The sequence below is a fragment of the Sphingobium sp. JS3065 genome (genome assembly GCF_026427355.1).
Lineage (GTDB): Bacteria > Pseudomonadota > Alphaproteobacteria > Sphingomonadales > Sphingomonadaceae > Sphingobium.
On sequence record NZ_CP102665.1, the window covers coordinates 57,672 to 114,371 of the forward strand.

The following is a 56,700-nucleotide window of genomic DNA, read 5'->3' on the forward strand; positions in this document are numbered from 1 at the left end:
GGCGGGCGACCGCAACCTACTACCTGCCCAACGGTGAGAGCGTCGAGCTACCGGCCCACCGGGTCGACGCATCGATCGCACCGGCGTCCGACACAGCGCGCATGCAGGCGGCGATCCGGGAAGCACAGCAGCAGGTCCCTGGCTACACCTAGGGGGGGCTTCTGCGAGAAGGCGATTATGGCGGGCTGCGCCAGCTATATCGTGTCGTCGTTCTCCGGCCGCCGCGCTTTGTACCTCGGGCGCACCGCCGAAACCCACGTTGAGTACTTTCCAAATCAATAGGCGACGAGCCGCCACCTACTCAGATGATGGGGATGTGGCGGTCAGAAACTGGCGGGAGCAATCGAATCGGCTTCATCGAAGGAACTGACCGAACCCAGGCGATTCTGCTGCTCGCGTGCATCGATGACTACATTGCTTCAAATGGACTTGTCCGCGTCGGTCAGATAAAGGCCAGGGATGCGGCAAGGTCATCCTGCTTGAACGGCTTCGTCAGGTGCGGGAAGTCGGTGGAGATGCCCTTGCCTTCCGCATAGCCGGAAATGACCAATATCTGCATATCGGGTTTCATTTTCTTCACCCGTTCCGCCAGATCGGTGCCCGTCAGCCCCGGCATCAGGTGATCCGTCACCAGCACGTCGACATGAACGCCCTCAGCCAGCAGCAGAAGCGCCTTTTCGGCGGAATTGGCCTCCATGACGTCGTAACCCATCTCGCGCAGCATGTCGGCGGTGCTGGCCCGCACCAGTTCCTCATCATCGACGACCAGAACCTGACGATGTTCGGGCTGGGAATGGTGCAGGCGAATATGGGGCGTCGCAACCGTCCGGGGCCGTTCGCTGACGGGCAGCCACAAGCTGACGCGGGTGCCCTTGCCAACCATGCTGTCAATCGACAATGCGCCACCCAGTTGCGCCACCAGACCGTGCACCATGGACAGGCCAAGGCCTGTTCCCCGCCCGATCCCCTTTGTCGTGAAGAAGGGTTCGATGGCCTTTGTTATGGTTTCGTCGTTCATGCCGATACCTGTATCCGACACTCTCAGCCGGATATAATCCGCAGCGGCGAGCCCCAGATCATTGCCCTCCGTCACGGTCCTCCGGTCCAGATCGATCGAAAGCGTGCCCCCGTCGGGCATGGCGTCGCGCGCATTCACCGCCAGGTTGAGCAACGCCATTTCGATCTGGTTGCCGTCCGCTTCGGCCAGGGGCAACCCGTCCTCTATGGTGAGCTGCACCTGGATGCGCGGACCCACCGTACTGCCGATCAGATCCGTCATTTCCCGCACAAGATGGGCCAGATCGACCGCCGCGGCCTTCAGCGGTTGCCGACGCGCAAAGGCGAGCAGCCGTTGCACAAGGGTCTTGGCACGATCCGCCGACTGCAGCGCCCCGTCTATCAACCGGCGTTCGCGTTCGGTTCCGACGCCCCGGCGGCTGAGCAGGTCCAGAGAACCGAGGATCGGCGTCAGCAGATTGTTGAAATCATGGGCCACCCCTCCGGTCAACTGGCCCATGGATTCCAGTTTCTGGGACTGGCGCAACGCCTGCTGCGCATGTTCCAGTTCACGCGATCGTTCGGCGACACGTTCCTCCAGCGTTTCGTTGAGGCGCCGAAGCCGGTCTTCACTGGCGCGCAGGGCGGCTTCCATACGCCTGCGTTCGCTGATGTCGTTGAAGAGAACCGCCACCCGGCGGAATCCGGCATCCCCCACCCTGAAGGCGTGGACATCATACCAATATCCGCCCAGCGCTTCGGCCCCGTTTTCGAACCGAACGCTTTCGCCCGTCTTCGCCACCTTGCCATAGATGGTGAACCAATGTTCTTCATGGCCGGGGACCAGCGACTTCATCGTCCGGCCGACCGCATCGGCCAGACCGGTCTGGCGCACGAAAGCGGGATTGGTTTCCACGAAGCGATAGTCGACCGGCCTATCCTGTTCGTCGAAGATCATTTCGATAACGCAAAAGCCCGCCTCGATGGAATCGAACAGGGATCGATATCTTGCCGCGCCTTCCTGCAATTCTTCCAGGCGCGCCCGCGCCTCATATTGGCGGCGGCGCCCCCGCAGGGCCGACTGCGCCAGGCTGATGAGGGTCGTGGGATGAAATGGCCGCTCCAGGAAGGTGACGTTGCCCAGCATGTCGAGAAAGCGGCTGGCGGCCGGATTGCGTTCAAGACCGCCGCCGCGCTTGGTCAACAGGACAAAGGGAAAATCAGACCATTCCGGCTGATTCCTCAGCCAGGCGGAGAGGGGATTGAGGTTTGCCGTCAACAGGGACTCTTCGGTGACCAGGGCGAACCCCGCGCCTTGCTCCATTCCCTGCACCAGCCTGTCGACCATAGTGCAGATTTCCGTGCGCAAACCCGCTTCCTTCAGGATCGAAGCGGCAATATCCGCGTCCCGGCCAAGTGGGGCCAGGATCAGGGTTCGTTCGGAAAGATGGGGGATCACTTCCGCTCGTCTTCCAGCAGCCGGGGGGCTTCGCCCGTGAAGGTGGGGACGCCGCGTAACACGCCCTGGAAGCCCACGAGCGGTTCGCCCAGCCGGATACCCGAACTGCCGATCCGGAATTCGCGGATCGTGTCTTCATGTTCGCCGGTGCGTTTCTTGATGATGGATATCGCCCGGCGAACGCGGCCCTGCGCTTCGAAATAGCGCAGCAGGACCACTGTGTCGGCGAGATAGGTGACGTCGACGGGCGCCTTCATGTCGCCGACCAGCCCATGCTGGGCGACGGTAAGGAAGGTCGTCACGCCTTGCCGGTTCAGATATTGCAGCAACTCATGCATGTGAAGGATCAACGCATTCTCCTCCTGCATCGCAGTTTGATATCCGTTCAGGCTGTCGACGACGATCGTGCGCACGCCATGGGTTTCGACACAATGCCGCACGCGATGGGAGAACTCCCCAGGGGACAGTTCGGCTGCATCGACCTGTTCGATCAATAAACTGCCCTGATCGATCATCTTCTGCATGTCGATGCCCAGGCCCAGCGCCCGATTGATGAACAGGCTGATTTCTTCGTCGAAGATGAACATCGCCGCCCGTTCGCCGCGAGCGACCGCAGCGGCTATGAAGGTGAGAATCAGCAGCGACTTGCCCATGCCGGCCGGTCCCAGCACCAGGACGCTGGAACCCCGTTCCAGGCCGCCGCCCAGCAGGGCGTCGAGTTCGTCGGAGCCGCTTTTCACGACATCCCGCTCAAAACTGGTCTTGTGTTCGGCGGACACCAGCCGGGGGAAGATGCGCACGCCGCCGGTTTCGATGATGAAATCATGATAGCCGCCCCGGAAACGGCGGCCGCGATATTTGACGATCCGCGCGCGTCGCCGTTCCGGCCCATATTCGGGCGCCAGTTCCTCCAGCTTGATCACGCCATGCGCCACGCTGTGCACGGTCTTGTCGGCCATGTCGGCGGTCAGGTCGTCCAGCATGAGGACGGTGGCGTTCTGCGTCGAAAAGAAATGCTTGAGCGCCAGAATTTGCCGCCGGTAACGAAGGGAACTCTGCGCCAGCAAACGAATTTCGGAAAGGCTGTCCAATACGACGCGGTCCGGCTTCAACTGGTGGAAGGCGTCGAAAATGCGGCGCGTCGTTTCGCCCAGTTCAAGGTCGGACGAGTAAAGCAGGCTCTGCTGCTGCTTTTCGTCCAACAGGCTTTCCGGCGGGACCAGTTCGAACAGATCTATGCCGTTGAGATCCCAGCCGTGCGAATGCGCGCTTTCGCGCAATTCGTCTTCCGTTTCGGACAGGGTGATATAGAGGCACCGTTCCTTCCGCGCGACGCCTTCGATCAGGAACTGCATGGCCACGGTGGTCTTGCCCGTGCCGGGATTTCCTTCCAGCAGGAATACCCTGCCTCTGGTAAGGCCCCCGGACAGAACCTCATCCAGACCGGCGACGCCGGTGCGTGCGGAACTCGATGTTGCCATTGTTGCCATATAATCCTGTCGTTGAATCTTCTGGTCGGTAACAAAGCGTTACAAACCGATCCGGGTTCCATATATTGATGTGGATCAGGGCTGCCTGCTCCATCGCCGGGATGTGGCCCGGAAATGTCATTGATTAAAATCAGCCGCCTGCAACGCGGACCCGTGGCTTGCGTTACCTTCATGCAACCCGGCCCTACCCATAAACAGGATCACCATGTTTCCCTGGCATCACAGGTCTCAAAACCATCTCGAACAGGCGTTGCAGGCCCATATCACGGCGCCTGAATTCCCGTGCGTCGGGGCGAAGGCGGCGGTGGCGCGCGGCAAGCTCTCCGTCCTTGCATGCGACAGCATCGACAGCGCCTGGGACGATCTTCGCATTCACGAGTCTCTCCTGCGCTTCACTGGCGAATATCGGGAAGATCCCGGCCTTTACCGCAGCTTCGCGGCCATATTCGAGGGGCCGACCGACCTGACCGAAAAGGCGTTTGAGAAGGCCCTGTGGGAAAGAGTGCAGTCATTGAGCGACAAGGATGCCTGGCGCGGCCTCGACTATGACGACCGCGTAAGCGCCGATCCCGCCAACCCGCATTTTTCCCTCAGCTTCGGGGGAGAGGCCTATTTCATCGTCGGCCTCCACCCCCATGCAAGCCGTCCCGCCCGCCGCTTTTCGCATCCCACGCTCGTCTTCAATCTTCACGATCAGTTCGAGCAGCTTCGCGCCGGCAGCAAATATGAAGGCATGCGCGAGAAAATCATGATCCGCGACGAGGCGCTGGCGGGATCCCGCAATCCCATGCTGGAACGCTTCGGCGAAAATAGCGAGGCGCGGCAATATTCCGGCAGGGCGGTGGATGACGGGTGGCAGGCGCCCTTCGAATATCATGGCGACAAATCGTGAAGCGCAACGTCATTCCGGAGCGGTGCGGCACGGCATTCCGTCTTCCGCAGAATGCTGTCCTGACGGTGATCGATCCCAGAGGCGGGCAGGTGGCGGACCTGCTGGCCTATAGCGCGGACGACATTTGCGAAGTCCTCTCATCGGGCCGCACGCTGGACTATGCGGAGACGGTCAGCCTTTCCACCGGCCATCGCCTTTATTCCAACCGGTCGCGGGTCATGCTGACCATTGTCGAGGACATGGTCGGAAGGCATGATTTTCTGCTGACGCCCTGCTCCGTCGATACTTTCCGGCACTTTTACCCCGATCTTGAGCCGCATCGCGGCTGCTTCGGGAATTTTGTGGAAGCCCTTGCGCCCTTCGGCATCGAACCGGACGATATTCCGGTGGCGTTCAATTGCTTCATGAATGTCCCGATCGATCCATCCGGGAAGCTCCACGTGCTTCCACCGGTCAGCAAGGCGGGAGATCATATTCGATTCCGCGCCGAGATGGACCTGATCATCGGCCTGACCGCCTGCTCCGCACCGGCATCCAATGGCGGCACTTTCAAGCCGATCCACTATGAGATTTGCGGACCCTGAACCGCTTCGGCCATTGCGCGCCGCCGTTCGCGCCGCGCCTCCCGGCGTTCGGCGGACACCGCCTCCTGTTCCCATGCCTTGGCCGCCTTTCCGGCTACGGTGCGGACATTTTCCAGCGGTGCGTTGGTCGCGCGATGGCGATGATAGGCTGCTTGAACCCGGCATAAGATCGATGAGAGTTCCATGGACATCCTTTCCCAATGGGCGATCGATATTTCATGAATTGCTGTAATAGTCATATAGGATGATGGATAAATATTGCCATGCTATTTCCAGCCTTTATTTTGCCGATGGTGCCTGCTTTATAGCGGATTGTCGAAATCGTTGGCATTTCGACTGCCGAAAATCGTACTGACGCATGTTAAAATTTGGCCACGGTTCGGCTCCGGGTTCATCCTGGCTGGTTAAATCTCCACATTCGTCCAATCCTTGATCGGAGACATATCGTGGCCACAGCGAAGAATATTTCGAAAACCGCAACCAAGCCCGTGAAATCGTCCGATGCCGTCAGGCTGCTTGCGGCCTGCAAGGAAGAACTCATGGCGCAGGCCGTTCAGTAAAGGGGCTTGCCGGGGGCTGCGCCAGCTCCGGCATCCCATAACAGGTCTGGATATCGATGTCCGGTCATCATGATGATGTCGATTGCTTGATCGTCGGCGGCGGGCCAGCAGGCCTGACCGCCGCCATCTATATCGCGCGCTTCCATCTGTCGGCGGTCGTCGCCGATGCTGGCGACAGCCGCGCCGCCCTTATCCCATTGACCCGCAATCATGCCGGCTTTCCCGAAGGCATCAGCGGACCCGACCTGCTCGCCCGCATGCGGGTGCAGGCCGAACGCTATGGCGCGGCCGTGCGAGAGGGGCTGGTGACGGCGCTGGCGCGCCATGATGACGGCTTTCGCGCCGACACGACATTCGGACCAATCCGTGCGAAGACCGTCCTGCTGGCGACAGGGGTGGCCAATCGACGGCCCGGCGGGATGAACGGGGAAACGCATGATCGCGCCCTGGCCGCAGGGCTGCTGCGCTATTGCCCGATCTGCGACGGTTATGAGATGACCGACCGGCGCATCGCGGTGATCGGCACGGGCGAGCGCGGCTATGCCGAAGCACTGTTCCTGCGAAGCTATACGGCCGATGTGAGGCTCGTGGCTCCGGCGGGCGGCCATATATTGAGCGCGGCGCATCGGGCAGGTTTGAACGATGCCGGTATCGCGCTTTTGGGGCCGTGCGGCACCATCGCCATCGCCGGTCCGTCGATCGTCCTCACGATCGGCAGCGGGACGGCGGCGTTCGATACCCTCTATCCCGCGCTGGGTTCCGATGTCCGCTCGGAACTTGCCGGGCAAATCGGCGCGCATCGGTCGGAAGAGGGTTGCCTGACCGTCGACGCCCATCAGCGCACCGACATCCCTGGCCTCTATGCGGCGGGCGATGTCGTGCTGGGTCTGGACCAGATCAGCCATGCCATGGGCGAAGGCGGCGTCGCCGCGACCACGATCCGCAACGATCTGGCCCGGCGAACACCCCTTCGACGTTAGGTCACGCTTCGGGCTGTGCGTCCAGATCGACGGCCAGTTCGCGCGGCCAGTAGCGCAGGGAACGGCAGGCTGCGATGAACGGCTCCGCATCCGTCGCCGCGCCCAGCGGGAGGCAGGCTTCGTCCAGATCGTCGGCAATCCCCGCCTTGACGAAGATCGCCTCCGCCTCGGCGCTGATGCCGATATATTTGCAATGGGCGAAGGCGTCGGTCGCGAAATCCCTGGCCGCCGCATCCAGCGACAGCAGGGCCGCTCCTTCGTCCGAAACCAGGATCGCGACCGCATCGAACAATATGGACGGTCCCCCGTCGATCTTGTGTCTGGCGGCGACCGTCGTCCCGTCCGAAAGCGTGACGCCGCCGATCTTCGGCGCAATCACCTCATAGACGGCGCCCTCGGCATCGACGGCTTTCAACAGCGCCTGGAAGATATCCGCGTCCGCGCCGTCGCTCAGCAATATGCCCAGCTTGCGCCCCTTGAAGCTGTTCGGGCCATTTTTGACGATGCTCAGCTTGTCGGAAGCCGGCAGGTCGGTGATCGGTTCCCGCGCCGCCACGGCGGGATCGGGAAGCGCGAGGCCCAGGCCATCGGCCACTGTGGCGGCCAGCGTCCCGTCGATGTTGATCAGGTGCGATACGACGCGGGAACGGATGTCGGGCCGTTCCACCTTGGACAGTTCGAATACCAGCGCATCGCCGATATGCTTTTGTTCGATGGCCGTCTGGCTGACCAGGAATTGCCGCGCCTGACTGTAATGATCCGCGAAGCTTTCCGAACGCAAGCGCTGCTTGGGTCCGTCGGCATTTTCCGCGAAGCTGGTGAAGCCGCGCACCGGGTCTTCGCGCGGGCCGCCCTGCGCCGCGCCCCAGCTATTGGGTTCATAATTCACGCGGCCCACGGGATTGCGCATCGCCATATGCCCGTCCTGCTGGAAATGGGCCATGGGACATTTGGGCGCATTGATCGGAATATGGGTGAAATTGGGACCGCCCAGCCGCTTGATCTGCGTGTCGAGATAGGAGAAATTGCGGCCTTGCAGCAGCGGATCGTTCGAAAAGTCGATGCCCGGCGGCACATTCTGGGTGCAGAAAGCCACCTGCTCCGTCTCCGCGAAGAAATTGTCCACCACGCGGTCGAGCACCAGGCGCCCGACGATGCGGATCGGCACCAGTTCCTCCGGGATGATCTTCGTCGCGTCGAGCACATCGAAGTCGAAGCTGTCGGCGAATGCGTCGTCGAACAACTGGACGCCCAGTTCCCATTCGGGAAGATCGCCACCGTTGATCGCGTCCCACAGGTCGCGGCGGTGGAAGTCGGGGTCCGCGCCGTTGATCTTCACCGCCTCGTTCCACATCACCGACTGGAGGCCCTGCTTGGGTTTCCAGTGGAACTTGACGAAGGTCGACTGACCCTCCGCATCGACAAGGCGGAAGGTGTGGACGCCAAAGCCCTCCATCGTCCGGAAGGATCGCGGGATCGCCCGGTCGGACATGGTCCACATGACCATATGGAAGCTTTCCGGCGTCAGGCTGATGAAATCCCAGAAATTGTCGTGCGCGGTCTGCGCCTGCGGAAAGTTGCGATCCGGTTCCGGCTTAGCGGAGTGGATGAGGTCGGGGAATTTGATGGCATCCTGGATGAAGAAGACCGGGATATTGTTGCCCACCAGATCCCAGTTGCCCTCCTGCGTATAAAGCTTGACCGCGAAGCCGCGCACGTCGCGGGCAAGGTCGAACGAGCCCTTGGAACCCGCGACGGTCGAGAAGCGGACGAAGGCGGGCGTGCGTTCGCCGACGCGCTGGAAGATGTCGGCGCGGCTGACGTCGGCCAGACTGTCGGTCAGCTCGAAGAAACCATGCGCGCCATAGCCGCGCGCATGCACGACGCGCTCCGGGATGCGCTCATGATCGAAATGGAAGATCTTCTCGCGGAAATGGCTGTCCTCCAGCAAGGTGGGGCCGCGTGCGCCCTGCTTCAGGCTGTTCTGGTCGTCGGCGACCGGAATGCCCTGCTGGGTGGTCAGGGCCGCGACATCGCCGCCGGCGACCTGATGAGTCTCGCCGCCCGGCATTTGCGGTTCGTCGAAAGCGAAGGAAATGGCGGCGTCGGCGGGAAGGGGGGATGCCTTTCCGGGCGTCTCACCGGCAATATCGGCCAGGGCAGGGGGTGGGGGCGTTCTGGGGGGCTTTGCGGTCATATTGATCCTCCTCCGATGGGTTGGATGATGTTGCGGCTGGGCATGCGCCAGCGCGGAAATCCGTTTGCGGATAGTTGCTCGTAGAACCGGGGGGAGGGGTTCGCGGTTTCCCGTGCGTGAGGGAAATTAACCTGCGTCATCACGATTGCGCGTGAAAAGTGGGCAACGCCCAACCGGCTGGATCGTTACAGGCGTGCACAGAGTTGTTGCTGATGCATCTGTACCCAGGGAGATGGTCAGCGATGTTCACCGAACGTTTCCTGAGAGACAAGCGTGGCGCGGTGCTGGAGCCGGCGGAGCGTGAGCGGCTCGAACGAGCGGTCCGCCAGGTCCGGACGCTGTCGCCCAGAACGACCATATGTCGGGCGGGCGAGCCGCTGCATCAAAGCACGCTGCTGCTGGAAGGCATCATGTCGCGCTACATCGACGATCGCAACGGCCTGCGGCAACTGGTGGCGGTGCATGTGCCGGGGGATTTCATCGATCTGCATGCCTTTCCGTTGAAGCTTCTCGATCATGATGTCGCCACGATGACGGCCGCAACGGTGGCGATCGTCCCGCATGCGGAACTGGACGATATTGTGCGCACCATGCCGGAACTGACGCGCAAGCTGTGGTTTTCGACGCTGATCGACGCGGCGATCCATCGCGCCTGGCTGTTCCGGCTAGGACGTCTCGATGCTGTCGGGCGGATCGCGCATTTTCTGTGCGAAACCAATGCGCGGCTGGTTTCCGCCGGGCTGAGCGATGGACGCCGGTTCGCTCTGGGCCTTACCCAGACAGATTTGTCTGAAATCTGTGGTTTGACCAATGTTCATGTGAACAGGGTGTTGCGGCAATTGCGGGAAGAAAGGCTCTGCGTGTTTCGATCCTCGCTCGTCGAAATTCTCGATCCGTACAGGCTGGCGGCGCGCGGTCAGTTCCAGGGCGATTATCTCTATCTCCAATCTCAAGAGGATGTTTTTTCATCCTCCCATTCAGGGCATATTTCATGACAGAGCCTTTCCCCATTTTTCAGCCGCATGCCGAACCCGGCGTCGCCACCGCCGAAGACGGCGTCGTCCTTCTGGACGGACCCAATGGCATGGCCCTGACATTGACCCCTTATGCCGCGGCGCAGACCGGCCGAAACCTGATCGCCGCCGCGGAAATTGCCCAACGGCAAAATGGGTCGTCCGGGTCACGCGACGATGTTTGATGTCATCGACCGCTGGGTCCGCCTGATGGAGAGCGGCTTTTCCATGGCGCAGACCGGCATGCGCGCCATGGAAACACTGGGGTCCGGCAATGAGGTCATCGCCGCCCGCATGACGATCATCGGTGCTGCCATGCAATCGCCGCACAGGGCCGACTATGCGGAACTTGCGCGCATGATGCCGGAAAAGGTCGATGCCGTCTCCCGCGCGGGAGCCGCGACCGTCGCGGCCTGGTGGGCGGCGCAGGCCGCATGGGCGGGGCAGATGCAGCATCTGGGCATGATGGCGATGCGCGGAAGGCCGCCGACCAGGGAAGAGTTCGCCCATCTGGGCAACCGCGTGGCGACCGCCACGGTGGAGGCGATCGAGGCGCAGGCCAGGCTGGGCGCCAGGGCCTTGGCGCCGGTACATCGCAGGGCCACGTCCAATGCGCGAAGGCTCCGGCGCAGGACGAAGAAAAGCTGACCCCGGCAGGCTGAAGGAAGGCCGCCGATCCCGGCTATTGTCCTCAGGCGGTGACCGGCACATATTGGCCCTGCGATAAGTCCGGGGGCCGATGGATCACGCCGCATTGGTCCGGACTCCCAGATATTCGGTGCAAGGGCGGGAGAGATGATCGATGCCTGACTCCGCTCTCTACGAGCAGGTTCTGACCGGTCTCGGCGCGATCATTCTGATGACGGCGTGGGTTCCGATGGTCATGCGGAGGATGCCGCTATCCTTGCCGATCTTCTGTGTCGCGGCTGGCGCAGCCTTGTTCGCGCTGCCGGCCTTGCGGCCCTTTGCCGTTCATCCGCTGCAACATCCGATAGCCGTCGAACGGCTGAGCGAACTGGTCGTGGTGGTTTCGCTCATGGGCGCGGGACTGAAGATCGACAGGCGCGCCGGGTTTCGGCGTTGGGCCATCACATGGCGTCTCCTGGGCGTCGCGATGCCCATCACGATCCTGCTGGTTACTATCCTTGCCTCTTCCCTTCTTGGCCTGGGGATCGCGACCGCGCTGTTGATCGGATCCAGCCTGGCCCCAACCGACCCGGTGCTCGCCAGCGACGTTCAGGTCGGCGCGCCGGGGGAGGGCAAGGAAGACGAAGTCCGGTTCGCGCTCACCTCCGAAGCGGGGTTGAATGACGGGGCGGCCTTTCCCTTCGTCAATCTGGCGATTGCCCTGGCGGGGCTGTCCTTCGGAACCCGTGCGTTCGAACATTGGCTGTTGGTCGACGCGATCTGGAAACTGCTGGTCGGAATCGGCATGGGCTATGCCATAGGACGTGCGCTCGGCTATCTGACCTTCCACCTGCCCAACATAGCCAAGCTTTCCAGGACGGGCGATGGCTTTGTCGCCCTGGGTGCGGCGCTGCTGGCCTATGGACTGACGCAACTGGTCGGTGGATACGGCTTTCTTGCCGTCTTTGTCGCGGCGCTCGGCCTTCGCCACGCCAGCCGCGATCACCGATACCACCATCGGCTCCACGAATTTGCGGAGGAAGCCGAGCGCCTGCTGATGATGCTGCTCCTCGTGCTGTTCGGCGGCATGGTCCTGAATAGCGGCCTGCTGGCCTATTGGGATGGAAGGACCCTTCTATTCACGTTTCTCGTCATTCTGATCGTCCGTCCGTTCGCCGGTCTTGTCAGCCTTGGCGGATCGCGGACGCCGTGGCGGGAAAGGCTCGTCATCTCCTTCTTCGGCATCAGGGGGATGGGCACGATCTACTATCTGGCCTACGCCCTTAATCAAGCCGATTTCCCCGAACCGGAAAGGCTGTGGAGCATCGCGTCGCTGGTGGTTCTCATCTCGATCATGCTGCATGGCATTACCGCGACACCCTCTCTCCAACTTCTCGATCGGTGGGCAGCGCGTCATCGGTCAGCGCCATAGAAGAGCCGGGTCTGGAAAGTCGGCTACGCCGCGTCGCCGTCATGTGGTATCATGGCGCATCCCGGCTCGACTCATCCAGACATGCCGCGACTGAGAGACAATCGCGCTCCCGTTTGGCGAGGAGCATGACATGGCATATCCTGAACAGCCCCACGCATCTCTGTCCCTGCGACAGAAGGAGAGGCGCATCGGCGTGGAACGACAAGGGCTTGCCCTGGGCGCCGCACGGGAACGATCCCGTCTTGCGGTTCGCGCGCTGTATGATCGCGAGCAGCAGTCGGATCTCGCATTGGAGGATTGGGAAAATGAAGGAGGCCCAGTCGCTGGCTAAAAAAGGCGGCCCCTGGCCGCCTTTTCTTGGGATTTGAGAGCTATTTCTGCTGGTCGGGCTTCTTTGCCTGCTCGCCACCCTGCTGCTTCTTGCCGGCATCATCCTGTTGATGCTGTTGCTTTTCAGGCTGTTTGCCAGAACCTTCTTTCTTGTCGGGCATTTTTCATATCCTTTTCACACGCACCTTTGAGGTGCAATGAACGGAACCGACAGTTGTGGAACAAGTTTCCTAGACAAACCAAATCGAATTGATAGGATGATGTAAAGAGTGGCTTATTTGTTTTAAATGCCGAAAATGTAAATCGGACAGTGATGAAAATCGCCTGTTGAGTTGTCCGGATCAATTTGCGGTATCATCATGCATGGGAAGAACGGAGATCGGCCCGCGCTCCATTTCTCCACGATAGAAGTGGTCTGTGAAAATAATGACCGCCCTGGATGAATTCATACCGGTTTCGGATCGATATATGATATGATTGGTCATCACTCGATTTATGATCGTAAGCATCCTGTGGCAGAGACGTGACCGCTCCTGGGAGAATGACGGGGGCGGCCTGCTGGAAGCGAAAATCGTCATCCAGCGGGAATGCTGATCAAGGCGCCGTTCCTCGCCGTTTTGCGCATCGGCCCCCTTATCCTGAAGGAATTATCCAATGGCCAAAAGTCAGAAAAAATCGAACCGCGAAGTGCGTAAGCCCAAGGCCGCAAAGCCCAGCAAACACAATGCGTCAAATCCTTCGCAGAAGCCGACGGGATTGAGCATCGTGACGTTGAAAAGCTGATCCGTCTTCATCGCCGGACGGCGGGCCGTCCGGCGACATCTTATCCGTAGCTGCAAGGCGAAGGCGGAAGGATCGATGGCTCAGCCGCCTGCGCTATCGCCGCGTTCATGCGTCATCCTCTTCCGGGTGTTCCGGATGATCGAAATCGGTTTTGTCCGCAGCGGCGCGGGCCATTTCCTCATCCTCCTGCAGAAATTCCAGCGCGATCGCCGCATCCTGCGGGCTGAGCATGCCTCGCTCGCCGCTTTCCTGTGTTTCCGCTTCCATGGCCTGAACTTCCCAGGCGTTCGCGGCCGCGAGCGCGATCTTGCGTACCTTCTCGAGCGATGAGGCAGCCGCAACCTGCCGATGATGGGCCGCCTGCCGCCTGCACATGGCTGAACTGTTGAGCATGGCGTTTACCGCCTTCCGTCGGAGGGCGTGTTTCGCACCCAAAGGGAAACCCAACGCCCGCTTATGGGCGGGATGACGGCCGCTTGCACGACCTTTTGATCGCGTTCCCAGGCCGCATCCAGATGTGCGGGGTCGACCGGACGACGCTCGACGGCACGGCCGCCTTGGATGCGCAGCCTTGTCGCTGTCCAGCCAGGGGCCAGATGATCATCATCCTCCAGCACCTCCTCTTCCGTTTCCACTTCATAGATGCCCGCGGGAAGAGGCGATTCGAAGTCCGGCAATTGAAATGACCCGGAAAATATCACCGACTTATATAGGGTTCGGCTGATCATGACGACGGGCCGTCAACAGCATAAACCGCGGGCAAAGCGTCAGACATGGATGATCTCCCATTTGCAGGCGGGAGCACGATGGTCTCTCTGTCACGACATGCCTGCGGCACGATCAGGGTGATGGCCCCTTCTAGCATAGAGTCGACCCGGCGGTGGCACGATTTGTGAAGGATTGCCCGTCCCGAGCGAGGTTTACCGGCCCGGTTCGTCGATGACCTCGTTTTCGATGAAGCCGATACCGTCGATTTCGATCCTGACGCGATCGCCCGGCGCGAGGAATTTCGGCGGGTCATGGCGGCGCCAACGCCGCCGGGCGTTTGGTGACTGACGCTGGCCAGCATCTGAATCCTTCGCCGGCTATTGTCTTCGACAAAGAAGGCTGAAAGTTCTGGGAGCGTTGGAAGCGAAACTGGCGCGGCATAGGCCGCGCCAAGATTAAAGGGCGTCGATACGCGCCTTCTGCGCCAGGCCCGTGCCAAGGCCGGTGAGCACGGTCACTTATTGCGTGTCGCCCACCTTGTAGGAAATCGGCGGCGCCACGATCGGCGTGCCGGTCGCGAAGGACCATACCACTTTGCCCGTAGCCGCGTCATAGGCAGACTGCCCGCATAAGCGGGCAGAGTTGAGCTAAGCTGCCGCCGCATCGAGAAGGTGATGGGAAGGTGCGGGATCACAATATTCATCGATATGGTCGATAAGGCCGTCCTTGAACCTTATGATCATGCAGACGGGCACTTCGAATTCGCGGCCATCGTGGAGGCGGCCCCAAACGACATGCTGCTGCATGAGCAAGCCGGCGTCGGTTACGTCCCGTTGAACGTCCCTGTACTCGACGGCCGAGCAGATCGAAAAAAGCCCTGCAACCTGGCCAGATTCTCTGCGCGCCCCTGCACGATCCGATCATCATTGTGCCAGACGGTCGCGTCCGGCCCATAGGTGCTGACGAATCCGTCCGCATCGCGATCTGCGAAGGCCTGGGTGAACTGCGCGGCGATCTTCAACGCCACCGATTTTGCATCTTCCGCCATTGGCCTACCTCTCCAAAAAATGCGCCACGATTGTCATGTGCGCGAACGATCCGCTGCCGTGATGCTCGCGACCGTCAGCGCATCATCCCCGTTGCTCCATGTGCAGGGACAATGTCGCGATGGCCTCCGCTCCGTCAGCCTTCAATTTCATCGAAAGCGGGCCTGCTTCCCGGATATCCGCCAGATATTCTTCCAGTTGCGCCCGAACCTCGCCGCGCAAGGCGCCGACCAGCATCTCCAGCACAGCCTGCAACGTGTTATCGACGACGAAGCCTTCATCCACCGCGCCGACCAGCCAATCGTTGAGCGCGGCATATTCCAGATGCGCGATGTGGCGGGTCAGCCGGTCGAGGTCGACGTCGGCGGGCAGAAATTGCTGGCTATCCAGCCAGTCGCGGAAAAATCCCGCGCCGATGGCCAGCGTGACCGCGCGAACCTGCGCCGGTGCGGAAGGCGAGAAATGCAGCGAAACGATCGCGGTCATGTAATTGCGCAGTTGAAGGTTGCGCAATGTCGTCGCCGTCAATTTCCCCAGCGCGCCATCGAGGGTCGACACGTCGAAACGATTGGCCAGCGCTTGGTTGAACTCCTCGAAATAAAAGCGGATGGCGAGGGCCACCAGATTGTCGCGATTGCCGAAGGCATTGAATATCGTGCGCTGCGCGACCCCGGAGCGCTTGCTCAATTCCATCGTGCTGAAACCGCCTAGCCCCTGTTCCGCCAACATATGCTGCGTTTCGCGCAGGATACGGCGCCGACGTTCGAACATGGGCGCGCTGGCGCTGGTCATGCCCGCGACGGCATAGAGTTCCCGGTTGGAAATCTGCGCAGGGTCGGACGCGGGCAGGGTCGTCATGTCAGTGTCCGTCGGCCGTGGAACGCGGTGCGCAGACCTGGGCGGGACGCCGTTCCCGAAAGGCGGCGATCCCTTCCCGATGGCTGGGCGTCCGTCCCGCGTCGCGCTGGGCCACGCGCTCCACCCCTAGCTGCGCCGCATAGTCGTTCACCGCCGCGGCCCGCGCTATGCGTTTCACCATGCCCAATGTGTCCGTCGGCCCGCCCGCCAGCCGTTCGGCAATGTCATGGGCCTCTTTCATCAGACTTTCGCCTGCGGCTAGCCGACCGCAAGGCCGGTGTCCTGTCCGGTGGAGAGCAGCAGCAGCTCGCCATCGGCCGGGCGCTCGCGGGGCAGCCGCAACTCCTGCTGCTCGATGAGCCGACCGAAGGCATCCAGCCCAATATCGTGCAGCAGATCGAGGATGCCCTGCGCCGCGTGAGGACGGAACTCAACGTCGCGATCCTGATCGTCGAACAGAATCTGGACTTCGCCTGGAGCTTTGCCGACCGCTATCTGGTCATGCAGCGCGGGCGGATCGTGAAGGAAGGCAAGACCGCACAGGACAGCGCCGATACGGTCGCCCATCTGGTGCACGTCTGACATTCGCGATGGACAGCGATGTCACGGGACGGATTATTTCCTTTCCCCGACAAAGGCTTAGCACTGCACCTCCACCCCCGGAACTCTAAGCGAAGAAACCCCGACCGCCTTGCGGACCGGATAACGCTCCGGCTTGAAATATTTCTGGTAAACTTCGTTGAAAGTCGCCCACCGACCCATGTTTGTAAGGGTGGCTGGGGATCGCGCAATTCGCTAAGTCACTCCTGCAATCTTTATGCATATACATATATATTGGCTGCCAACAGCCTGTGTGATAGAATGTCGCGTTTGCGTTGCGGAACGGAATCGGATCAGTTTGTGGCAGGCATAGTTAATAAGGTAGACAAAATACAGGACCAGCCCGACGAACTGTCTCTCCACGATCGGATTCGTCAGGACATCGAAACGAAGATAATGTCCGGGGCGTGGGCGCCGGGTCATAGGATTCCATACGAACATGAATTGATGAAGCAGTATGACTGCTCCCGCATGACGATAAACAAGGCGCTCAGTACGCTTGTCGAACGAGGGTTGATCGAACGGCGCAAGCGTGCCGGATCGTTCGTTTCTGCGCCCAAATATCATCGCGCCTTTTTCGACCTTCCGGATTTGCGGTCGCAGATGATGAATGAGGGACGAAAATATGATTTCGACCTGACCGCGCGCATGATCCGTGAGGCCAGCGCGAGCGACAGATCCAATCTCAACATCGCGGGCGGGGAAGTGCTGGGGCTTAAATGCACTCATTTCGTGGATGGCAAAGCCTATAGCCTTGAGGACAGGATCATAAACCTGTCACAGGTGCCGGAGGCCCGCAGTGCTGAATTTGATCATGAGCCACCCAGTTCCTGGCTTTTCGGCCATGTCCCCTGGAGCGACGCTCGGCACCGGATTTCCGCCATTAACGCAGATGTCGAAATGGCCGAAGCGCTAGGTATTCGTCAGGATAGCGCTTGCATGGTTGTCGAACGATGGACGTGGCGTGTCGAACAGAAAATCACCTATGTCCGGAATGTTTATCCCGGCAATGAGTTCAGCATCGAGGCGCAGTTTCGGCCCTGACCGTCGCTGCGTCATGCGCCTCGACGAAATCGAGCCAGCGTCGATAGATATGATCGACGAATTGTGAGGGGGAAGGAATCACCCTGATCGGCGAATCTTCGGGCGGGGCGAACATATTCAATCATATCGCTTCGCCGCGATCGTCCGGGATGTTCCGCAAGGCGATCGTGCGGAGCGGGTCGCTCTGATATGGCTCCTTCGCCCCATTTTATGACGGCATTCCGCTCTCCAAGGCACAAGATGTCGGGCGGACGATATCTGCCATGACTGGATGCCCTGATCTGATGGATGCGTCCTGTCTGCGTTTGCTTTCCGCCGCGCAACTCGCCGATCCGCAGGCGCCGCTTCGGCCCGCGCTGTGACCGATGGCTTGTTCATGTGGCCGATGCTCGCGTTGAATCAGGCTTTGTCGAAATACACGAAAGTTTGGGGATTCGAATTTAACGACAGGCAGGCGCCGTTTCCGTTTCCTGCCGGATCATTCCCTTATGGTGCTGCCCACATTCTGGAAATGCAGTGAAGCGGAAGCTAGGCGATCAATTTCTGCAAGGTGACTGAATAAGCCCGGAGGATGGCCTCCCGCTTCACATGCCTGCCCCCGGTGACCACCCTTTCACCGCGGCGCCACACGCAATCTATGGCGGTCCGCCCGGACGCAAATATGAATGCATCCAGCATGGCGTCTGCCTTGCCCAGCAATGACGGATGTTCCATGTCGAGGCTGACAAGGTCGGCTGCGGCGCCCGGCGCAATCCCGGCCTTCACTCCCAGTGCGGCCGATCCGCCTGACAAGGCATGTTGATACAAGCTGGCACCCGTCGATTGCCCCGCTCCTTCGGCCATGATGTTGCGCCCGCGCAAAGTCAGGCGCTGGCCATATTCCAGCAAGCGCAATTCCTCGGTCGCGTCGATCAGCACATTTGAATCCGACCCGATACCATAGCGCCCCCCTGCGGCAACATAGTCAAGGGCGGGAAACAGGCCATCGCCCAGATTGGCTTCGGTGATCGGACAGAGACCGGCGACCGCCCCCGATTGCGCCAGGGAGAGGGTCTCCTTGGCCGTCAAGTGCGTGGCGTGGACAAGGCACCAATGCTCATCGACATCGGCATGGGACAGCAGCCATTCGACCGGGCGCTTTCCGCTCCAGGCCAGGCAGTCGTCCACTTCCTTCATCTGTTCGGCGATGTGGATGTGGATCGGGCCATGGGGTTGCATATCTCCTAGACTGGCAAGTTGCTCCGCGGACACGGCGCGCAGGCTATGGGGCGCCACGCCCACAATCGCATCGGGCAAGGCTTCGGCGATGCGGCGCGCTTCGTTGAGCAACCGGGCAAACTGGTCCATATCGTTCAAAAAGCGGCGTTGGCCTTGGATGGGAGGCTGCGCGCCAAAGCCCGAATGGGAATAAAGGACGGGCAGCAACGTCATACCAATGCCGCTGTCGGCTGCCGCGGCGATGATGGCGCCGCTCATCTCCGCGATCGCGGCGTAGCGCTGCCCATCCTGATCATGATGAAGATAATGAAATTCGCCGACGCGGGTGAAGCCGCCCTCCAGCATTTCCATGTACGCCAGCGCGGCGACCGCGCGCACATCATCCGGATTCATCCGATCGAGAAACCGATACATGATCTCGCGCCATGTCCAGAAACTGTTGCCGGCGGGACCGCGATGCTCCGCCATGCCCGCCATTGCGCGCTGGAAGGCGTGGCTGTGCAGGTTGGGCATGCCGGGCAGGGCGCAACTTTGGCGCTCTTCACCGGGGCGGGGCGTGCAATCCGCGTCGATGGAAGAGAATGTCCCGGACCGGATGGAGAGTCGCACATCTTTCGCCCATCCACCGGGTAAAAGCGCCCTGTCGAAAAACAGCGTGCGGACCGGGCTGTCATGTTCGACTTGCATTCATCGTCTCCGTAGGTATATTATGTCTATACATTTATCGAGCCGCTGATGCAATAACGGACCAAGGGGCGAGGATAAGCGAGATTCCCATGCGCTGCGATACAATCTGGAAAGATGCGAGGCTGGCGACCTTGGCCGGGCCAGGTCTGGGATCGATCGAAAATGGCGTTGTCGCGGCCTCTGACGGGTGCATCGTATATGCCGGACCAGAGGCCGATGCGCCTGCTATGGATGCTGCCCAGATTATCCTTTGCCAGGGCCGCTGGATCACGCCGGGCCTCATCGATTGTCACACGCATATCGTCCATGAAGGAAACCGGGCGGTTGAATGGGAGATGCGTCTGGCAGGCGCTTCCTATGAGGATATCGCACGCGCCGGCGGCGGCATAGTCTCTACGATGAACGCAACCCGATCGGCCAGTGAAGAGCAACTGATCGAGACCGCTTTACCGCGCGTGGATGCGCTGATCGCAGAAGGTGTCACCAGTATCGAGATCAAGTCGGGCTACGGCCTGGATCTGGAATCGGAAATCAGGATGCTGCGCGCGGCAAGGCGCATCGGTGTGGAACGCTCCGTCAATATCGCGACGACATTCCTCGGGGCGCATAGCTTGCCTCCTGAGTTCGCGGGCAATTCCGATGCTTATATCGATCTCATTTGCACGGAATGGCTACCGGAAATCGCAAGCCACGGCCTGGCCGATGCGGTCGATGCCTTTTGCGATGGGATAGGCTTTTCCCGTGCGCAGACGGAGAAAGTCTTTCAGGCCGCGGCGCGAATGGGACTGCCGGTAAAGCTGCACGCTGAACAGCTTTCCAACCTGCATGGCGCTGCGCTTGCGGCTGAATATGGGGCTTTGTCCGCCGATCATCTCGAATATCTCGACGATAGCGGGATAGCAGCGATGAAAGCGGCGGGCACCGTCGCCACTCTGTTGCCTGGCGCATTTTACTTTACGCGCGAAAGCAGGCTGCCGCCCATTGGCGGATTGCGTGATGCGGCTGTTCCCATAGCGCTGGCGACGGATTGCAACCCCGGCACATCACCGCTGACCTCGTTGCTTCTCACCATGAACATGGGCGCGACCCTGTTCCACCTGACGGTTGAAGAGTGCATCGCCGGGGTCACGCGCAACGCTGCGCGGGCGCTGGGGCGGCTGAAGGATATCGGCACACTGGAGGCGGGAAAACGCTGTGATCTGGCGATATGGGACATCGAAAGCCCCGCCGAACTTGTTTATCGCATGGGGTATAATCCGCTCCATGCCCGTGTCTGGAGCGGTCAATGAACGCAGTCGTCCTCGTCCCCGGCGAAGTGAAACTGTCGCAGTGGTGCGCCATTTATCAAGGTGCGCCGGTAAAGCTGGATGCCGCTTCCGCGCCCCGCATTGTCGCAGCAGCAGATGCTGTTGCGCGCATATTGGCGAAGGGAAAGCCGGTTTACGGCATCAATACCGGGTTCGGCAAACTCGCGAGCGTTCGCATAGACGACGAACAACTGGCGCAGTTGCAGCGGAATATCGTCCTCAGCCACGCGGCCGGCACCGGTGCGCCAAGCCCGGTTCCCGTCATCCGATTGATGATGGCGCTTAAGCTTGCAAGTCTGGCGCAGGGTGCATCGGGCGTGCGCCCCGAAACCATAGACTTGTTGGAAGCGATGCTTGCGCGCGGACTGACGCCGGTCGTTCCATGCCAGGGATCGGTGGGGGCGAGCGGCGATCTCGCGCCGTTGGCGCATATGGCGGCGACGATGATCGGCGTTGGTGACATCTTCGTCGATGGGGCGCGCCTTCCTGCCCGAACGGCTCTGGCCGCCGCCGGCTTGGCGCCCATGGAACTGGGTCCGAAAGAGGGTCTGGCTCTGCTCAACGGCACGCAATTTTCAACCGCAAACGCTCTTGCTGGCCTGTTCGGCGCGGACCTTCTGTTTCGCACCGCGCTCATCACTGGCGCGCTCTCGACAGAAGCAGCCAAAGGGACGGACGCGCCCTTCGATCCCCGCATCCATCAGCTTCGCCGTCATGCAGGCCAAATGGCGGTGGGCGAGGCGCTGCGTTCGCTGATGGCGGGGTCTGCGATCCGCGCGTCTCACCGGGAGGATGATCCGCGCGTGCAAGACCCCTATTGCCTGCGGTGCCAGCCGCAAGTGATGGGCGCTGTACTGGACGTGCTGCGATCGGCCGCCGCTATGCTGGAGACCGAGGCGAATGGCGTTTCCGACAATCCGCTTATCTTCCCCGACACGGATGAGGCGCTTTCGGGGGGCAATTTCCATGCCGAGCCGGTCGCCTTCGCGGCGGACATGATCGCCATGGCGCTATGCGAAATCGGATCTATCGCCGAACGGCGCATCGCCATGCTGGTCGATCCGGCCCTGTCCGGCTTGCCTGCGTTTCTGACGCCCAAGCCGGGTCTCAATTCCGGCTTCATGATACCGCAGGTGACAGCGGCAGCACTGGTCAGCGAGAATAAGCAACGCGCTTATCCGGCGAGCGTGGATTCGATCCCGACCTCCGCAAATCAGGAGGACCATGTCTCGATGGCGGCCCATGGCGCCCGCCGTTTGCTGGAAATGGTGACGAATGCCGAGGCGGTCATCGGCATCGAACTGCTGGCAGCCGCGCAAGGGTGCGATTTTCATGCCCCGCTCAAATCGTCGGAGGTGCTGGAAAATGCGCGGGCTTGTGTGCGGGCCAAGGTTCCGCATCTCGCTGATGACCGGCATTTTCACCCGGACCTGGAGACGGCTTGCGCACTCGTGCGATCCGGAGACATCGCATTGGCCGCGACCACGAGGCTTCCGGGAGTAGTACAGTGAGCTGGCTCCAGGTCGCCCGTGGGGATGCTCCCCTGATCGTGGCCTTCCCTCATACTGGAACCGATCTGGCCGATGTGGGCGATCAATTTCGCTCGCCATGGCTGGCACGGCGTGATGCCGACTGGTGGATCGACCAACTCTACGACTTCGCGCACGGATTGGGCGCGACGACCGTCAGGACGACGATGTCCCGCAGCGTGATCGACGTGAATCGCGATCCCTCCGGCACGTCGCTTTATCCCGGACAGGCGACGACGGAGTTGTGCCCGACCGCCACATTCGACGGCGAAGCATTATATGCCAGCGCTCCGCCCGATCAGGATGAGATCGAGCGGCGGCGTAGCAACTGGTTCACGCCCTATCATGGGGCATTGGCGGATGAAGTCTTGCGGCTGCGAAGCATGCATTCGAAAATCGTGATATATGATGCGCATTCGATCCGCAGCCGCATACCCCGCCTGTTCGAAGGCGAACTGCCGCATTTCAACATCGGCACCAACGGGGGCGCGACCTGTGATCCTGCGCTTGCCAATGCGGTAGAAGCGATCTGCGCGGCAAGCGGCCGATCTTATGTCCTCAATGGCCGCTTCAAGGGTGGCTGGACAACGCGCCACTATGGCATTCCTGAAAACGGCGTTCATGCCATCCAGATGGAACTCGCGATGCGGGGCTATTTGGATGAGCCGCTGGAACCCGGCGAAACCAATTGGCCACCCGGTTTCGATCCCGAATGTGCGGCCCCCTGCGCAACCATATTATCCGATATTCTCAAGGCGTGCCTTTCGTTCGCGCGCTTAATCCCTCTAAGGACCTATTGAAATGACCCGTATCGACAATGGTCGCATCATCAAAGCCGCAACCGGTACGACGCTGAGTGCAAAAAGCTGGCTGACCGAAGCCCCATTGCGAATGCTGATGAACAATCTGCACCCTGACGTTGCCGAGCGACCTGCAGAACTGGTCGTATATGGCGGCATCGGCCGTGCCGCGCGTGACTGGGAAAGCTATGACAAGATCGTCGAAACCCTGAAGCGGCTGGAGGATGACGAGACGCTGCTCGTCCAGTCGGGCAAGCCGGTGGGCGTGTTCAAGACCCATAAAGACGCGCCTCGCGTGCTGATCGCCAATTCCAACCTCGTCCCCAAATGGGCGACCTGGGAGCATTTCGACGAACTCGATCGCAAGGGTCTGGCGATGTACGGCCAGATGACCGCCGGTTCGTGGATCTACATCGGCACACAAGGGATCGTGCAGGGCACGTACGAGACCTTCGTGGAAATGGGACGGCAGCATTATAATGGCGACCTGTCCGGCCGCTGGCTGCTGACCGCAGGATTAGGCGGCATGGGTGGCGCGCAACCCCTGGCGGCGGTGATGGCGGGCGCGTCCTGCCTTGCGATCGAATGTCAGCAAAGCCGGATCGATATGCGACTTCGCACCGGCTATCTCGATAGAAGCGCAACCACGGTTGACGAAGCCCTGGCCATTATCACGCAGGCTCAAGCGGAGAAGAAGCCCGTGTCGGTGGGCTTGCTGGGCAACGCGGCCGAACTTTTGCCGGAAATGTTCGCACGCAGCATTCGCCCGGACCTGCTGACCGATCAGACGAGCGCGCACGATCCGGTCAACGGCTATCTTCCCGCCGGTTGGAGCGTCGAGCGCTGGATTGCCTCTCGCGAGCAGGACCCCGTCGGCGTTGCGGCGGCGGCAAAGGCATCCATGGCAATCCATGTCCAGGCGATGCTCGATTTTCAGGCTGCCGGCGTTCCGACAGTCGATTATGGCAACAACATCCGGCAAGTGGCCAGAGATGAAGGCGTGAGCGACGCATTTGCCTTCCCCGGTTTCGTGCCCGCTTATATCCGCCCGCTTTTCTGCCGTGGTATCGGGCCGTTCCGTTGGGCAGCACTGTCTGGCGATCCCGAAGATATCTACAAGACCGACGCCAAGGTGAAGGAGTTGTTGCCGGACGATGCGCATCTCCATCGCTGGCTGGATATGGCGCGAGAGAAAATCCAGTTTCAGGGTCTGCCCGCGCGTATTTGCTGGGTGGGGCTTGGCGACCGGCATCGGCTGGGCCTGGCCTTTAACGAGATGGTGGCAAAGGGCGAACTCAAGGCGCCGGTCGTCATCGGCCGCGATCATCTCGATTCCGGGTCAGTCGCTTCGCCCAACCGTGAGACCGAAGCGATGCGTGACGGATCGGACGCGGTGAGTGACTGGCCGCTGCTCAATGCGCTGCTCAACACGGCTAGCGGTGCGACATGGGTGTCGCTCCACCACGGTGGTGGCGTCGGCATGGGCTATTCCCAACATTCGGGCATGGTGATCGTCGCTGACGGCACGCCGGACGCGGCGGCGCGGCTTGGACGTGTGCTCTGGAACGACCCTGCGACCGGGGTGATGCGCCATGCCGATGCGGGTTATGAGATCGCAATGGATTGCGCGCGCGACAAAGGACTGGACCTGCCAGGCATATGGGGGTGACGTCCGCATAGCGATTGCCGGACAGCATTGCCCAATATTTGCCCCACTCGATGCGTTGCTGTTGACAGAAGATGACGAGCTACCTCCTGGCTTTAGCGGCTGTTTGATAAGACTTGATCACATTACTGCAAGCCATGCGTTTCCTGGTTTCCGGCAGAATGCATGATTCGCCAGTCAGCAGTCACCACTCAATTGGCAGTGAGGTCGTCAATCGCTGCCCGAGGCTTGGAGTATAGGTAACCGATTTGGAGCGGGAAAGCCGCGCACTCGGGATGCGTTGCAAAAGTTCATTAATGGCAACCCGCGCTTGCAGCCTCGCCAGTTGGCTGCCGATACAACTGTGACGACCAATTCCAAACGCAAGATGCTGTGCGGAATTTGTCCGCCGCAGGTCAAATTTACCAGGATTCTCAAATTGCTCTGCATCTAGCCCGGCGGCGTTGAGCATCACGAATACAGATGCCCCGGCTGGTATCTCGATGCCGCGGACCACGACAGCGGATTTTGTGGTGCGCAGGGCGCCAGGGGACGAGGGACGCATGCGCAAGGTCTCTTCGATTGCTTGGGGCACAAGCGACAGGTCATCCTGCAGAAGTTTCAACTGATCGGGATTGTCGCTCAGAAGACGGAAGGCTTGCCCTATGAGGTTTGCGGTCGTATCATGACCGGCCGCGATAAGGTTAGGAAAGTTCGCCACGGCGGATTCATTGGAAATCACGTTTCCGCCATCTGGCTTCTTTAGAGCGAGGACGTTCGAAAACACATTTTGTTCCGGATTAGTCCGAAGGCGTGCAACATATTCTTCGAAATATTTTTTAGCTCCCAGGATGTTGGTCCAGTGTTCCCGAACCTTTTCGGGTGGCAGCTGCTCATCGACCTTCGCATCTGCGGATCGTTTGAAAGTGAGCATACTCATGAAGTCATCGGTCCATCCGCGAAATAAAGCCGAGTCTTCCGCAGGCATACCGAATACTTGTACAATCGTGGCGAGTGTCAACGGGTAGCTGTACTGAGTCATCAGCTCACCCTCGCGATCGTCTATGAAGCTATCGATGAGTTTGTTGGCCGTTTCGCGAACCGTTTCTTCCATGTCCGAAATGAGCCGGTGTGTGAACACGCTGGCAAGCGGTTGCCGGAGGGTGGAGTGCTCGGGCGCGTCCATACCGACGAGAAGCTCATGATCCGTGAACACTTTGACCTTCGGGCCCAGGTCCGCAGGCGGGGGCAGAAACCCGAAGACCTTGTTCGAAAACGTCTCCGCGTCCTTGAGAGCGCGTTTGACGTCCGAATATTTGGTGATGAACCAGACATCCAACGGTCGATAGTAGAAAACCGGCGCGACGGTGTGCATCCGCGTTATCTGGCCAAGCGGATCGTGGATGTACGCCTGATCGAACGGGTTAAACCCTTCCAGCTCGGCGACTTCGATAGCACTGGCCGTCATGAAAAATGCTCCTGATCCTATAATATTTTGGCTTTTCTTAGTGTGGCGCGCTTTCAACGCTTAACACATGCTTGCGAACGGTTCTGATCTGCGCGTTCGGAAGCCGCCCGGATAGCGTCAACTGCGTTTGTATGAGAACGTGTTCGATATCACGCACGAGATAACGCCCAACCCGCCGATGCGCAACGGCAAAAGCGAATCTTCCTGCTCTACCGTACGGTTATGCTCCTATAGCTTGAATCCAACCATCGTGGTCGGGCGCCATGGAAAAGGTCGGGATTCCAATGTTGGTGCGATATGCTGACTTCACCAACTTCTCTAACGCCGAATGGCTGAGGCGCTCCTTGACAACCGCCCCTTATTTACTGCATCGCTAGAATATGTTTATATGTATAAACATGTGAAGACGGGTGGAAATCCTGTTTTGGCTGTCACAATTGCGGCAAACGCCGCTTTTCGGGCCAGAATTCATTGGCGGAACCGCGTGGCATGTGCAGGGAGTTGGAATCCACGATTTGTAGAGCGTAGTGCCCCCAGCGTTTCAGCGCATAGTGACTTACGAAAGCGGCGCGCCGATGCGGCAGGAAAAGGCGTGCACAGACCCGTTAGGCGCTTGGGTTCACGAGTGGGCTAGAACGAAGCACGCAGCCACGGCAACTGCGGCTTATAAAGGGAAAGGACATGTATGTCGGAATTGCGTTTCGATGGTAGGGTCGCGATCGTCACGGGAGCCGGACGAGGGATGGGCAGGGCGTTTGCCCTGTTACTCGCTTCGCGGGGCGCAAGTGTCGTCGTTAACGACCTCAAATCGGATTCAGGCGAACTACGGTCCGCGGCCGATGATGTGGTGGAGGAGATCAAGGCGTCTGGCGGCGAGGCTGTCGCGTCTTACGGCAGCGTCATCACGGCAGAGGGTGCCGAGTCGATCGTCAAGACGGCCATCGACAGTTTTGGTCGGGTCGACATACTCATAAACAATGCCGGCGTGAGCAACTGGACGCCGTTCGAAGACATCGGCTACGAGGAGTTCGAGCGGAACAGGTCGGTCCATTATGATGGGCCGTGGAGAGTGACGCGGGCGGCGTGGCCCTTTATGCGGCAGCAAAAATATGGCCGCATCCTGTTCATCACTTCGCACGTGGGTACTGCTGGCGCCAGGAATGTCGCCCATTATGGCTCCGCGAAGTGGGCCTCCGCCGGCATGGCACGCATGCTGTCCTTCGAGGGTGGCGATGCCGATATCCGGTCCAACGCTCTAGGCGTTCTCGGCTACACACGGCTTCTGACGGATACCTTCTTCACACCGGACGGAGCCGAAGCGCCGAGCATGGATAACATCGCAGGTGAGGAGGAGTGGTGGAAGGCCAATTTTAGCACCGACAAAGTCGCTCCGGTTGCAGCGTGGCTGGTGCATGAGAAGTGCCACCTTAATGGTGAGATTCTGGATACGGGCGGCGGGCATACGTTCCATCTGTTCTTCAGCGCCACAGAAGGCTTTGTGAAGCCCGATCTGACCCTGGAGGATGTGGATGAAAATATGCCAAAGATACTGGACGCCAGCCGCACGAACGTGTTCAGCAGCGTGGAAGCTGCCCTCAACAACCGTCTCGGGAAGCTGCAAGCCGCGGGCGTGAAGCCCGTGAACGCCAGGTAATTCCGCCAGCTAGGCTCCGGACCGGTTTCAGCCGCCGCCAGCCGGCGGAAGCACTGACGATGGCCCCCATGAAGGTTTGGATGTTGCAATCGAAACCTTCATGGTTGCTATCGTCGCTACGCCGCTGTTAGCCGAGAACTTCGACATCTACGGGGTGCAAGGTTTGGCGGCAGATGAACCGCAGGCTTAGGCATCGCCTGATGCACGGTGGAACCGCGAGTGCGCGATCTAGGTCTGCAAGGAGTGATCCGAGGCAAGCCGGTGCGCACGACGATCAGTAACAAGAGGGCTATTTGATCGCTGGCCTGCCCTTCTGTAAGATGCAGGAGCACAGGCCGGCCTTTGCCGTCACACACCACATGCAGCCTGTGGTCAGCCCTCCTCGCCTTGCTTGGCCAGTTCTGCCAAAATGTGGTTGAACACACCCAATCGGCTCCAGCGAATGAAGCGGTTGTAGATCGTCTTATGCGGTCCGTAAGCCCGTGGCGCATCCCGCCATCGCAAACCATTGCGGAACACAAACAGGATGCCGCTCAGCACCCGCCGATCATCGACGCGGGGAACACCGTGCGATGATGGAAAGCAGGCTCGATCCGGCGCATCTGCACATCGCTATCCCCCTCGTTCCAGATTTTTTATACGCGGCCGCATTCCGGCTTTCGTCCGCGCAACGGGCAAATCACGCAGGAGCGCAGGGGAACCCCGAAGCGCTCCTGGTCTGTGCCAGCCTGAATGTGGACGCTTATACAGGGGGGGGCCGAGAGGACTTCCATCCTCAAATGTCAATTTGCTTGCATTTAATGGTTGGGCAAGGTGCTGCAATATGGCTGATTATCCGGGGCGCCGATTTTTCACTCTGCCGCGATCGTTCAATCGAAGAAGCGCAGCTTTGATTCAGCATGTTAGACATGGCCAGCGGCCGCCGGAATCCAGGAGCCGCCGTATCGACCGAGAAAATACGATCAATATTCTTGACAAAATTATCGGCCAGGAACACATTGGCCCGAGTGCCTGGAAGCAAGGAGAGGACGTTGCCATGCCATCGCTGACCCATCCAATTTTGAAGGGTAATTACCGCAAACGTGAGGATGGGCTTGTCGAGGTGATTGCCCCAGACGGCACGACGGGCGTTTTCGATCATGATGGCAACTGGATCGAGGGCAAGCTGCGAACTGCCGATGCTGCGCTCTGCTACTGGATTGCCAAGGCTTCAGGCGCGACCCGGCCAAGCAACCTTGGCGGAACGTCGGAATAATAAAATAGTGCGAGAGGTTAGTTATGAATGAGACGGTTTCAATCCGCCGGCATGCAGGGCAGCCGTCGAGCTATGATGAAGCGCTGGACCGGGACAGTCGACCGGTTCCTTCGATCCTTCGGGAACGAGGTCAGACCGATGTTGGACCCCCGGCTATTCCTACCTCTTGGTACTTCGACCGCGAAGTGGCCGAAATAGAGCGGGAGCGCATCTGGCGGCGCACGTGGCAGTTGGCCTGCCGCGAGGAAGATATTCCGGAGGTGGGTGACACCTTCCTCTATGAAGTGGCCGATCTCTCGATCGTGATCGTCAGATCAGGCCCGGACACCGTCAAAGGTTACTTTAATGCGTGCCTGCACCGCGGCGTTCCGCTGCGCAAGACGCCGGGTCGTGTCCGCTTCCTGCAGTGCCAGTTCCATGGGTTCACCTGGACCCTGAACGGCAAGTGCACGATGATGCCCCATGAAAATGAATTCTGTGCCGAGAAGAAGGATCTTTCGCTTCCCGAAGTACAGATAGGATTGTGGGATGGGTTTGTCTTCATCAATCCCGACAAGGACGCTCAGCCCTTCGATGAGCATTTTGCAGGTCTTTCACGCCACTTCGAGCGGATGGATTATTCCAATCGGGTAAAGACGGTCCATGTCGCCAAGATATTCCCCTGCAATTGGAAACTGCTGCATGAAGCCTTCATGGAGTCTTGGCATACGCCCTATACTCATCCACAATTTGGACAGGTCGTGAACGAGGATTGTTCGTTCCAGGATGCTTGGGGTAATTTCGCCCGCGGCATCGTCGCACAAGGGTTGGCGAGCGACGCGGTGGCAGAGACGCCCACGACACAGAAGATTCTCGAAGTGGCGCTGGGCAGGCTGGAAGACGATGAGCCGTTGCCACCGGTTCCTGAAGGCCTTTCCGGGCGGCAAGCCTATGCGGCCGCGTTGCGCAAGCAACTCGCTCCGGCTGTAGGGCCGATCATCGACGAGATGTCGGATTCAGAACTGATCGACATCTTCTATTATACCCTGTTCCCGAATATGGAGCTGTTCAGCGCATCCATGGGTGTAGCGCTCCGGTTCCGCCCGTACGGAGATACGCCGGACCAAAGCATCATGGACATCATGGTGATGACGCCGGTGCCGGAGAGCGGCGAGCGTCCTGCCTCGGCAACGATGAGGCTTCTTGACGCGGACGAGGATTTCACTGCGGCAACCGAGTTGTCATTCTTCGGTCCCTTCTTTTCGCAGGATATCGTCAATATGAACGCGATTCAGCGTGGGGTGCGGAACAATCAGCTCAAACGAACGATGTTCGCGAAGAAGCAGGAGCTCAAGATAAGGCATTTCTACAGCCTCTGGCAGGAGCTGACTGGTATTGAAAACCCTTACTCCTAAGCCCGTTTGGGGAAGCGGGCTTCGTCCTGATGCAGCTCTATTGATGTCATTTCGGGATCTGCGCCAGACGGGCCGATGAGTTTTTGATATCGGCAATGTGAGTGTGCTTCTGTCCTTGTGGGCGGAAGCACATTAAGCGCTCACGATGACTCATCGTGAGCAGTCCGCAGCCGAGCGTTCGGCTTGTGCTAGCGAACGCGAACTCATTTTTTGGGTCGATCACTCCGGACTGTGTTCTGACCCGACCTGCTCTGGCAAGATGGATCACGAAGACCCGAAGCCGTTAGGGGCCGTAGTCCTGAGGGGCAGGCTTCTGAGCCGGCCTCAGGCGACTTGCCGCGATGGGCGGTCTTCATCGCGGCAAGTCACCGATCTTACTACCAGGCGGTGGCACCGCCATCGATGATGATATCAGTGCCTGTAACCCAGGACGATTCGTCCGATGCGAGATAGACTGCGGCATAGGCGATGTCTTCGGGCTTGCCGAAGCGATTGAGAAGTGTCTTCTCCCGTATCGCGTCTTCAAAGCCCGGTATGTTGTCGAAGGCTCCCTGCGTTGCGGGCGTTACCACCAGGCCTGGAGAGAGCGAATTCGCCCGAATATTATGGACCGCGCCTTCCAACGCTATTTGCCGCGTCATTGCGAGAACCCCACCCTTGCCAGTTGCATGGGCGACCTGGGGGAGGCCCTTGACGCCGCCCCAGGCGGCAACCGATGCGAAGTTGATGATCGACCCGCCGCCTCGCTTCTGCATATGCGGCCATACGGCGCGCACGGGCAGAAAGACGATATCCAGTTCACCGGTCATCGTCGTTCGCCAGTCGGCGAGGGACATGTCCGCAACTGGGCCGAATGCGGCGCGCCCGGCGGCAGTCACGAGAATGTCGATGCCGCCATAAATGTCGGCTACATCGGCCATCAAGTCCTTAATCTGACCTTCGTCGAGGAAATCGATCGGCGAGCGATTGTCGATTTGCAACTGCTGCGCCTGCGCCATCGCCACCGTTTCCTCGGCGCCAGCGGTATTCAAGTCACAGCCGATAACCTTTGCGCCCTGCTGCGCGAACATCAGCGCGCATCCCCTGCCCAGGCCGCTGCCAAAGCCGGTAACGACCGCGATTTTTCCTTCAAGACGATTGTTCACTACCGTTTCTCCGTCAAACTAAACCTGCAAAATAATGTGTCATACACGCTGTTCTTAAGGACCGGCGTTTCCCCCTACGGCATCATTTGGCCGGTATCGGGGGCACACCCGGCTGCTGCGCCAGACGATTGAGCTGATATTGCAGAAAATCGACGGAGTTGGAGAAATCCCTGGTGCCTGCGGCGCGGGAGGTAAGCTGCTCCAGATTGTCTCTGATCGACTCCATCGTCAGGTTCAAATCGATGAATCCTTCCGTTATCGCGAAATATTCGTGGCAGATGCGACCTGCGGCCGTGTCGAAAATCTCGCCGGTAAACGGACATTCCTCATGCGCGAGATAGCCGATGGCGGGCGATGTGAGTTCCGGGCGAACATAAGTGCGCCACCAATCCTTTGCATCGCCCCCCGCCCCGATACTGGGCCGCGCGTCATCCGGATCCGCGAAGAATCCGTCCATCATTCGCGTGAGCGCCAACACGCCGACCGAATTGACCTTGATGCCGTGCTGGGCGCCATCAAGGGCCATGCCGCGCGCCAATCCAACCAGGCCGGTCTTCGCCGCCCCGTAATTGGCGTTATTTTCAAGACCGGCCAGTGCGGCCTGCGAGGTTATGAAGACGATGCGGCCATATTTCTGCGCCATCATGTGCGGCCAGGCTGCCCTGCTGACCAGGAACCCGCCATCCAGATGGACAGACATCACGCTGCGGTAATCTTCGTAGCTCATCTCGCCGAAGGGCGCGAAGCGCACGATGCCGGCGTTATGCACGACGATGTCGATACGGCCCCATTTTTCAACAGCCGCATGGACCATCGCCTGGGCGCCCTCGGGCGTTGAGACATCATTGTGATCGGCAATGGCCTCGCCACCCGCGTTCACGATTTCGCCGGCTACGGTTGCAGCCGGCGTGTCCACAGCGACGACGCCGTCCATCGCGACGCCGAAATCATTGACCACGACCTTCGCGCCACGTTCAGCCAGGAGGTGGCAGTGCGCGCGCCCCATGCCCCGGCCGCCGCCGGTCACCAAGGCGACCCGCCCATCAAATCTCATCATCTGTTCCATATCTTCCGGTCTCTCGTGGTCAATCGCAGGCCTGTGATCTGGTCTATTTCGTATCGGCGCTCTCAAGCGCGAGGCCGACCTCAACTTCCATTCGCCGGAGCGCGGCGATGCCTGAATGCTCGGCTGCGGCAGATGCTTCCGTCCAGCCATGCTCTAGTTCGATCAGACCGTCCGCTTTGCCGTCCCGGACGGCTTGCGCCAGGAAGCGGACCAGATCGAGCGTTCCTGTTCCGGGTGCGATCCGTCCAGGCATGTCGGCCAGTTGCACCGTGGAAACATAGTCGCGCGCCAATTCCCAGGCCGCGTGAATGTCGCCATCCATATCCTGGACATGGCCGGTGTCGAATATCAGGCGCACAGCCGGATGTCCGGTCTTCTCCAGGAAGCTGACCGCCGCCTCCGTCGTCCTCAGCAGCAGGTTAGGAAGCGCGATCATATGTTCGATCCCGATGACCAAACCGGCGGCAGCCGCGCGGTCGCCCGCCCGTCGCATATGCTCGGCGGCTGCCTTTTCCTGTTCAAGCCAGGGGAGATCGGGCGTTCCTTGCAGAACCACTTCAACCGTCTTGCTGCCGACCCTGTTCGCCAGGGCAATCGAACGATCCAGATTCCGTTCGATTTCGGTCCAGGCCGATCGCCCATCGCGCGCGAAAAGCGCGGTGAACATGACATCGAAAGGAGCGTAGGTGATACCTCCGCTTTCCAGGTCATGCTGGCGCAGGGCCGAGATCAGGTCCTCGATCTCCGCTTCCGGACGGCTGATCATCCAGGGGTCGAAGATCCCGGCAAATCCCTGTTGCGCGGCGAAGGCGATATGATCGGCCGGGTTGATGGTTCCGACGCTTTGCCGGAAAAGCGGTTCGGTCTGGGTGATATATCCCAGATGTGGCGCAAAGCGCAGAGATAGGTCGTTGCTCATGCGCGATCGTCCTCCAGGATCATGTTTGAGGCCTTTTCAGCGGCCATCATCACTGGGATATTCGTTCCTGCCGCCATGAGGGTGGGGAAGATGGAGGTGTCGACGACGCGCAGCCCGTCCACGCCGACCACGCGGCAGCGCGAGTCGGTGACGGTGGTGTCCTGGCCCGGATCGCCCATGCGGCAGGTTCCGGCGGAATGCCCGCCAGCGAGGGTGGACTGGGCCACCTGCGTTCTCACAGCCTCCGGATCGTCGATGATCTCCTTCAGGTCGCGTCCCGCCTTGGCAAGGAAGCGGTCGCGGAGCGGGCCGGGGGCGGACAGTCCGATTGCGCCCGCGACGCTGAGCATCTGTGCCTGCCAGTCATTCTGCATGAGCTTGAAAACCAGCGGCGAAGCGTAGTTGGGAAGGAAGCTGAGGTTCACCAGCCTGGCCACCGGCGCTGCATTCACGAGGTTCGCGACGAAGTGCAGGCTGCCGATCATGCGGTCCATGTCGCGCTGATCGCTCAGAAAATTGAAGTTTACGTCCAGATTGCCCGCGGGCTCAATCCTTACGGAGCCGGTCGAATAGACTTTGTTGAGGAGGATCATCAGGTTCGCCACCTGAGCGGCAAGGGGATCCCAGTTCAACTGGTTCGGTGTGCGTTCCCACACGTCCAGCATCATGTCGGTCGGTGGGCAGCCCGGCACCTTGGACGAATAGCGGACCAGCATGGGGCAGGGGTGGGGTACCGCACGGGTCTGCCGCCCCTCGGGCTTGAGATGGGCGCCGATGGTCAGGAAGGGGTGATTGATCAGGTTCGTGCCGACACCGCGCCGGTCCGCAACGACGGGAATACCCGCTGCTGTCAAATCGGCCGCGGGGCCGATCCCCGACTTCATCAGGAAAGCAGGCGAGTGGATCGCTCCCATGCAGACGATCGTCTCGGCAGCCATGATCCGGGTCACGCGCCCATTCTGCTCGACCTCAGCGCCGACGACGCGTCGCCCGTCGAACAGGAGCCGCTGCCCGGTCGTCTCGGTGCGGATCGACAGGTTAGGGCGCGCCCTGACCTGCGGCGTAAGATAGGCGTCGGCCGCCGATTGCCGTTGCGGACCGTCCGCGTTGAGGGGCACGGCGCCATAGCCGTCGCCCTGTTCGATGTTGAAGTCGGGAATTTCCTTGATCCCCCGACCCTCCAGCGCGGTGGCGATCGCCTGGCTCAGGCCGCTCCATTTCGTGGAATCGACGCGCCGGAGGTGCAAGGGACCGTCGCGGCCATGATCTTCCCCGTCAAAGTCATGATCGGTTTCCAGCTTCTTGAAAAAAGGCAGCACCTCTTCCCAGCTCCAGCCCGTCACGCCCAATTGCCGCCACTCGTCATAGTCGGACACGAGGCCGCGCAGGGCGTGCATGCCGTTGATCGACGATCCACCGCCCAGAACGCGCGCCGCCAGCAGCGGCAGGCCTGGCCCCGATGCGTTGGTCTTGGCGATCATGTTCGGCCAGAATAGCCGTGGGTTGCCCATGGTGCGGACGCGTGCGTCCCGCACGACCGCGCCGTCCGCATCGGGGCCGGGAGCATGGCCCGCTTCCACAAGGATAACGTCGGCGGAAACTTGTTCGCTCAGGCGGCTGGCGAGCACGCAACCCGCCGAACCGCCGCCCAAAACCAGATAATCACATGTCGCCTCGAATGTCGCGGCTTCCATTTCAACCTCTCCTGGCTGCGTTCATGCGCAGCCATATATAGTAGCGGCGGGGTCTTGCCCGTCTTGGATAACGTTGCGGCCCAGCCTGCCGAAGTGTCCGGGCGCTTGTGTGCCCGGCGCCACCTGTTGTTGAATTCAAGCGGGCCAGCTCCCTTCGAGGGGGGGACCCATATGGGCACCGGCGCCCTGTTGCGGCTTGCGGTCGGAGAGGATGGGGATGACGTCGCGGATGGCGCGGCGGATGCGGGTTTCCGGATCGGTCCACACGTCGAGTATGTAGCTGCCCTCGGCCGCGATCGCGCGCTCCAGGGCGGCGGGCAGGTCGGCCGGGTTGGTGACCCGCTCGCCCTCGACGCCCTGCGCCTTGGCCAGCGCCACGAAGTCGGTGCTTTCGGGCAGGTCCACCCACGGGTTCTGGATGCCCCACAGGCTCATGCCCTGGCGGTTGGCATAGAGGCAGTGATTATTGTCGATGATCACGATCAGCTTGATCTTGCGCTCGGCCAGCGTGGAAAGCTCCATGCAGTCATAGTAGAAGCCGCCGTCGCCATGATAGCTCACCACCGTCCGTTCAGGCGCCGCCAGCTTGGCCCCGATGGCGATGGGCAGGCCTGCGCCCAGCGACATGTAGCGCGAACCGAGCGGCATCGGGGTGACATTCTTGTAGTGGAAGGAGCGGTACAGCATGAAGGCCTGTCCGCCGCTGTCGCCGACGACGAGCGAGTTGTCGGGCAGCAGCTTGGACATCTGGTCGATCAGATAATATTGATTGACCTTCTTCTCCGATCCGCCGTCGCTGCACAGCTGCGCATGATAATCATACCATGACTGCTTGGATGCCGCGATGGCGTCGAGATCGGCCGCGCCGGCCCCCGGGGCGATGCTGTTCTTCTCGACGCTGTCGAGCAGTTGCTGGAGGACGATCCTGGCATGACCGGTGACGCCCAGGGTCGGCTGGAAGATCTTGCCGAGCTGGTTGGGATCGACATCGATCTGGATGACGTTCTTTGGCTTTTCGATGTTCCAGGCGCCGGTGGTCATCTGCGAGAAGGTGGTGCCAATGGCGATCCAGAGATCCGATTTCTGCACCAGTTCGTTGGCGCTGACCCAACCGAACGAGCCGACCACGCCCGCGAACAGGGGATGCTCGTCGGAAATGGCGCCACGGCCGCCCCAGGATGTCGACACCACGGGGATCTGCAAGGCTTCGGCAAAGGCCTGGAGTTCCGCAGTCGCGTCGGCGAGATGAATGCCGCCGCCCACGAAGAGTACGGGTGCGCTGGCCTTGCCGATCATGTCGAGGATGCGCAAGATCGTCGCCTCCGACGCGGCGGGCGGTTCGGGCAGGGTCAGCGGTTCCGCGACGCAGGCGGTCTCATGGGTCAGCGCCTGGAAGGCGATGTCGAGGACCGCCGAGCCCGGACGGCCGGTGCTGGCCGCCAGAACCGCCTGGCGCACCGCGAGCGGCAGGTCATCGGCGATGACCGCCTTGCGGGCCTGCTTGGCGATCGGCTTGAAGGCGGGCAACAGCTCGGCTGAATCCTGCAGCCCTTCGCGAAAGTCCAGAGAACTGTCCAGGTTGACGTCCATCATGAAGAAAGGCGTGCTGTCGGTCTTCGCTGCATAGACCACCGGGCTTGCGTGCAGCGCGCCGACGCAGTGGAACAGGCAGGCCGATGCCGCCCGGCCCTTGACCCGGTTGTAGCCATAGGAAATCCACGCGCCAGACAGTTCCGTGCGCGCATTCATGTTCGCCATGCCGCTCGTCGCAACATGATGGATCACCGCGCCCGTGCCACCACCCGAATAGCCGATCACCAGCTCCACGTTCGACGCATGAAGCGCCTCAACAACCGCCTGTCCACCCGATCGCGCCTCCTGGAAATGACCCATCGCCCGGTCGCTGGATGTGGTTTCTATTGTCTCGATACCCACGTGCTGAACTCTCCTGTCGCTTTCGACTCCCAATTAATACCTTACAGCGATAACTGTCAATTTACTTTCATATATTGGTCGCGATGACGGGTGAGCCTGCCGCCTCGATGATAGACCTAATTATGATATAAACGATTGTAATATAATAAATTTTGTGCATTTAATCCAATAGCATTGGCAAAATAAGCTTTTGCTTCGCCGAGTGTCGAGTGCAAACTTTCGTCGGCAAATGGACAAAGTGAGAGCCGTCAGCGGTTCATGTGCGCGCTGACTACGGACGCAAGGCTTCGCTTATCCGGCTCACACCATAGCTGGAAGGCGATGGCGACACCGTCGTCAGGGTTGTGCACACTCAAGGGTTGACGAGAGGTCCGGCCAAGGTCAATGTTAGAGTCCGCGTCCGTCCACTCCTCACGGGCCTGCAGTTCATGTGCAGCCAATGGCTTATCGCATCGACAATCCCATCGCCGCCAAGCGGAGGGAGTATGCAGGTTCGTCGCGAATAGGGGGGGGTGCAAAGACCTTGCAAAGACCTTCACGTCTTGCCTCCGAAACGGGTGAAGCTCTTCTCGGCTACGGGCGAAGTCGTTGCGTTCAAAAACAGGCGGTTCGCTTCGATGTCGAGCCGTTCTTCAGGCACGAAGCTGCTGAAGAAGGTCTTCACGGCACCCGCCTGCCATCGCGGCAGGGCGGCAAGCCGCTCGGCTAGAACGATAGCAGCTTCAAGAGGGCGATCCTCCACAAGGTCTGCAAGCCCGCAGGCTTGCGCCTCAGTCCCGGAAAGAGTGTCGATCCCCCAGCACAGGCGCCGCGCGGCGGGAACGCCGATGCGACTGATTATGGCGCCGATTCCCCAGGCGGGGAAGAGCCCTATCGGCACTTCGGGCATGCTCCACTTCGCGGCGGCGTCGGTGATGACGATATCGCAACTCGCCGCCAGCGTAAGCCCACCCCCGATCGCAAATCCATGCACCGCGGCTATCACAGGCTTGGCGCTTTGCCCGATCATTCGGGCCACTTGGCCGGAATCAGCCTCAAAGCGCTGGCGGTCGGCCGGCGACATAGCGGCAAGACCCGTCAAATCGCTACCGGCGCAAAAGCCCCGCCCTGTTCCCGTCAGGATGATCGCTCCAAGGTCATCATCATGGTCTGCATCGCGAACGGTCTCGATTAAAGACGATACCACCGCATCCGACATCGCATTGCGTTGTTCCGGTCTATCCAGAAAAATCGTCAGTACCGCTCCAAACCTCTCTGTCTTGATCATTCAAGTCCCTTTCCAACGGCAGATAATTGGCCGAACCGATGCATCCAAGGATCAGCCTTATCTCCGTTTTGAACGCTGGCAGCCGTCGGTAGGACGATGACCATGACTGCCGGTAATGGCGAAGGCGGCAACGCACATCGGGCTTGCAAGTCAGTTCAAAGAGGAAAATCAGGAGGTCACGTCACCAGCCCCATGACCGTATAATTCAAGCTGAATAGCCTCCGGTAATCGCGGGTCTCAGCCACGAATTAGGCCTATATCGATCAAAATGCTCTCAAGACACATAAAGCAGAACTGTATAGCGCTTGCTCTAACCTTCTAAGGCCTCGGCTTTAACGCGCTTGGAAGAAGAAGCTTTTGTTGAGCCGGGCTGCTTGGGTGCATTCTGCTGGGTTGAAGCGGGCAGCGCCTTCAAAATGGGCGGCTCGCCCCAGGCCCCCTCCAGAGCCTCATGGAACGCCTTCATCCGGCGTGCCCCAATCCTCCCCTCCAATTCCGCTTCAAGGGCCTTAAAGATCCGGGCGCATAGATCCTCCTCGTCATCCAGATCCTGCTTGAGCCGAGCGACGCGCGATCGGCGGTCTTCCGGGTTTTCAGTTACGACTATGATGTCACGCTGGCTGAGTTCAGCCAAAATTTGGCTGACCGCCTGCCGGGACACGCCCAAATTACGAGCGATGTTGCTGGCCTTCGTTTCGCCGGCCGCCATATTGGCAATGACGAGAGCCTCCGCCCGCGTCAAAGAGGGGCCGTCATTGGCCTCGAGCGCCTGCTGGAAAGCGTCATGAAACCAGTTGATTCGTTTCGTGAGGATCGAGATCAGAGACAAAAGAGGCACTTTCTCAAGTTGGACGTTAGCAAGAAAATAGACATTTGGTTGAGTTTCGCAAGCTTGGGGAGGTTTCTAACACGGTCATGCCTGAATGAGAAGGCAGGCCATGTTGGCTGCGAGGCCTAGCGCCTTGAAAATATACCTCGGCCTTGGCTGGGGAGGCAGCGTCAGGTTCGGCCGAATGCCGTTTCCCAAAGGAAAATACGCCATAAACTTGACATTCAAGTTAATTGCCATTCTGATGGAGGGCAATCAGCTAAGCGTGGAGAGATGCCGTGAAAGACGACAAGGTGGATGGTGCTGCCAGCGACCGGGCGATGGGTCATTTCCAGGAGGCGCGATCGGGTGGACAGGCGGTTGTTGAGGCGCTTCATGCGTCGAACGTGGAGCTGGTGATCGGCTATTCGGGTGGTGGCACGGGCGCGGTGATCCATCATGTTGCGACGAGCGGCATGGCGAACATGAATGCGCGCACGGAACTGTCTGGCGCGTGGATTTCCTATGGCTACAACCGGGTCAAGGGCCGGGCGGCATCGGCCTGCCTGTTCCACTGCGTCGGCGCGCTGCACGCAAGCCCGGTGGTCTATGCAGCGAAGACCGACAGCACGCCTTTCTTCATGATGGACGTCAACCTGGACAGTTCTCTGGACTTTCGCGAAGGGCTGCAGGATTCAGCCGAGCTGTTGCCCGCCTTCAAGCCGATCGCCAAGCAGGCCCGCAAGGCGGTCATCGCCGATGACCTGCCGCTCGCGGTGCGCCAGGCGGTTCTGGCGGCCAGCACCGGCCGTCCGGGCTCGGCGGTCCTCGACATCGCCTTCCAGGCGCTGACCCATGAGACCGCCTGCGTCGCGGAACCGCTGACCCTGCCCGAACCGCCCGCCGCGTCGGAGGCGACGATCTTGCGCATCCTCGACATGATCGGCAAGGCCAGCGCACCCGTACTCTTCGTGGGCGGCGGCATTCATCTCGCCGACGCGACTGCGGAACTCCAGGCCTTTGCCGAAGCCTTGCAGATCCCCGTGGTGTCGACATCCTGGGGCGGCCGTGGCGCCATTTCCGACGAGCATCCCCTGTTCGCGGGCGTGGTCGGCTCGTTCGGTTGGGTCAGCGCCAACGAACTGGTGCAGAAATCGGATCTCTGGATCGCCATTGGCACCACCTTCTCGCAGATGACCACCGGCGCCTGGAACATCGAAAAGCCAAAGAACGTCATCCAGATCGATGTCGATCCCAACCAGCTCGGCAAGATCTTCCAGCCGACCCTGGGCGTCACCGGTCATGCCAGGATCGTCCTCCAGCAACTGCTCGACAGCGTCGAGAAGAACAGCATCGCCCCGGGGGCCGGCGCGGCCGATCTCGACGCCATCGCGGCATCCAAGCAGTCATGGTATGATTATCATGCGCAGCTGTGCAGCGACGGCGGATCGGAGAAGAAGGTCAATCAATATTATCTGATCGACCAGATGTCCAAGCTGCTGCCCGACAACTCGCTCGTCGTCGGCGACAGCGGCGGACAGGCCTTCATGCTGTACCGCTCCTTCCACTACAAGAATGTCACCCCGATGCCGCTCGGTTCGCGCTACATGTCGCTGGGCGCAGGCCTGCCCATCGCCATCGGGGCCAAGCTGGCGGCGCCTGAACGGACGGTGGTGAGCTATCATGGCGACGGCGGCTTCTACTATGACTGCATGGAGCTTTCCACGCTGGCCGAGCGCAAGATCAAGCTGATCGTGATCATCGACAATAATCACTGCCTCTATGCCAACCGCCAGGGCATGAGCCTGTGGGGCATCCAGAACCCGTGGGTGGACCTGCCCGAAAGCACCGACTTCGTGGCGCTGGCCAAGGCGCAGGGCGTCGAGGGCGAGCGGGTCACCAACCCGGCCGACCTGCCCGCCGCCCTGGAGCGCGCGATCGCGGCCGAGGGCAGCTACATACTCGACGTGTGGACCGATCCGGAAACCCGCATCCGCCGCGCCATCCGCGACGTCATCCCCATCCTCTCCGACCGCAAGCCGCAACAGGGCGCCGGTGCCCATATGGGTCCCCCTCTCGAAGGGAGCTGGCCTGCTTGAATTCAACAACAGGTGGCGCCGGGCACACAAGCGCCCGGACACTCCGGCAACAAGGCCCAGGGCTCAGATTGAACAATCAGGCGGGTGACATAATGATTCTGTATGACTGTCGCGTGTGAGCGACGGCGTCTGTGTTTCTCGCCCAGCCTGAGATATATATTCTGGACGAACCTCTTACGACAAAGCGCCAGTTTCATCGCCCGGCCGATCGAATTGAATGAGGCAGTGCACCAATGAGCGACTTGAAGGGTAAAACGGCCATCGTCATCGGCGTATCGCAGGCGAATATCGGTCGCGCGATAGCGCAACATTTTATGGAGTTGGGCGCTGACGTCATCGTCGCGGGTCGCAACGAAGCGGATGTCGATCGGACGGGTCGCGAATTGGGCGTTCTGACGCGGCGATGCGACATCACATTGGAAGAGGATCTTGAGGATCTCACCCGATTTGCGATTGAGCGTTACGGCCATGTCGACGTTGCGGTCAATGCGGTGGGGGCGAATCTTGTTCGGCCTTTCCTTGAGGTGACACGGGCAGAGCTGGATGCCGTGGTGAAGACCCAGTTCATCGGGACGTTTCAATTCCTGCAGGCGATGATCCGCGCCATGGAGAGTAGTGGCGGCTCGATCATCCAGATCTCCTCTGTCACGTCCCAGGCACTTCTGCCCGATCATGCCGCCTATATGGCTTCCAAGGCGGCAGGCGATATGCTGGTGCGATCGGCCGCGTTCGATTTTGGGCACAGAAATATCCGCGTCAACAGCCTGTCGCCCGGCGCCACCCTGGATGCGCCCATGGCAAGCGAGATCATGCAGGATCGCACGGCTCGAGAGGAGATATGCGACATGATCCCGCTTGGCCGGATCGGTACGGCCCGGGATGTGGCGGACGCGGCCGCATGGCTGGCGGGCGATCACTGCTTCATGACCGGCGAAAATCTTCAGATCAACGGCGGTATCGCCATCCCCGCACTAAGCGCGCCGCCCTCCGGGAAAATGAGGACTTAGCCGGAGATCTCGGATTCAGTTCCTGGAGCCTGCAAATGGCGTTTCTCCACGCCTGGAAAGCGACATGTGCCCCGTTTCAAGGGTGACGGACATCACCATTTGACCTTGAGGCTTCGCAGAGAAGGAACGACCAGGCTTTCTGTGTATCTGAGCGGCGCCTGATCGTCCGCCAGCCGCAACCTGGGAAAGCGGTCGATCACCACGTCCAACGTCTTCCGCATCTCTAGCCTGGCCAGCGGCGCGCCGATGCACACTCGGCTGAGTGCACCGAAGGCCATGTGCCGGCTCAGGCGCTCGCGGCGGGGATCAAATTCATCGGCCCGATCAAACAGCGATTCATCGCGCGAGGCGGACCCCAGGTGAAGGCAAACCATCGCGCCTTGGGGAATAGTCACTCCTGAAAGCGTGACATCGCGTGCGGTTGTCCGGATTTCGCAGCGAACCGGCCCTCGCAACCGCAGCGTCTCTTCGATCACATTGGCGCGCAGTTCCGGAAGGGCGCGAACATCCTGCAATCGATCAGGGCTGCTGAGCAGGAGGTGCATCATCTGACCGATAGCGTTGGCAGTAGTATCGCTGCCGGCCGCCACCACGCCGATGGTGTTCGTCACGATCTCCCGGTCGCTTATCGGGGCGCCCTTGACCTGCTCGGCGATGAGGAAGGACGCGAAATCATCTCGCGGCTCCCGGCGCCTGTCGGCAATGAGCCGTTCGATATATTCCTCGAAATCGACAAAACCATGCCAGCAGGCCTCGGCATGTTCGGGAGAGAGTGCCGACGAGCCGGTCAGCTCGAACCACCCTTCGGCCCACCCCTTGAATTTCTCCGCATCCTCGTCGGCGGCGCCGATCAGGTGGGCCACGGTGCTCACGGTCAATGGCCAGGTGAGAACCTCTACAAGATCGGCCTCACCGCGATCTTCGAACGCGGAAACCAGCTCCTCGATCCTGCGGTCCAGCCAGGGGCCGATGCCGTCGACCGCACGGTCCAGAGCGGTTTTCCAGACGCGCTTGAGCGGCATGTGCGTCGGCTGATCGATGGTGTTGAGATTGCCATCTACCGGGAGCGCCCAATCACCTTTCCGATCCAGGATCGATTGGGGTCTCGGACAGCGTGGCTGATGTGCGACGGCATTGGAAAAGCTGGCTTGATCCTTATAGGCGGCCCATACATCTTCGTGCCGCGTGACGACCCACATGCCGTATTTTTCCATATAAAAGACCGGCTGCTCCGCGCGGGCCTGAGCAAGCTCGGCAAATGGATCTTCCAGTTGCCCCGGCGTGAGAGGATCGAATCCGGGGAAATGGGGGTACGCCCGAAGGTCGCCGATCAATGCCATAGCCAATCCTCTCATTCGACTTTTTGCGATCTGAAATTCCGTCGCTATCCGTTGCAGCTAAAAGCTGGCGCGCACATATGTCAATATAATTGACTGCTATAATAATCTCCAACCGACCGGAAATCGCGGCAAACGCTTCGCTCCGGCTGGCGGAGCCGACATCTAAATAAGGGGCGGTACGTGAAAAAAATGTAGTCTCCGCCATTTTGCGCAGTTCGTCGAATATGCTCAGACGCCTTCTTCCGACAGTGTAGCTACCGTGACATCAGCCTGGCTTTTACGACAATAGATAGCGAGCTTCGCTTCATGCGCGATCCAACGATCCGCAGCGGAGCGTGAGTCGACAAGTCTAATTTTATGAAAAATAATTGACAATATAAATTTTCCGAATAAGCGTTCTTGTGTATGAACATGTTCGGCATATAATATCCAAGAGAGAAGGGTAGCTATGTTGATCCGTATCAGATGCTTGGCCTCAGTGAGGTCTCGTGGCCGAATCCGGCCGGCGGCTCTCAACCAGGAACCCTCTGCGTGGCTCGCAAATCAGGAGTAGGTCTTTGTCAGGTTGGGATGCTTTGTCGCCGTCGGAGCTTCGGCATGGTGCTGAAAGCTGGTTACAGACGCTGGAACAAGCGCTGGCGGAGGGCGACTATGATCGCGCTGCGGCCCTTTTGAAGCCCGACGGCTATTGGCGGGATTTGCTGACGTTCGACTGGAAATTCACGACCGTTCACGGAACTGCTGAGATACGTAGCTGGCTGGGCGAGACTTTGCACCGAAGTCCGCCCCACAATCTGCGTGTCGAGGGTGCGCCCTATGTAAGCATGCTGGCCGACATCGCGCAGACGCTCGATTTCTTTTTCACCTTCGAGACGGAGATAGCGTTCGGGCGCGGTCATGTGAGATTGGTCCGCCCCGAGCATGGGTCGGACTCGCCGCGCGCCTTCACCATGTTCACCAGCATGAGAGACCTGAAGGCCTTCCCGGAAACCGCAGGTCGCAATCGGCTGCGCGAATATCCGGAGGAGAACCGTGGGGCTATAGGCACCGGTGAGGAGGGCGATCCCGACGTCATCATCGTGGGCGCCGGTCAGGCCGGTCTGATGCTCGGCGCGCGCCTGCGTCAACTCGATGTCAAGACGTTGATCGTCGAGCGCGCTGCGGCGGTGGGCGATACATGGCGCAAGCGGTATCGCACGCTGAAACTCCACAACGACATCAGCATGAATCACTTCCCATATCTTCCTTTTCCTGAAAACTGGCCGACCTATCTGCCGAAGGACAAGGTGGCGGACTGGCTGGAATTCTATGCCAAGGCCATGGACCTCGACATCTGGACCAGCACCAGTTTCCAGGATGCAGAGTTCGATCCCGTCGAGCGCGTGTGGACGGTGAGGTTGCAACTGGCCGACGGCAGCACCCGCATCATGAAGCCACGGCACATCGTCAGCGCGATGGGCGTGGCCGGTTTGCCGCGCATGCCCAATATTCCGGGTCTGGATGACTTTCGCGGCACCCTGCTTCATTCGAGTCAGCCGTTCGACGATATCGATGTGGATGGGAAAAAAGTCGTGGTCGTCGGCGCCGGCACGAGCGCGCACGACATCGCCCAGAATTTTTGCTCGCGCGGCGCGGATGTGACGATGATCCAGCGGTCATCGATCACGGTGCTGAGCCTGGAGCCGAGTGGCCAGCGCGTCTATCAATTATACCGTGACAATGACGGCGTGCGGCCGATCGTGGATACCGACATGATCGGCGCAGCGGTGCCCTATCCTCTGCTTGCCCGATTGCACCAGCCGCTGAGCCGGTCAATCCAGGAGGCGGACAGCGAATTGCTGGACGGGTTGCGCAAAGTCGGCTTCCTGTTGGACAATGGCGAAGACGATAGCGGCTTCTATCTCAAATTGCTGCGCTATCACGCCGGCTATTATCTGAACATCGGCGCGTCGGACATGATTGTCGAGGGCAGGATCCAGGTCAGGCCGGGCGTCGGTGTCGAACGCCTTACCGAAGCGCAGGTCGTCTTGAGCGACGGCAGCACCCTTGACGCAGAGATAGTTGTGTTCGCGACGGGTTATCAGCCGCTTCAGGAGCAGGTCCGCAAGCTGTTCGGCGATGCCGTGGCGGACAAGCTGGGCCCGATCTGGGGCATTGGCGAAGACCGTGAGCTGCGCAACATGTATGCGCCCACGGCACAAGAGAATTTTTATGTACTCGGCGGCGGCTTCCCGGCGGCGCGTTTCTACTCGAAGTTCACCGCGCTTTACATCAAGGCTGATCTGAACGGGATGGTGCCGCATGATCGCAAGGGAAAAGACGACCGAGCCGGCGCCGCCGCGCCGTCACGCGAGCTAGAACAGGCGCGGACCAGCTAGGCCATGCAAGAGTCTGCCCCATCGGCGACGGACCGGCAGCAGAAGCTGGCCGCATTCTATGAGCGGGCCGATCCCCACGGTCTGTCTCCCCTCTGGCTCGCGCTTGCGCGATTGGTGCCGGCACAACCGGAATCTCCCGCCCGGGCGTCCATCTGGCGGTATGACGAGGTCCGGCCGTTTCTTATCGAGGCATCGTCCCTGATCGGCACGGAGGAAGCCGAGCGGCGGGTGCTCATGCTCGAAAATGCGGGCATGCCGGGGGAGGCCAAGATCACGCGCAGCCTCTATGCCGGGTTGCAGATCATCCAACCGGGCGAATATGCACGCCGGCACCGGCACACGGCGGCAGCCCTCCGGTTCGTGATGGAGGGAACAGGTGGGTGGACCTCCGTCGATGGCGAGCGGACGTACATGGAACCGGGCGACTTTGTCGTCACCCCTTCCTGGACCTGGCACGAACATGGGAATGAAGGGTCGGGGCCGGTCGTGTGGATGGACGGACTCGACGTGCACATCGTCAATCTGCTCGACGCCGGTTTCCGCCAGGACCAATCAGAACACGCCGCCCCGGCTGAGCGGACGACTGGTGCTTCCAACTCCACGTTCGGCATGAACATGCTGCCGGTCGGCTGCGATCGCAATCGGGCCACGTCGCCTCTATTCAACTATCCCTACGCCAAGGCGCGCGAGGCGCTTCATGGCCTAACCAGGGACACGGCCGACGACCCCCATTTCGGCTTTCGTCTTCGCTATGCCAATCCGGTCAATGGGGACTGGGCGATCGCCACCATCGCCACGTGGATGCAACTTCTCCCGAAGGGCTTTAAAACACAAAATTACCGTTCGACAGATGGAACGGTGTTCGTCGTCGCGGAAGGCGCCGGACGATCGATCGTTGGCGGGCAATCGATAGACTGGACCAAGGGCGACATCTTCGTTGTGCCCAGTTGGTCCATGGCAAGCCACGAAGCGTCCGAAGAGGCGGTCCTGTTCGGCGCTTCTGATCGCGTCGTTCAAGAGAAGCTGGGTTTGTGGAGAGAGCATCGTCAAATCCCCATAGACGAGCACCTGGCATATTCATGATGAAGAAGGCGCTCAGGCCGCGATTGACAGGATATAAGGGCAAATGAAGATCGGCCGCTTCAACGACAATCTCGTAGGTTGGTAGAGGGCGATTACGCGATCTGATCTTCAACGTGCAAAAGCTTATCAGCTACGCGAGCAGCTATTATTCATTAAGCCCGGGTGATCTCATATTTACCGGAACGCCCGAGGGAGTAGGGCCGGTCGAACCCGGAGACCGCATGAGCTGCAGCATCGCCAATATCGGGACCGCAGAGGTCGATGTCCGCTTGAGAAGCTGAGCACATATGCTGATGAATCGTCAGAAATGGCGAGGGCGCGGCTTGTTCTGTCCGGGTGCGTACACCACCGCCAAGGCGACAGTTCTCCTGGTGAGCGGGATCAATCGCTTCGCTTGGCAAAACCTCCGCCGAAATCGTCAAACAGCCGGCCCATATCCGCAGCGCACCGCTTGAGCGCGCGCGCGGCGTTCTTTCCAAGCTCCTCATTGTAGCGGGCGGCGGGGATTGCGAAGTTTATTGATCCTATCGGGAAATCGTCTGGACCCGCTACAGCGACGCCCACCCCGACGATCCCCGAAGTCCATTCCTCGAACGAATAGGCAACACCGGTTTTTCTTACTTCCTCAAGCTGCTTTTCCAGAGCCGCCCGCCGAACGATCGTCGATTCCGTTGAGGCTTCCAGTTGCACTCGCTTATAATAATCGTTCCTGTAATCCTCCGGCATCAGCGCCAGCATGGCCTTGCCGCCCGACGTGGCATAAAGGGGCGCCACCTCGCCGACCTTCATATGGGTGGTAAGGCGATGACGGCCCGTGACGGTCGCGACAACCTCCTGCTGATCGTCGTGGAGCTGGTTGAATGCGCTGGTTTCCCCGATCTCACGGGTCGCCTGCTGGAGGAACGATGTCGCTTCCTTTGCCAGATCGCTGGCGATGCGGCCGATTCGGACCAGCTTCAGGAGCTGGGGACCAAGCTGATAGGAGCGGCCGTCCGCGCCCAGAATGACATAGCCGCGCAGGACCATGTTGCGGAGCAAGGGGGTGAGGCTGCTTTTCGGGATGCCGAGTCTATCCGCGATGTTGCTGTGGGACACGCCGCGGCTCGACCTCGATAGAAGCTCGAAAAGGTCGAGCACCCGATCGGCTGACTTAACTTGGGTGTTTTGTTCTGCTGCCATGTTATTCGTCTCGTCGTCCCGCCTGAGTTTGCGGCCCTTGTATATGACGAAAAGGGCATGTCACAATCCCAGACGCGCAACTTCTCACAGTGCGCATCTTTCTTGACAAATTCCCACGCCTCGACTTGACAGCGCTCTTATGTCGTGTGCATATGAGAACAAGTTTCTAAGAAGGAATTTGCGGTCCAATGACTTCCACCAATTTTCCGCATGACGACGGGATCGTATCGACCGTCAACCGGAAAGCCGAAGCGGGTCGGATGCCGTTTTACGACAAGGCGAACGCTCAAAATCTTGCGCCCTTGTGGCGCGTTCTCCATGGCCTTGTGCCCGACCAGCCCAAGCCGAACGCCCTTCCTGCGCATTGGAGCTATGCCGCCATCAGGCCCTATCTGATGGAAGCATGCGACATCATTTCGACAGAGGAGGCCGAGCGCAGGGTCATGATCCTGGAGAATCCGGGGTTGCGGGGTCAATCGCGTATCACCCCCAGCCTGTTTGCGGGCCTTCAGATCATTCTGCCCGGCGAGATCGCTCCTGCTCACCGTCATGTCGCATCTGCGCTGCGTTTCATCGTCGAAGGAAGCGGTGCCTACACCGCGGTCGCCGGAGAGAAGACGATGATGGAGCCGGGCGATTTCGTCATCACGCCGTCATGGACGTGGCATGATCATGGCAACCCCTCGCCCAATCCGATGGTGTGGCTCGACGGGCTCGACATGCACGTGGTCAACATTCTGAGCGCCAGTTTCCGCGAGTCGTATGACGGCAAGGAGCAACCGATCACGCGGGAGCAGGGCGCATCCTTCGCCGAAGCGGGATGCAACCTTCTGCCGGAAGATTATAAACAGGAATCGCTGACCTCGCCGCTTTTCAACTATCCTTATCGGATCAGCCGGGATGCGCTCGACCGTATGTCCCGTTCACGCGATCCCGACCGTCATCACGCCTTTAAGATGCTGTATATCAATCCCGTCAACGGCGGTCCGGCGATGCCGACGCTCACGACGGCCATCCAGCTTGTCCCCAAGAGCTTCACCACCACGCCGTACAAATCCACGGCCGGAACCGTCTTCTCGGTTGTGGAGGGTAAGGGCAGCGTGGTGATCGGCGACATGCGTTTCGAGTTCGAGCCAAGGGACCATTTCGTCGTGCCGAGTTGGGTGCCCTTCACCCTTTCGGCCGATCAGGATGCAGTATTGTTCAGCTATTCTGATCGGGTCATTCAAGAAAAACTGGATATCTTTCGGGAGATGCGCGGCAATGCGTAATGACGAGTATATTTTTGACGCTCCGCCGGTAGTCAGCGTCGCCGTCGAGGGTGAAGAGAAGCGGTTCCCTGTGCGTCGCATCTACTGCGTCGGCCGTAACTATGCCGAACATATCCGCGAGATGGGCGCCGACGAACGGCAAAGCCCCTTCTTCTTCCAGAAGCCTGCCGACGCGATCGTCGAGAATGGCGCGGCCGTCGCCTATCCGCCGTTCACCAAGGACTTCCAGTATGAAATCGAACTGGTCCTGGCCATCGGCAAGGGCGGTGTCGATATCGCAGTCGACGATGCCGCGAACCACATTTTCGGCGTCGCCGCCGGAATCGACCTGACCCGTCGCGACGTGCAGATCGAAGCGCGCAAGACCGGCCGCCCTTGGGAGATAGGAAAGTCGTTCGACGCATCGGCACCCATCGGCACAATCGTTCCGCTGAAGGAAGGTGTTCTGCCGGAAAAGGGCGCCCTGTCTCTTCGTGTCAACGACGAGATTCGCCAGCGGGCCGATATCGCCGACATGATCTGGAACTCGGCCGAGATCGTGTCCCAGCTTTCCAGGCAATATACCCTTGTCGCGGGTGACCTGATCTACACCGGCACGCCCGCCGGTGTTGGCCCGATCAACCCCGGTGATGAAGTCGTCGGTGAGATTGAGGGCGTCGGGACGATCCGCGTGACCATCACCGATCCGCGCTGAAGCGGCTGTACGGAGGATCTGGTCGTGAAGTCAGGATGCGTAGTGCGGGATATTCGGCGTGCGGAGGCCGGCGTCATCGACGGGCTTGCCGCCGCAGGGGTCTCCACGGTTCATGAAGCTCAGGGCCGATCCGGCCTGCTGGCGAGTGCCATCAGGCCCATTTACGCAGGCGCGCGTATCGCTGGATCGGCCGTCACCATTTCGGCCCCTCCGGGCGACAATTGGATGCTCCATGTCGCGATCGAGCAGTTGCAGCCAGGCGACATATTGGTTCTTCAACCCACCAGCCCGTGCGATGATGGATATTTTGGCGACCTGCTGGCGACATCTGCGCTGGCCAGAGGATGTCGCGGCCTGGTGATCAACGCCGGCGTCAGGGATGTTCGCGACCTCACGGCGATGGGATTTCCGGTCTGGTCCAAGACGATCTGCGCGCAAGGCACGGTGAAGGCCACTTTGGGGTCGGTCAATATTCCCATCATCTGTGCCGGTGCGTCGGTCGATCCCGGCGATGTCATCGTCGCGGATGACGATGGCGTGTGCGTCGTCAAGCGCGTAGACGCCGCCTCGGTGCTTGTCGCCGCCCAGGCCCGCGAAAAGAATGAGGAAGCCAAGCGCGCCCGGCTCGCTACCGGTGAACTGGGGCTCGACATCTATCGGATGCGGGAGACGCTGGCGGCCAAGGGACTCCGCTACGAATAGATAGCCGCTGCACCAAGGCGTCCACGATAAAAGGCATGCCGATGATCGCGCGTGTCGCGGAACATATGGGCGAGGCTCATTTTGCATCCGGCGCCGGTCATTCTGGTTGGGGACAATGCCGCCGTAAGCGCCCGGCACGTGCTGACCAATGCTGATCCGCGAGGAGGCGAACAAACGGGCCCGCTGCCGTCATCGCTGCCGCGCTTCACCATTCCAGCGGCACCGATGTCGTGAAGCGCAGCGGAAGGCCGGGCGCATATGTGATCGGCTCGGACGGCGTAAGACGGAAATCGGGCAGGCGGACGAGCAGTTCGGTAAGCGCCACGCGAGCCTGCATCCTTGCCAATTGGCTGCCGATGCAATTGTGGCGACCAAAACCGAAGGCCAGATGCTGACCGGCATTTGGGCGAGCCAGATCGAACGTGCCAGGCTTGTCGAACTGGTCAGCATCCATCCCGGCTCCGTTCAACATCGCGTAGACGATCGCTCCGGCTGGAATCTCCACGCCCCGGATGACGACATCGCGTTTCGCGCGGCGAAGATTGCCCAGGGCGGAACCCCTCATGCGCAGCGCTTCCTCAATTGCCTGGGGCACCAATGCCAGGTCATCCTGAAGCGCGCGCCGCTGTTCGGGATTGTCATTCAGCAGAATGACTGTCTGGCTGATGAGGTTGGCGGTCGTATCATGTCCCGCCGCGATCAGATTGGGAATGTTGACGACCGCACTGGCATCGGAAACCCGATGGTTTCCGTTCGTGTCTTTCAATGCCAGGAGGGCAGAGAACACGTCATTGGCCGGCGCGCGCCGCAGTCTGGCGACATATTCCTTGAAATAGGCCTTCGCCTCCAGCAGGTTCGTCCAATGTTCGCGCAACTCTTCGGGCGGCATGGGATGCGCCGCCGCCGGTTCTTCCTCCGGAGAGCGGCGGACCGACAGCATCGTCATGAAATCATCGCTCCACCCGCGGAACAGATCGGCATGATCGGCAGGCACGCCAAACACGTCGACGATGGTCGAAAGCGCGAGCGGGTAGCTATATTGGCTCATCAGTTCGCACCGACCATCGGCGATGAAGCCATCGATCAGCCGTTTCGCCCGCTCCCTGACCGCGGGTTCCAGATCCGCCACCAGCTTGTGCGTGAATAGGCTGGCGAGAGGCTGCCGCAAAGCGGTATGCTCGGGCTTGTCCATACCCAGCAGCAGCTCGTGATCGGTGAAATCCCGGACTTGCGGCGCAAGATCGGCCGGCGGTGGCAGGAAGCCGAAAACCTTGCTGGAAAATGTATCGGCGTCTTTCAGCACCGTCTTGACGTCATCATATTTGCTGACGATCCAAAGCGCCAAGGGTTCGTAGAAGAACACAGGCGCCGTCGCATGGATTCGCGCGACCGCGGGATAAGGATCGTGAATATAGGACGTATCGAACGGATTGAACCAGTTGAAGTCGGTTGCTTCAAGACTCGCATCGCGCATCGCACGTCCTCTTTATGATTTATCCCGATGCCACCAGCATCGTCATGGCCGCCGCTTGTGCGGCGGCGAACATTTTGCATCGGAAGAACCGATTGACCTATAGGCACAACCGCCAGATATTTGTTATTTTACGCCAAGCGAGGTTTTTATGCGGCGTGAGACATATCGCAAGATCAGCCTGTCCAACGTCAGCGTCAGGATCATGGGGGATATTCTTCGTGGTACCGGCCTGAATAGCGAAGCCGCATTTCGAGCGGCTGGTCTTTCGCCCGAAGTTGCCGAAACACTGGGCGCGACTGTTTCGGGCAGCGAGGAGTTGGGATTCCAACGCGCGTTCGCCGCCATGACGGCAGACCGGCCGGAATTGTGGATCGCCGCAGGATCGCGGTACAACCTCCTGACATTGGACAATATCGGGCTGGCGATGCTCAGCGCCCCGTGTCTGAAGAATATGCTCGACATCGTTCACCTGGGCGAATTGGAGTTCACCTTCTCCACCTTTGCTTCGGTGCCGGCAGAGTCAGGGCAGGCAGGGCTGGAAATGTTCCTGGATGAGGTGCCGGATGATCTGAAGCATTTTACCGTTTGCCGCGACGTCACCCTTGCGACCCGGGCGCTCGATCACATCTGGGGCGGGACGTTCCCCTTGACCGCCGTGGAACTTGAACTTCCGCAAGCCTATGCGGGCTTATTCTCATTCATACGCGCACCGCTTACGTTCGAAGCGCCTACGACGCGCTGGCTCTGGGCTCCCGAATTGTTGGACCGGCCCTTACCCCACGCCAACGAACTTCTTTACCGCTCCTATCTGGCCAGAGCCCGCGAAGGCATTGCACAACTGGAACTGGAGGGGGATATCGGAGAGCATGTCCTGCGCGTTCTTGTCGCGTCCTTCCCCGATATGCTTGCTCTTCCCGAGGTCGCAAAACGTCTGGGCAAGTCGCCCCGCGCCCTGCAACGGGCGTTGCAAGAGCGCCATCTGCAATTTCGCGACCTCGCCAATGAGGCGCGGATCGATCGCGCGCGGCAGCTTTTGCGCACGACGGCGCTTCCGGTGTCGGAGATATCGGTGCAGGTCGGCTATGGGGATCTGTCGAGCTTCAGCCATGCATTCAAGCGCGTGACAGGCATGACGCCCCGCGACTATCGGATGCACATGCCTGGCGCATCCTGATGCTGTCCGGTCGTCACCAGGCGCTGGCGCCGCCGTCCACGGTCAGGTCGGTGCCGGTGACCCAACTTGCCTCGTCCGAGCAAAGATAGACGAGCGCCCAGGCGACATCCTCCGCCGTTCCATGTCTGCGGATCATGGATTTGTTCAGGGCTGCATCCTTGAAGCCGGGGACGTGATCGAACGCCATCTGCCCCGATACAGTTTGAATGGCGCCTGGGGAGACGGTGTTGGCGCGGATGCCGTGCGGCGCGCCTTCAAAGGCGAGTTGCCGGGTGAAGGCAAGGATGCCGCCTTTGCCTGCGGCATGTGCAGCGGCCCCCAGGGAGGGCGTGGCGTTCCAGGCGGCCAGCGAAGCGAAATTGACGATGGAACCCCCGCCCTGGGCGACCATGTGCGGCCATGCTGCCGTCACCGGCAGGAAGACGATGTCCAGTTCACCCTTCATCGTCCTTTGCCATTGGGCGAGCGTCATGTCGCCGACCGGAGCGAATTCGACGAAGCCGGCCGCCGTGACGAGGCTGTCGATCCGACCGTGCCGGGCTATGACATGGTCCATCAGCGCCTTTGCGCCGGCTTCGCCGGTCAGGTCGAAGCTGACAGCCTCTATAGTCGTGCCATCGGTCTTTGCGCGCTTAACCGTCTCCGCCAAGCCCGCTTGGTCCAGGTCGACCGCCACGACGGTCGCCCCCTCCCTGGCGAAGAGCAAGGCGGCTCCTTGACCCAATCCTGTCGCCGCTCCGGTTATGACCGCAATTTTCCCTGCCAGCCGGTCCGCCATGTTCGTTCTTCCTCTTTCCTTGTCTGTGCAGGTTCAATGCAGCTCCGCGAGCGCTTCCCCCAGAGCGGGACCAATGACCTTCTGCCCATAGGCGCTGTCGAAATACTCTGCCACGCGCACGATCTTCGAGTCCGACAGGGTTATCCAGTGGGAGATGGTGTTCTTATACTCGTCGCCATTATGCAGCCTGGAGTCGGTCAGGGACTCAACCGCGACATAATCGCCTTCGCCGATCATGCGCAGAGGCGTGATGACCATCCCGCGCTCGTCGAAGATCTTTTGAAAGGCGGCGCTCAAATGCGGGAGCTGCGGCGTCACGTCGCCCATGCCGCAAATCCACCAGCAAAAATCGTCGCTGCCATATTCGCGGACTGCTTCCAGCATGCCCTTGGCGGAAACAGCGGCCAGGAAGGCGGCGACGAGCGCTTTGTTATCGTTCATATTTGCCTCGCTCATTGCAGCGATGTGCCTTGGGGAAATATCAGGCGCTGACCGCTTCCTGCCATTGCGCGGCGCATTCCGCGACATAATCGACATGGCTGCGGGGCGGGCGGCCAAGCAATTGGGTGAGGATTTCCAGTTCCTCAGCATTGCCAAGCATCCCGTGTACCTTGATTTCGTCCCACATGGCTCCCAGGTCATCGACGACCCACGGTTCAAGGTAGGGCTTTACGACCGCCTGCCACTGGCTGGTGTCGCCTTCATATTTTATGGGGCGGCCCAAGGCTCGTTCCCAGGTTTCCGCGCATTGCGGACCAGTCAGATTTTCGGGGCCGATAAGAGCGTAATTCTTTCCGCCATGGCGGTCCGAGGTGACGATCTTCGCTGCCGCGTCGGCGATGTCCCGCACGTCGACACGCCAGCAGCCCACAGTGCCGATGGGGTTCAGGTAGACGCCGTGGTTCATCAGCGCATAGCGCGAATATTCGTCATTCTGGAAGAAGTGATTGGGGCTGATGATCGTGTGGATCATTCCCGACGCTTTGACCGCCGCCTCGATCGCCAGCTTGGAGCCGAGATGGGGGAGGTGGTGCAGATGTCCGATGCTGTGGGTCGATTGATAGACGAAACGCTGTACGCCGGCTGCTTTCGCCATCGCGACCACCATCAGGCCTTCGACAGTTTCATATGTGGTCGCGGCATTCAGCATGAACACCGCTTCAATGCCGTGGAATGCGGGGCGAGCGCCATCGGGATCGCCGACGACATTGACGACCACTGCTTGCGCCTCAGCGGGTACAAGGCTGGCGCGATCCGCGTTGTGCACCAGCACCCGGACCGACTGGCCCTGATCGAGCAGGTTCCTGACCAGATGACTGCCGACATTTCCGGTGCCGCCAAGAACGAGAATGGTCATAGGCTTGATCCCCGATGATTGGATGGTTGGTCTAAAAGAAACCGCAGCATCAGCGCCGCCGTCTCTTCCGGCTGCTCGATGTTCGGACAATGGCCTCCATCTTCGAACAGGGCGAGTTGGGCGTCGGGGATCTGTCTGACAAGTTCATCGGCGTAGCCGGGCAGGCGCAGCTTGTCGCGCGCGCCAGCGATAATGAGCGTCGGCGCGGTGATGTTGCCGTAGGGAGTCGTGTCCACATTGCCGAATTCGCTACGCGGAGGCGCGGCGGGCGACCGGAAACGGGCTGCGGCGATGCTTTCCCATGCGCCTGGCGCGATGCTGATCGCGTGACGGCGCTTGATATAGGCCGGATCGCGATACCAGACCGGATTTTCGAAAATGGCCTCCAGCACCTCCGCCATCGACGCTTCGCTGCCGTCATAGTCGAGCAGACGCTGCCGATACGCATTGGCGGGCACGAAGCCGCCGCCGCTGATGGAAACCATGCGGTCAATGGGAAGGCGGCATGGCTGCTCGCTTGCCATTTGCAGCAGGAATGTGCCGCCCATCGAATTCCCGACGAAATGCGCCTTGTCGAGCGCCATCACCTCGACGAAGCGAGCGATATGCCAGAACATGCGCGCGCGCTTGCTTTCAAAGTCATGGACCTTCGCCGTTTCGCCGAACCCGAGCCAGTCTGGCGCGATGATCCGGAAGTGCGGCGCGAGAAGGGGGATCAGATATTCCCAGCATAGTTCGGCATTGCCGCCAAATTCTCCGCTGTGAAGCATCACT

53 protein-coding genes and 4 pseudogenes (2 of these 57 running past the window's edge) are annotated in these 56,700 nt (G+C 60.3%); 29 read left to right on the forward strand and 28 right to left on the reverse strand.

Annotated features, from left to right (window positions below; genetic code table 11):
• Positions 1-152, forward strand: partial view of a hypothetical protein gene (locus NUH86_RS17730; RefSeq protein WP_267252645.1) — the 3' portion only. It extends 127 nt beyond the left edge of the window; the window shows 152 of its 279 coding nt (coding positions 128-279); its start codon lies off the left edge, out of view; it ends in the stop codon at positions 150-152.
• A gap of 290 nt (positions 153-442) precedes the next feature.
• Here the strand turns inward: NUH86_RS17730 and NUH86_RS17735 are convergent, their stop codons facing one another.
• Complete coding sequence (locus NUH86_RS17735) at positions 443-2,455, reverse strand: ATP-binding protein (protein ID WP_267252646.1); 2,013 nt, start codon at positions 2,453-2,455, stop codon at positions 443-445.
• Positions 2,452-3,936, reverse strand: coding sequence for an ATPase domain-containing protein (locus NUH86_RS17740; RefSeq protein WP_267252647.1), 1,485 nt, complete (start codon positions 3,934-3,936; stop codon positions 2,452-2,454). Before NUH86_RS17740 ends, NUH86_RS17735 begins: the two co-directional genes overlap by 4 nt.
• A 214-nt stretch (positions 3,937-4,150) precedes the next feature.
• Between NUH86_RS17740 and gntA the strand changes: the two genes are divergently transcribed.
• Together gntA and NUH86_RS17750 are read left to right on the forward strand one after the other, a co-directional pair.
• Positions 4,151-4,837, forward strand: a complete 687-nt coding sequence (gene gntA / locus NUH86_RS17745) for a guanitoxin biosynthesis heme-dependent pre-guanitoxin N-hydroxylase GntA (RefSeq protein ID WP_267252648.1) — start codon at positions 4,151-4,153, stop codon at positions 4,835-4,837.
• Positions 4,834-5,421: an urea carboxylase-associated family protein gene (locus NUH86_RS17750; protein WP_267252649.1), complete on the forward strand. Its 588-nt coding sequence runs from the start codon at positions 4,834-4,836 to the stop codon at positions 5,419-5,421. Before gntA ends, NUH86_RS17750 begins: the two co-directional genes overlap by 4 nt.
• Here the strand turns inward: NUH86_RS17750 and NUH86_RS17755 are convergent.
• Complete coding sequence (locus NUH86_RS17755) at positions 5,400-5,606, reverse strand: hypothetical protein (protein ID WP_267252650.1); 207 nt, start codon at positions 5,604-5,606, stop codon at positions 5,400-5,402. The genes NUH86_RS17750 and NUH86_RS17755 overlap by 22 nt on opposite strands.
• A gap of 431 nt (positions 5,607-6,037) precedes the next feature.
• On the opposite strand from NUH86_RS17755, the gene NUH86_RS17760 reads away from it, so the two are divergent.
• Positions 6,038-6,961, forward strand: a complete 924-nt coding sequence (locus NUH86_RS17760) for an NAD(P)/FAD-dependent oxidoreductase (protein WP_267252651.1) — start codon at positions 6,038-6,040, stop codon at positions 6,959-6,961.
• 1 nt (position 6,962) lies between these two features.
• Here NUH86_RS17760 and NUH86_RS17765 read toward each other — a convergent pair whose 3' ends face one another.
• Positions 6,963-9,158: a catalase gene (locus NUH86_RS17765; protein WP_416365380.1), complete on the reverse strand. Its 2,196-nt coding sequence runs from the start codon at positions 9,156-9,158 to the stop codon at positions 6,963-6,965.
• A gap of 242 nt (positions 9,159-9,400) precedes the next feature.
• Between NUH86_RS17765 and NUH86_RS17770 the strand changes: the two genes are divergently transcribed.
• The 5 genes from NUH86_RS17770 (at position 9,401) to NUH86_RS17790 (ending at position 13,343) form a co-directional block, all read left to right on the forward strand.
• The gene (locus NUH86_RS17770; RefSeq protein ID WP_267252652.1) at positions 9,401-10,153 is read left to right on the forward strand and encodes a Crp/Fnr family transcriptional regulator; all 753 of its coding nucleotides are present in this window, start codon (positions 9,401-9,403) and stop codon (positions 10,151-10,153) included.
• Entirely contained in the window at positions 10,150-10,356 is a 207-nt protein-coding gene (locus tag NUH86_RS17775) for a hypothetical protein (protein ID WP_267252653.1), read from the forward strand. Before NUH86_RS17770 ends, NUH86_RS17775 begins: the two co-directional genes overlap by 4 nt.
• On the forward strand, positions 10,349-10,819 hold the full coding sequence (locus NUH86_RS17780) for a hypothetical protein (RefSeq protein WP_267252654.1): 471 nt from the start codon (positions 10,349-10,351) through the stop codon (positions 10,817-10,819). The genes NUH86_RS17775 and NUH86_RS17780 overlap by 8 nt, the downstream gene beginning before the upstream one ends.
• 154 nt (positions 10,820-10,973) lie before the next feature.
• Positions 10,974-12,230: a cation:proton antiporter gene (locus NUH86_RS17785; RefSeq protein WP_267252655.1), complete on the forward strand. Its 1,257-nt coding sequence runs from the start codon at positions 10,974-10,976 to the stop codon at positions 12,228-12,230.
• 984 nt (positions 12,231-13,214) lie between these two features.
• Entirely contained in the window at positions 13,215-13,343 is a 129-nt protein-coding gene (locus NUH86_RS17790; protein ID WP_267252656.1) for a hypothetical protein, read from the forward strand.
• Between the two features lie 105 nt (positions 13,344-13,448).
• Here the strand turns inward: NUH86_RS17790 and NUH86_RS17795 are convergent, their stop codons facing one another.
• From NUH86_RS17795 to NUH86_RS17820, 6 genes and pseudogenes are all read right to left on the reverse strand, one after another.
• A complete protein-coding gene (locus tag NUH86_RS17795; RefSeq protein ID WP_267252657.1) occupies positions 13,449-13,736 on the reverse strand; it encodes a hypothetical protein in 288 nt (95 codons plus the stop codon).
• A gap of 5 nt (positions 13,737-13,741) precedes the next feature.
• Positions 13,742-14,071 (reverse strand): hypothetical protein, encoded by a 330-nt coding sequence (locus tag NUH86_RS17800; RefSeq protein WP_267252658.1) that lies wholly within the window; start codon positions 14,069-14,071, stop codon positions 13,742-13,744.
• A gap of 498 nt (positions 14,072-14,569) precedes the next feature.
• Positions 14,570-14,659, reverse strand: a pseudogene (locus tag NUH86_RS17805) (hypothetical protein); the annotation flags it as partial.
• 215 nt (positions 14,660-14,874) lie between these two features.
• Entirely contained in the window at positions 14,875-15,099 is a 225-nt protein-coding gene (locus NUH86_RS17810; protein ID WP_267252659.1) for a DUF4440 domain-containing protein, read from the reverse strand.
• A gap of 82 nt (positions 15,100-15,181) precedes the next feature.
• A complete protein-coding gene (locus tag NUH86_RS17815) occupies positions 15,182-15,955 on the reverse strand; it encodes a TetR/AcrR family transcriptional regulator (protein WP_267252660.1) in 774 nt (257 codons plus the stop codon).
• Position 15,956: 1 nt separating this feature from the next.
• Positions 15,957-16,196: a hypothetical protein gene (locus tag NUH86_RS17820; protein WP_267253041.1), complete on the reverse strand. Its 240-nt coding sequence runs from the start codon at positions 16,194-16,196 to the stop codon at positions 15,957-15,959.
• Between NUH86_RS17820 and NUH86_RS17825 the strand changes: the two genes are divergently transcribed.
• Positions 16,142-16,537, forward strand: a complete 396-nt coding sequence (locus tag NUH86_RS17825) for an ATP-binding cassette domain-containing protein (RefSeq protein ID WP_267252661.1) — start codon at positions 16,142-16,144, stop codon at positions 16,535-16,537. The genes NUH86_RS17820 and NUH86_RS17825 overlap by 55 nt on opposite strands.
• 57 nt (positions 16,538-16,594) lie before the next feature.
• On the opposite strand, the gene NUH86_RS24870 is transcribed toward NUH86_RS17825, so the two are convergent.
• On the reverse strand, positions 16,595-16,717 hold the full coding sequence (locus tag NUH86_RS24870) for a RidA family protein (protein ID WP_416365381.1): 123 nt from the start codon (positions 16,715-16,717) through the stop codon (positions 16,595-16,597).
• A 99-nt stretch (positions 16,718-16,816) separates the two neighbouring features.
• On the opposite strand from NUH86_RS24870, the gene NUH86_RS17830 reads away from it, so the two are divergent.
• Entirely contained in the window at positions 16,817-17,599 is a 783-nt protein-coding gene (locus tag NUH86_RS17830) for a UTRA domain-containing protein (RefSeq protein ID WP_267252662.1), read from the forward strand.
• An 83-nt stretch (positions 17,600-17,682) separates the two neighbouring features.
• Positions 17,683-17,787, forward strand: coding sequence for a hypothetical protein (locus NUH86_RS24875; protein WP_416365392.1), 105 nt, complete (start codon positions 17,683-17,685; stop codon positions 17,785-17,787).
• Positions 17,788-18,127: 340 nt separating this feature from the next.
• On the opposite strand, the gene NUH86_RS17835 is transcribed toward NUH86_RS24875, so the two are convergent.
• Complete coding sequence (locus NUH86_RS17835) at positions 18,128-19,504, reverse strand: formimidoylglutamate deiminase (RefSeq protein ID WP_267252663.1); 1,377 nt, start codon at positions 19,502-19,504, stop codon at positions 18,128-18,130.
• Between the two features lie 89 nt (positions 19,505-19,593).
• Here NUH86_RS17835 and hutI point away from each other — a divergent pair, with 89 nt between their 5' ends.
• The 4 genes from hutI to hutU are packed head-to-tail and all read left to right on the forward strand — an operon-like array spanning position 19,594 to position 24,809.
• Positions 19,594-20,793: an imidazolonepropionase gene (hutI, locus tag NUH86_RS17840; RefSeq protein ID WP_267252664.1), complete on the forward strand. Its 1,200-nt coding sequence runs from the start codon at positions 19,594-19,596 to the stop codon at positions 20,791-20,793.
• A complete protein-coding gene (gene hutH, locus NUH86_RS17845; protein WP_267252665.1) occupies positions 20,790-22,322 on the forward strand; it encodes a histidine ammonia-lyase in 1,533 nt (510 codons plus the stop codon). Before hutI ends, hutH begins: the two co-directional genes overlap by 4 nt.
• Positions 22,319-23,140: an N-formylglutamate deformylase gene (gene hutG / locus NUH86_RS17850; RefSeq protein WP_267252666.1), complete on the forward strand. Its 822-nt coding sequence runs from the start codon at positions 22,319-22,321 to the stop codon at positions 23,138-23,140. Before hutH ends, hutG begins: the two co-directional genes overlap by 4 nt.
• 1 nt (position 23,141) lies before the next feature.
• A complete protein-coding gene (hutU, locus tag NUH86_RS17855; RefSeq protein ID WP_267252667.1) occupies positions 23,142-24,809 on the forward strand; it encodes a urocanate hydratase in 1,668 nt (555 codons plus the stop codon).
• Positions 24,810-24,990: 181 nt separating this feature from the next.
• On the opposite strand, the gene NUH86_RS17860 is transcribed toward hutU, so the two are convergent.
• Positions 24,991-26,253: a cytochrome P450 gene (locus tag NUH86_RS17860; RefSeq protein WP_267252668.1), complete on the reverse strand. Its 1,263-nt coding sequence runs from the start codon at positions 26,251-26,253 to the stop codon at positions 24,991-24,993.
• Positions 26,254-26,938: 685 nt separating this feature from the next.
• Here NUH86_RS17860 and NUH86_RS17865 point away from each other — a divergent pair.
• Together NUH86_RS17865 and NUH86_RS24880 are read left to right on the forward strand one after the other, a co-directional pair.
• Complete coding sequence (locus NUH86_RS17865; protein WP_267252669.1) at positions 26,939-27,907, forward strand: SDR family NAD(P)-dependent oxidoreductase; 969 nt, start codon at positions 26,939-26,941, stop codon at positions 27,905-27,907.
• A 133-nt stretch (positions 27,908-28,040) separates the two neighbouring features.
• Positions 28,041-28,201, forward strand: a pseudogene (locus NUH86_RS24880) (IS3 family transposase); the annotation flags it as partial.
• 84 nt (positions 28,202-28,285) lie between these two features.
• On the opposite strand, the pseudogene NUH86_RS17870 reads toward NUH86_RS24880, so the two are convergent.
• A pseudogene (locus tag NUH86_RS17870) lies at positions 28,286-28,509 on the reverse strand (transposase); the annotation flags it as partial.
• Positions 28,510-28,730: 221 nt separating this feature from the next.
• On the opposite strand from NUH86_RS17870, the gene NUH86_RS17875 reads away from it, so the two are divergent.
• Both NUH86_RS17875 and NUH86_RS17880 read left to right on the forward strand, forming a co-directional pair.
• On the forward strand, positions 28,731-29,162 hold the full coding sequence (locus NUH86_RS17875; RefSeq protein ID WP_267252670.1) for a hypothetical protein: 432 nt from the start codon (positions 28,731-28,733) through the stop codon (positions 29,160-29,162).
• A 23-nt stretch (positions 29,163-29,185) separates the two neighbouring features.
• Complete coding sequence (locus NUH86_RS17880) at positions 29,186-30,556, forward strand: aromatic ring-hydroxylating oxygenase subunit alpha (RefSeq protein ID WP_267252671.1); 1,371 nt, start codon at positions 29,186-29,188, stop codon at positions 30,554-30,556.
• A 377-nt stretch (positions 30,557-30,933) separates the two neighbouring features.
• Here NUH86_RS17880 and NUH86_RS17885 read toward each other — a convergent pair whose 3' ends face one another.
• The 7 genes from NUH86_RS17885 to NUH86_RS17915 all read right to left on the reverse strand — a co-directional run bounded on the left by NUH86_RS17885 (position 30,934) and on the right by NUH86_RS17915 (position 39,411).
• Complete coding sequence (locus NUH86_RS17885; protein ID WP_267252672.1) at positions 30,934-31,701, reverse strand: SDR family NAD(P)-dependent oxidoreductase; 768 nt, start codon at positions 31,699-31,701, stop codon at positions 30,934-30,936.
• Positions 31,702-31,783: 82 nt separating this feature from the next.
• A complete protein-coding gene (locus tag NUH86_RS17890; protein ID WP_267252673.1) occupies positions 31,784-32,758 on the reverse strand; it encodes an SDR family NAD(P)-dependent oxidoreductase in 975 nt (324 codons plus the stop codon).
• Positions 32,759-32,810: 52 nt separating this feature from the next.
• Complete coding sequence (locus tag NUH86_RS17895) at positions 32,811-33,686, reverse strand: TIM barrel protein (RefSeq protein WP_267252674.1); 876 nt, start codon at positions 33,684-33,686, stop codon at positions 32,811-32,813.
• Positions 33,683-35,380, reverse strand: coding sequence for a GMC family oxidoreductase (locus NUH86_RS17900; protein ID WP_267252675.1), 1,698 nt, complete (start codon positions 35,378-35,380; stop codon positions 33,683-33,685). Before NUH86_RS17900 ends, NUH86_RS17895 begins: the two co-directional genes overlap by 4 nt.
• A 135-nt stretch (positions 35,381-35,515) precedes the next feature.
• Entirely contained in the window at positions 35,516-37,315 is a 1,800-nt protein-coding gene (locus tag NUH86_RS17905) for a thiamine pyrophosphate-binding protein (RefSeq protein WP_267252676.1), read from the reverse strand.
• A 535-nt stretch (positions 37,316-37,850) separates the two neighbouring features.
• The gene (locus NUH86_RS17910; protein WP_267252677.1) at positions 37,851-38,582 is read right to left on the reverse strand and encodes an enoyl-CoA hydratase/isomerase family protein; all 732 of its coding nucleotides are present in this window, start codon (positions 38,580-38,582) and stop codon (positions 37,851-37,853) included.
• Between the two features lie 310 nt (positions 38,583-38,892).
• Positions 38,893-39,411 carry a MarR family winged helix-turn-helix transcriptional regulator gene (locus tag NUH86_RS17915; protein WP_267252678.1) on the reverse strand — a complete coding sequence of 173 codons (519 nt, stop codon included), beginning with the start codon at positions 39,409-39,411 and terminating at the stop codon, positions 38,893-38,895.
• Between the two features lie 278 nt (positions 39,412-39,689).
• Here NUH86_RS17915 and NUH86_RS17920 point away from each other — a divergent pair, with 278 nt between their 5' ends.
• The gene (locus tag NUH86_RS17920) at positions 39,690-41,489 is read left to right on the forward strand and encodes a thiamine pyrophosphate-binding protein (RefSeq protein WP_267252679.1); all 1,800 of its coding nucleotides are present in this window, start codon (positions 39,690-39,692) and stop codon (positions 41,487-41,489) included.
• Between the two features lie 233 nt (positions 41,490-41,722).
• Positions 41,723-42,496 carry an SDR family NAD(P)-dependent oxidoreductase gene (locus NUH86_RS17925; RefSeq protein WP_267252680.1) on the forward strand — a complete coding sequence of 258 codons (774 nt, stop codon included), beginning with the start codon at positions 41,723-41,725 and terminating at the stop codon, positions 42,494-42,496.
• 92 nt (positions 42,497-42,588) lie between these two features.
• Here NUH86_RS17925 and NUH86_RS17930 read toward each other — a convergent pair whose 3' ends face one another.
• On the reverse strand, positions 42,589-43,836 hold the full coding sequence (locus NUH86_RS17930; RefSeq protein WP_267252681.1) for a cytochrome P450: 1,248 nt from the start codon (positions 43,834-43,836) through the stop codon (positions 42,589-42,591).
• 557 nt (positions 43,837-44,393) lie between these two features.
• Here NUH86_RS17930 and NUH86_RS17935 point away from each other — a divergent pair.
• From NUH86_RS17935 to NUH86_RS17945, 3 genes and pseudogenes are all read left to right on the forward strand, one after another.
• The gene (locus NUH86_RS17935) at positions 44,394-46,214 is read left to right on the forward strand and encodes a flavin-containing monooxygenase (RefSeq protein WP_267252682.1); all 1,821 of its coding nucleotides are present in this window, start codon (positions 44,394-44,396) and stop codon (positions 46,212-46,214) included.
• A gap of 3 nt (positions 46,215-46,217) precedes the next feature.
• Entirely contained in the window at positions 46,218-47,297 is a 1,080-nt protein-coding gene (gene gtdA, locus NUH86_RS17940; protein ID WP_267252683.1) for a gentisate 1,2-dioxygenase, read from the forward strand.
• 95 nt (positions 47,298-47,392) lie between these two features.
• A pseudogene (locus tag NUH86_RS17945) lies at positions 47,393-47,578 on the forward strand (fumarylacetoacetate hydrolase family protein); the annotation flags it as partial.
• 100 nt (positions 47,579-47,678) lie between these two features.
• Here the strand turns inward: NUH86_RS17945 and NUH86_RS17950 are convergent.
• Positions 47,679-48,476 carry an IclR family transcriptional regulator gene (locus NUH86_RS17950; RefSeq protein ID WP_267252684.1) on the reverse strand — a complete coding sequence of 266 codons (798 nt, stop codon included), beginning with the start codon at positions 48,474-48,476 and terminating at the stop codon, positions 47,679-47,681.
• A gap of 260 nt (positions 48,477-48,736) precedes the next feature.
• On the opposite strand from NUH86_RS17950, the gene gtdA (NUH86_RS17955) reads away from it, so the two are divergent.
• Genes gtdA (NUH86_RS17955) through NUH86_RS17965 form a run of 3 tightly spaced genes read left to right on the forward strand, consistent with a single transcriptional unit; the run spans position 48,737 to position 51,143 of the window.
• Positions 48,737-49,747: a gentisate 1,2-dioxygenase gene (gene gtdA / locus NUH86_RS17955; RefSeq protein WP_267252685.1), complete on the forward strand. Its 1,011-nt coding sequence runs from the start codon at positions 48,737-48,739 to the stop codon at positions 49,745-49,747.
• Positions 49,740-50,441 carry a fumarylacetoacetate hydrolase family protein gene (locus NUH86_RS17960; protein WP_267252686.1) on the forward strand — a complete coding sequence of 234 codons (702 nt, stop codon included), beginning with the start codon at positions 49,740-49,742 and terminating at the stop codon, positions 50,439-50,441. The genes gtdA (NUH86_RS17955) and NUH86_RS17960 overlap by 8 nt, the downstream gene beginning before the upstream one ends.
• A 24-nt stretch (positions 50,442-50,465) precedes the next feature.
• Positions 50,466-51,143: a 4-carboxy-4-hydroxy-2-oxoadipate aldolase/oxaloacetate decarboxylase gene (locus NUH86_RS17965; protein WP_323749034.1), complete on the forward strand. Its 678-nt coding sequence runs from the start codon at positions 50,466-50,468 to the stop codon at positions 51,141-51,143.
• A 205-nt stretch (positions 51,144-51,348) separates the two neighbouring features.
• On the opposite strand, the gene NUH86_RS17970 is transcribed toward NUH86_RS17965, so the two are convergent.
• On the reverse strand, positions 51,349-52,617 hold the full coding sequence (locus NUH86_RS17970; RefSeq protein ID WP_267252687.1) for a cytochrome P450: 1,269 nt from the start codon (positions 52,615-52,617) through the stop codon (positions 51,349-51,351).
• A gap of 148 nt (positions 52,618-52,765) precedes the next feature.
• Here NUH86_RS17970 and NUH86_RS17975 point away from each other — a divergent pair, with 148 nt between their 5' ends.
• Positions 52,766-53,791 carry an AraC family transcriptional regulator gene (locus tag NUH86_RS17975; RefSeq protein ID WP_267252688.1) on the forward strand — a complete coding sequence of 342 codons (1,026 nt, stop codon included), beginning with the start codon at positions 52,766-52,768 and terminating at the stop codon, positions 53,789-53,791.
• A 13-nt stretch (positions 53,792-53,804) separates the two neighbouring features.
• Here the strand turns inward: NUH86_RS17975 and NUH86_RS17980 are convergent, their stop codons facing one another.
• The 4 genes in view from NUH86_RS17980 to NUH86_RS17995 are tightly spaced (at most 40 nt apart) and all read right to left on the reverse strand, a layout consistent with a single transcriptional unit that may run on beyond the window.
• The gene (locus NUH86_RS17980; protein WP_267252689.1) at positions 53,805-54,569 is read right to left on the reverse strand and encodes an SDR family NAD(P)-dependent oxidoreductase; all 765 of its coding nucleotides are present in this window, start codon (positions 54,567-54,569) and stop codon (positions 53,805-53,807) included.
• 33 nt (positions 54,570-54,602) lie between these two features.
• Positions 54,603-55,010, reverse strand: coding sequence for a nuclear transport factor 2 family protein (locus NUH86_RS17985; RefSeq protein ID WP_267252690.1), 408 nt, complete (start codon positions 55,008-55,010; stop codon positions 54,603-54,605).
• 40 nt (positions 55,011-55,050) lie between these two features.
• Positions 55,051-55,926, reverse strand: a complete 876-nt coding sequence (locus NUH86_RS17990) for an SDR family oxidoreductase (RefSeq protein ID WP_267252691.1) — start codon at positions 55,924-55,926, stop codon at positions 55,051-55,053.
• Positions 55,923-56,700, reverse strand: the 3' portion of a protein-coding gene (locus NUH86_RS17995; RefSeq protein WP_267252692.1) for an alpha/beta fold hydrolase. The gene runs 107 nt beyond the window's last position; the window shows 778 of its 885 coding nt (coding positions 108-885); its start codon lies beyond the right edge, outside the window; its stop codon occupies positions 55,923-55,925. The genes NUH86_RS17990 and NUH86_RS17995 overlap by 4 nt, the downstream gene beginning before the upstream one ends.

Coding starts and splice junctions, on each gene's coding strand:
- NUH86_RS17740 (WP_267252647.1), bottom strand. CDS start 3,936: ATGGCAACATCGAGTTCCGCACGCACCGGCGTCGCCGGTCTGGATGAG.
- gntA (WP_267252648.1), top strand. CDS start 4,151: ATGTTTCCCTGGCATCACAGGTCTCAAAACCATCTCGAACAGGCGTTG.
- NUH86_RS17755 (WP_267252650.1), bottom strand. CDS start 5,606: ATGGAACTCTCATCGATCTTATGCCGGGTTCAAGCAGCCTATCATCGC.
- NUH86_RS17760 (WP_267252651.1), top strand. CDS start 6,038: ATGTCCGGTCATCATGATGATGTCGATTGCTTGATCGTCGGCGGCGGG.
- NUH86_RS17765 (WP_416365380.1), bottom strand. CDS start 9,158: ATGACCGCAAAGCCCCCCAGAACGCCCCCACCCCCTGCCCTGGCCGAT.
- NUH86_RS17770 (WP_267252652.1), top strand. CDS start 9,401: ATGTTCACCGAACGTTTCCTGAGAGACAAGCGTGGCGCGGTGCTGGAG.
- NUH86_RS17775 (WP_267252653.1), top strand. CDS start 10,150: ATGACAGAGCCTTTCCCCATTTTTCAGCCGCATGCCGAACCCGGCGTC.
- NUH86_RS17780 (WP_267252654.1), top strand. CDS start 10,349: ATGTTTGATGTCATCGACCGCTGGGTCCGCCTGATGGAGAGCGGCTTT.
- NUH86_RS17785 (WP_267252655.1), top strand. CDS start 10,974: ATGCCTGACTCCGCTCTCTACGAGCAGGTTCTGACCGGTCTCGGCGCG.
- NUH86_RS17790 (WP_267252656.1), top strand. CDS start 13,215: ATGGCCAAAAGTCAGAAAAAATCGAACCGCGAAGTGCGTAAGCCCAAG.
- NUH86_RS17795 (WP_267252657.1), bottom strand. CDS start 13,736: ATGCTCAACAGTTCAGCCATGTGCAGGCGGCAGGCGGCCCATCATCGG.
- NUH86_RS17800 (WP_267252658.1), bottom strand. CDS start 14,071: ATGATCAGCCGAACCCTATATAAGTCGGTGATATTTTCCGGGTCATTT.
- NUH86_RS17810 (WP_267252659.1), bottom strand. CDS start 15,099: ATGGCGGAAGATGCAAAATCGGTGGCGTTGAAGATCGCCGCGCAGTTC.
- NUH86_RS17815 (WP_267252660.1), bottom strand. CDS start 15,955: ATGACGACCCTGCCCGCGTCCGACCCTGCGCAGATTTCCAACCGGGAA.
- NUH86_RS17825 (WP_267252661.1), top strand. CDS start 16,142: ATGTGTCCGTCGGCCCGCCCGCCAGCCGTTCGGCAATGTCATGGGCCT.
- NUH86_RS17820 (WP_267253041.1), bottom strand. CDS start 16,196: ATGAAAGAGGCCCATGACATTGCCGAACGGCTGGCGGGCGGGCCGACG.
- NUH86_RS24870 (WP_416365381.1), bottom strand. CDS start 16,717: ATGGGTCGGTGGGCGACTTTCAACGAAGTTTACCAGAAATATTTCAAG.
- NUH86_RS17830 (WP_267252662.1), top strand. CDS start 16,817: ATGTCGCGTTTGCGTTGCGGAACGGAATCGGATCAGTTTGTGGCAGGC.
- NUH86_RS17835 (WP_267252663.1), bottom strand. CDS start 19,504: ATGCAAGTCGAACATGACAGCCCGGTCCGCACGCTGTTTTTCGACAGG.
- hutI (WP_267252664.1), top strand. CDS start 19,594: ATGCGCTGCGATACAATCTGGAAAGATGCGAGGCTGGCGACCTTGGCC.
- hutH (WP_267252665.1), top strand. CDS start 20,790: ATGAACGCAGTCGTCCTCGTCCCCGGCGAAGTGAAACTGTCGCAGTGG.
- hutU (WP_267252667.1), top strand. CDS start 23,142: ATGACCCGTATCGACAATGGTCGCATCATCAAAGCCGCAACCGGTACG.
- NUH86_RS17860 (WP_267252668.1), bottom strand. CDS start 26,253: ATGACGGCCAGTGCTATCGAAGTCGCCGAGCTGGAAGGGTTTAACCCG.
- NUH86_RS17865 (WP_267252669.1), top strand. CDS start 26,939: ATGTCGGAATTGCGTTTCGATGGTAGGGTCGCGATCGTCACGGGAGCC.
- NUH86_RS17875 (WP_267252670.1), top strand. CDS start 28,731: ATGGCTGATTATCCGGGGCGCCGATTTTTCACTCTGCCGCGATCGTTC.
- NUH86_RS17880 (WP_267252671.1), top strand. CDS start 29,186: ATGAATGAGACGGTTTCAATCCGCCGGCATGCAGGGCAGCCGTCGAGC.
- NUH86_RS17890 (WP_267252673.1), bottom strand. CDS start 32,758: ATGATGAGATTTGATGGGCGGGTCGCCTTGGTGACCGGCGGCGGCCGG.
- NUH86_RS17895 (WP_267252674.1), bottom strand. CDS start 33,686: ATGAGCAACGACCTATCTCTGCGCTTTGCGCCACATCTGGGATATATC.
- NUH86_RS17900 (WP_267252675.1), bottom strand. CDS start 35,380: ATGGAAGCCGCGACATTCGAGGCGACATGTGATTATCTGGTTTTGGGC.
- NUH86_RS17910 (WP_267252677.1), bottom strand. CDS start 38,582: ATGATCAAGACAGAGAGGTTTGGAGCGGTACTGACGATTTTTCTGGAT.
- NUH86_RS17925 (WP_267252680.1), top strand. CDS start 41,723: ATGAGCGACTTGAAGGGTAAAACGGCCATCGTCATCGGCGTATCGCAG.
- NUH86_RS17930 (WP_267252681.1), bottom strand. CDS start 43,836: ATGGCATTGATCGGCGACCTTCGGGCGTACCCCCATTTCCCCGGATTC.
- gtdA (WP_267252683.1), top strand. CDS start 46,218: ATGCAAGAGTCTGCCCCATCGGCGACGGACCGGCAGCAGAAGCTGGCC.
- NUH86_RS17950 (WP_267252684.1), bottom strand. CDS start 48,476: ATGGCAGCAGAACAAAACACCCAAGTTAAGTCAGCCGATCGGGTGCTC.
- gtdA (WP_267252685.1), top strand. CDS start 48,737: ATGCCGTTTTACGACAAGGCGAACGCTCAAAATCTTGCGCCCTTGTGG.
- NUH86_RS17960 (WP_267252686.1), top strand. CDS start 49,740: ATGCGTAATGACGAGTATATTTTTGACGCTCCGCCGGTAGTCAGCGTC.
- NUH86_RS17970 (WP_267252687.1), bottom strand. CDS start 52,617: ATGCGCGATGCGAGTCTTGAAGCAACCGACTTCAACTGGTTCAATCCG.
- NUH86_RS17975 (WP_267252688.1), top strand. CDS start 52,766: ATGCGGCGTGAGACATATCGCAAGATCAGCCTGTCCAACGTCAGCGTC.
- NUH86_RS17980 (WP_267252689.1), bottom strand. CDS start 54,569: ATGGCGGACCGGCTGGCAGGGAAAATTGCGGTCATAACCGGAGCGGCG.
- NUH86_RS17985 (WP_267252690.1), bottom strand. CDS start 55,010: ATGAACGATAACAAAGCGCTCGTCGCCGCCTTCCTGGCCGCTGTTTCC.
- NUH86_RS17990 (WP_267252691.1), bottom strand. CDS start 55,926: ATGACCATTCTCGTTCTTGGCGGCACCGGAAATGTCGGCAGTCATCTG.